This window comes from Actinacidiphila alni, assembly GCF_900112845.1.
Taxonomy (GTDB): domain Bacteria; phylum Actinomycetota; class Actinomycetes; order Streptomycetales; family Streptomycetaceae; genus Actinacidiphila; species Actinacidiphila alni.
The window spans coordinates 1-57,491 of record NZ_FONG01000031.1 but is presented as its reverse complement, the minus strand read 5'-3'; the positions used below and the strand labels follow the sequence as shown (position 1 = coordinate 57,491).

At 72.0% G+C, this 57,491-nt stretch carries 43 protein-coding genes, 1 tRNA gene and 2 pseudogenes (1 of these 46 running past the window's edge); 21 read left to right on the top strand and 25 right to left on the bottom strand.

The genetic code is table 11. The features are described 5' to 3' along the window. A protein-coding gene (locus BM076_RS33420; protein ID WP_093717521.1) for an SAM-dependent methyltransferase crosses the window boundary here: on the bottom strand, positions 1 to 1,240 show its 5' portion. 68 nt of this gene lie to the left of the window's left edge; only the first 1,240 of its 1,308 coding nucleotides appear in the window; it begins with the start codon at positions 1,238 to 1,240; its stop codon lies beyond the left edge, outside the window. 229 nt (positions 1,241 to 1,469) lie between these two features. Here BM076_RS33420 and BM076_RS33415 point away from each other — a divergent pair, with 229 nt between their 5' ends. Beyond that, positions 1,470 to 2,165: an alpha/beta hydrolase gene (locus BM076_RS33415; protein WP_093717520.1), complete on the top strand. Its 696-nt coding sequence runs from the start codon at positions 1,470 to 1,472 to the stop codon at positions 2,163 to 2,165. Between the two features lie 188 nt (positions 2,166 to 2,353). Next, positions 2,354 to 3,721: a glycoside hydrolase family 16 protein gene (locus BM076_RS33410; protein ID WP_245796622.1), complete on the top strand. Its 1,368-nt coding sequence runs from the start codon at positions 2,354 to 2,356 to the stop codon at positions 3,719 to 3,721. A 59-nt stretch (positions 3,722 to 3,780) separates the two neighbouring features. Here BM076_RS33410 and BM076_RS33405 read toward each other — a convergent pair whose 3' ends face one another. Both BM076_RS33405 and BM076_RS33400 read right to left on the bottom strand, forming a co-directional pair. Continuing rightward, entirely contained in the window at positions 3,781 to 4,485 is a 705-nt protein-coding gene (locus tag BM076_RS33405) for a hypothetical protein (RefSeq protein ID WP_245796621.1), read from the bottom strand. Positions 4,486 to 4,845: 360 nt separating this feature from the next. Next, positions 4,846 to 5,811, bottom strand: coding sequence for a helix-turn-helix domain-containing protein (locus tag BM076_RS33400; RefSeq protein ID WP_245796620.1), 966 nt, complete (start codon positions 5,809 to 5,811; stop codon positions 4,846 to 4,848). Positions 5,812 to 5,949: 138 nt separating this feature from the next. Here BM076_RS33400 and BM076_RS33395 point away from each other — a divergent pair. The 4 genes and pseudogenes from BM076_RS33395 to BM076_RS33380 all read left to right on the top strand — a co-directional run bounded on the left by BM076_RS33395 (position 5,950) and on the right by BM076_RS33380 (position 9,335). Then, positions 5,950 to 7,001: pseudogene (locus BM076_RS33395) on the top strand (ATP-binding cassette domain-containing protein). Beyond that, complete coding sequence (locus BM076_RS33390; protein ID WP_093717518.1) at positions 6,998 to 7,861, top strand: ABC transporter permease; 864 nt, start codon at positions 6,998 to 7,000, stop codon at positions 7,859 to 7,861. The pseudogene BM076_RS33395 and the gene BM076_RS33390 overlap by 4 nt, the downstream one beginning before the upstream one ends. 44 nt (positions 7,862 to 7,905) lie before the next feature. Beyond that, entirely contained in the window at positions 7,906 to 8,646 is a 741-nt protein-coding gene (locus BM076_RS33385) for a siderophore-interacting protein (RefSeq protein WP_218160142.1), read from the top strand. A gap of 266 nt (positions 8,647 to 8,912) precedes the next feature. Further along, complete coding sequence (locus BM076_RS33380; RefSeq protein WP_093717517.1) at positions 8,913 to 9,335, top strand: hypothetical protein; 423 nt, start codon at positions 8,913 to 8,915, stop codon at positions 9,333 to 9,335. Positions 9,336 to 9,412: 77 nt separating this feature from the next. Here the strand turns inward: BM076_RS33380 and BM076_RS33375 are convergent, their stop codons facing one another. Next, positions 9,413 to 10,579 carry an alpha-lytic protease prodomain-containing protein gene (locus BM076_RS33375; protein ID WP_093717516.1) on the bottom strand — a complete coding sequence of 389 codons (1,167 nt, stop codon included), beginning with the start codon at positions 10,577 to 10,579 and terminating at the stop codon, positions 9,413 to 9,415. A gap of 244 nt (positions 10,580 to 10,823) precedes the next feature. On the opposite strand from BM076_RS33375, the gene BM076_RS33370 reads away from it, so the two are divergent. Further along, entirely contained in the window at positions 10,824 to 11,696 is an 873-nt protein-coding gene (locus BM076_RS33370; RefSeq protein ID WP_093717515.1) for an LLM class flavin-dependent oxidoreductase, read from the top strand. Between the two features lie 94 nt (positions 11,697 to 11,790). On the opposite strand, the gene BM076_RS38245 is transcribed toward BM076_RS33370, so the two are convergent. Further along, positions 11,791 to 13,590, bottom strand: a complete 1,800-nt coding sequence (locus BM076_RS38245) for a discoidin domain-containing protein (RefSeq protein WP_093717514.1) — start codon at positions 13,588 to 13,590, stop codon at positions 11,791 to 11,793. A gap of 334 nt (positions 13,591 to 13,924) precedes the next feature. Further along, positions 13,925 to 15,484 (bottom strand): cellulose binding domain-containing protein, encoded by a 1,560-nt coding sequence (locus BM076_RS33360; protein ID WP_093717513.1) that lies wholly within the window; start codon positions 15,482 to 15,484, stop codon positions 13,925 to 13,927. Positions 15,485 to 15,704: 220 nt separating this feature from the next. Between BM076_RS33360 and BM076_RS33355 the strand changes: the two genes are divergently transcribed. Further along, positions 15,705 to 18,659 (top strand): glycoside hydrolase family 48 protein, encoded by a 2,955-nt coding sequence (locus tag BM076_RS33355; protein ID WP_093717512.1) that lies wholly within the window; start codon positions 15,705 to 15,707, stop codon positions 18,657 to 18,659. Positions 18,660 to 18,747: 88 nt separating this feature from the next. Here the strand turns inward: BM076_RS33355 and BM076_RS33350 are convergent. From BM076_RS33350 to BM076_RS33340, 3 genes are all read right to left on the bottom strand, one after another. Next, positions 18,748 to 18,823: transfer RNA gene (locus BM076_RS33350), tRNA-His, on the bottom strand. A 100-nt stretch (positions 18,824 to 18,923) separates the two neighbouring features. Next, on the bottom strand, positions 18,924 to 19,526 hold the full coding sequence (gene orn, locus BM076_RS33345; protein ID WP_093717511.1) for an oligoribonuclease: 603 nt from the start codon (positions 19,524 to 19,526) through the stop codon (positions 18,924 to 18,926). 5 nt (positions 19,527 to 19,531) lie between these two features. Then, complete coding sequence (locus BM076_RS33340; RefSeq protein WP_245796619.1) at positions 19,532 to 20,827, bottom strand: helix-turn-helix domain-containing protein; 1,296 nt, start codon at positions 20,825 to 20,827, stop codon at positions 19,532 to 19,534. A gap of 752 nt (positions 20,828 to 21,579) precedes the next feature. On the opposite strand from BM076_RS33340, the gene BM076_RS33335 reads away from it, so the two are divergent. Continuing rightward, positions 21,580 to 22,101, top strand: coding sequence for a universal stress protein (locus BM076_RS33335; protein WP_093717510.1), 522 nt, complete (start codon positions 21,580 to 21,582; stop codon positions 22,099 to 22,101). A gap of 90 nt (positions 22,102 to 22,191) precedes the next feature. On the opposite strand, the gene glmS is transcribed toward BM076_RS33335, so the two are convergent. The 6 genes from glmS to BM076_RS33305 all read right to left on the bottom strand — a co-directional run bounded on the left by glmS (position 22,192) and on the right by BM076_RS33305 (position 30,437). Next, positions 22,192 to 24,006, bottom strand: coding sequence for a glutamine--fructose-6-phosphate transaminase (isomerizing) (glmS, locus tag BM076_RS33330; RefSeq protein ID WP_093717509.1), 1,815 nt, complete (start codon positions 24,004 to 24,006; stop codon positions 22,192 to 22,194). A gap of 118 nt (positions 24,007 to 24,124) precedes the next feature. Next, positions 24,125 to 24,400: a hypothetical protein gene (locus BM076_RS33325; protein WP_093717508.1), complete on the bottom strand. Its 276-nt coding sequence runs from the start codon at positions 24,398 to 24,400 to the stop codon at positions 24,125 to 24,127. 187 nt (positions 24,401 to 24,587) lie between these two features. Beyond that, complete coding sequence (locus BM076_RS33320) at positions 24,588 to 25,754, bottom strand: acyl-CoA dehydrogenase family protein (protein WP_177246744.1); 1,167 nt, start codon at positions 25,752 to 25,754, stop codon at positions 24,588 to 24,590. 2 nt (positions 25,755 to 25,756) lie between these two features. Next, positions 25,757 to 26,764: a hydroxymethylglutaryl-CoA lyase gene (locus BM076_RS33315; protein WP_093717507.1), complete on the bottom strand. Its 1,008-nt coding sequence runs from the start codon at positions 26,762 to 26,764 to the stop codon at positions 25,757 to 25,759. Continuing rightward, complete coding sequence (locus BM076_RS33310; RefSeq protein ID WP_093717536.1) at positions 26,761 to 28,761, bottom strand: acetyl/propionyl/methylcrotonyl-CoA carboxylase subunit alpha; 2,001 nt, start codon at positions 28,759 to 28,761, stop codon at positions 26,761 to 26,763. Before BM076_RS33310 ends, BM076_RS33315 begins: the two co-directional genes overlap by 4 nt. A gap of 47 nt (positions 28,762 to 28,808) precedes the next feature. Beyond that, on the bottom strand, positions 28,809 to 30,437 hold the full coding sequence (locus tag BM076_RS33305) for a carboxyl transferase domain-containing protein (RefSeq protein WP_093717506.1): 1,629 nt from the start codon (positions 30,435 to 30,437) through the stop codon (positions 28,809 to 28,811). Between the two features lie 85 nt (positions 30,438 to 30,522). Between BM076_RS33305 and BM076_RS33300 the strand changes: the two genes are divergently transcribed. The 3 genes from BM076_RS33300 to tesB all read left to right on the top strand — a co-directional run bounded on the left by BM076_RS33300 (position 30,523) and on the right by tesB (position 33,321). Next, positions 30,523 to 31,143, top strand: coding sequence for an SACE_7040 family transcriptional regulator (locus BM076_RS33300; protein ID WP_093717505.1), 621 nt, complete (start codon positions 30,523 to 30,525; stop codon positions 31,141 to 31,143). Positions 31,144 to 31,246: 103 nt separating this feature from the next. Then, positions 31,247 to 32,404 carry an acyl-CoA dehydrogenase family protein gene (locus BM076_RS33295; protein WP_093717504.1) on the top strand — a complete coding sequence of 386 codons (1,158 nt, stop codon included), beginning with the start codon at positions 31,247 to 31,249 and terminating at the stop codon, positions 32,402 to 32,404. Beyond that, positions 32,401 to 33,321: an acyl-CoA thioesterase II gene (tesB, locus tag BM076_RS33290; protein WP_407640743.1), complete on the top strand. Its 921-nt coding sequence runs from the start codon at positions 32,401 to 32,403 to the stop codon at positions 33,319 to 33,321. Before BM076_RS33295 ends, tesB begins: the two co-directional genes overlap by 4 nt. 110 nt (positions 33,322 to 33,431) lie before the next feature. Here the strand turns inward: tesB and BM076_RS33285 are convergent, their stop codons facing one another. The 3 genes and pseudogenes from BM076_RS33285 to BM076_RS33275 form a co-directional block, all read right to left on the bottom strand. After that, positions 33,432 to 34,610 carry a sensor histidine kinase gene (locus BM076_RS33285; RefSeq protein WP_093717503.1) on the bottom strand — a complete coding sequence of 393 codons (1,179 nt, stop codon included), beginning with the start codon at positions 34,608 to 34,610 and terminating at the stop codon, positions 33,432 to 33,434. After that, the gene (locus tag BM076_RS33280; protein ID WP_322936982.1) at positions 34,607 to 35,353 is read right to left on the bottom strand and encodes a response regulator transcription factor; all 747 of its coding nucleotides are present in this window, start codon (positions 35,351 to 35,353) and stop codon (positions 34,607 to 34,609) included. The genes BM076_RS33285 and BM076_RS33280 overlap by 4 nt, the downstream gene beginning before the upstream one ends. Before the next feature lie 286 nt (positions 35,354 to 35,639). Continuing rightward, a pseudogene (locus BM076_RS33275) lies at positions 35,640 to 36,431 on the bottom strand (phosphatase); the annotation flags it as partial. Positions 36,432 to 36,655: 224 nt separating this feature from the next. On the opposite strand from BM076_RS33275, the gene speB reads away from it, so the two are divergent. Beyond that, the gene (gene speB, locus BM076_RS33270; protein WP_093717500.1) at positions 36,656 to 37,615 is read left to right on the top strand and encodes an agmatinase; all 960 of its coding nucleotides are present in this window, start codon (positions 36,656 to 36,658) and stop codon (positions 37,613 to 37,615) included. 303 nt (positions 37,616 to 37,918) lie between these two features. After that, the gene (locus tag BM076_RS33265) at positions 37,919 to 41,791 is read left to right on the top strand and encodes an ABC transporter ATP-binding protein (protein ID WP_245796626.1); all 3,873 of its coding nucleotides are present in this window, start codon (positions 37,919 to 37,921) and stop codon (positions 41,789 to 41,791) included. Positions 41,792 to 41,813: 22 nt separating this feature from the next. Here the strand turns inward: BM076_RS33265 and BM076_RS33260 are convergent, their stop codons facing one another. The 6 genes from BM076_RS33260 to BM076_RS33235 all read right to left on the bottom strand — a co-directional run bounded on the left by BM076_RS33260 (position 41,814) and on the right by BM076_RS33235 (position 47,209). After that, positions 41,814 to 42,407, bottom strand: coding sequence for a hypothetical protein (locus BM076_RS33260; protein WP_093717499.1), 594 nt, complete (start codon positions 42,405 to 42,407; stop codon positions 41,814 to 41,816). A 107-nt stretch (positions 42,408 to 42,514) separates the two neighbouring features. Beyond that, positions 42,515 to 43,438, bottom strand: coding sequence for a LysR family transcriptional regulator (locus BM076_RS33255; RefSeq protein ID WP_093717498.1), 924 nt, complete (start codon positions 43,436 to 43,438; stop codon positions 42,515 to 42,517). A gap of 5 nt (positions 43,439 to 43,443) precedes the next feature. Continuing rightward, entirely contained in the window at positions 43,444 to 44,241 is a 798-nt protein-coding gene (locus BM076_RS33250; RefSeq protein WP_093717497.1) for a sugar phosphate isomerase/epimerase family protein, read from the bottom strand. 86 nt (positions 44,242 to 44,327) lie between these two features. Further along, complete coding sequence (locus BM076_RS33245; RefSeq protein ID WP_093717496.1) at positions 44,328 to 45,038, bottom strand: vWA domain-containing protein; 711 nt, start codon at positions 45,036 to 45,038, stop codon at positions 44,328 to 44,330. Positions 45,039 to 45,070: 32 nt separating this feature from the next. Next, positions 45,071 to 46,000, bottom strand: a complete 930-nt coding sequence (locus tag BM076_RS33240; protein WP_093717533.1) for a bifunctional helix-turn-helix transcriptional regulator/GNAT family N-acetyltransferase — start codon at positions 45,998 to 46,000, stop codon at positions 45,071 to 45,073. Between the two features lie 123 nt (positions 46,001 to 46,123). Continuing rightward, positions 46,124 to 47,209, bottom strand: a complete 1,086-nt coding sequence (locus tag BM076_RS33235) for a LacI family DNA-binding transcriptional regulator (protein ID WP_093717495.1) — start codon at positions 47,207 to 47,209, stop codon at positions 46,124 to 46,126. Positions 47,210 to 47,550: 341 nt separating this feature from the next. Here BM076_RS33235 and BM076_RS33230 point away from each other — a divergent pair, with 341 nt between their 5' ends. Genes BM076_RS33230 through BM076_RS33220 form a run of 3 tightly spaced genes read left to right on the top strand, consistent with a single transcriptional unit; the run spans position 47,551 to position 50,695 of the window. Next, on the top strand, positions 47,551 to 48,702 hold the full coding sequence (locus BM076_RS33230) for a Gfo/Idh/MocA family protein (RefSeq protein WP_093717494.1): 1,152 nt from the start codon (positions 47,551 to 47,553) through the stop codon (positions 48,700 to 48,702). After that, positions 48,699 to 49,853 carry a dihydrodipicolinate synthase family protein gene (locus tag BM076_RS33225; RefSeq protein ID WP_093717493.1) on the top strand — a complete coding sequence of 385 codons (1,155 nt, stop codon included), beginning with the start codon at positions 48,699 to 48,701 and terminating at the stop codon, positions 49,851 to 49,853. The genes BM076_RS33230 and BM076_RS33225 overlap by 4 nt, the downstream gene beginning before the upstream one ends. Beyond that, complete coding sequence (locus BM076_RS33220) at positions 49,850 to 50,695, top strand: sugar phosphate isomerase/epimerase family protein (RefSeq protein ID WP_093717492.1); 846 nt, start codon at positions 49,850 to 49,852, stop codon at positions 50,693 to 50,695. Before BM076_RS33225 ends, BM076_RS33220 begins: the two co-directional genes overlap by 4 nt. Before the next feature lie 262 nt (positions 50,696 to 50,957). Here the strand turns inward: BM076_RS33220 and BM076_RS33215 are convergent, their stop codons facing one another. Further along, entirely contained in the window at positions 50,958 to 51,386 is a 429-nt protein-coding gene (locus BM076_RS33215; RefSeq protein ID WP_093717491.1) for a DUF937 domain-containing protein, read from the bottom strand. A gap of 200 nt (positions 51,387 to 51,586) precedes the next feature. Here BM076_RS33215 and recD2 point away from each other — a divergent pair, with 200 nt between their 5' ends. The 4 genes from recD2 to BM076_RS33195 all read left to right on the top strand — a co-directional run bounded on the left by recD2 (position 51,587) and on the right by BM076_RS33195 (position 57,351). After that, a complete protein-coding gene (recD2, locus tag BM076_RS33210; protein WP_093717490.1) occupies positions 51,587 to 53,806 on the top strand; it encodes an SF1B family DNA helicase RecD2 in 2,220 nt (739 codons plus the stop codon). Between the two features lie 124 nt (positions 53,807 to 53,930). Further along, positions 53,931 to 55,220 (top strand): citrate synthase, encoded by a 1,290-nt coding sequence (locus BM076_RS33205; protein ID WP_093717489.1) that lies wholly within the window; start codon positions 53,931 to 53,933, stop codon positions 55,218 to 55,220. A 424-nt stretch (positions 55,221 to 55,644) separates the two neighbouring features. Continuing rightward, positions 55,645 to 56,391 (top strand): SDR family NAD(P)-dependent oxidoreductase, encoded by a 747-nt coding sequence (locus BM076_RS33200; protein ID WP_093717488.1) that lies wholly within the window; start codon positions 55,645 to 55,647, stop codon positions 56,389 to 56,391. A 153-nt stretch (positions 56,392 to 56,544) separates the two neighbouring features. Next, positions 56,545 to 57,351 (top strand): DedA family protein, encoded by an 807-nt coding sequence (locus tag BM076_RS33195; RefSeq protein ID WP_093717487.1) that lies wholly within the window; start codon positions 56,545 to 56,547, stop codon positions 57,349 to 57,351. Positions 57,352 to 57,491: the final 140 nt, after the last annotated feature.

The following is a 57,491-nucleotide window of genomic DNA, read 5'->3' as shown; positions in this document are numbered from 1 at the left end:
CGGCGAAGGCGAGGGCGCTGCCGGTGAGGTAGAGCCGCCAGACGCGGGCGGTCTCCTCGCCGACGAGGGCCACGGCGTCCGACCAGCGCGCGTCGAGGGTGCGGTGCCAGGCGTCGATGGTGCGGACGTAGTGCTCGCGCAGGGCGGTCACGGAGCGGATTTCGAGGCCGGCGCCCTCGAGGAGGGTGACGGTCTCGCCGAGCGGGCGCATGTGCATGTCGGCGGCGATGTAGGTCTCGATGAAGGCGCCGCCGCCGGGGGCGTTGCGGCCGCGGGACATCTGCTGGACGAGCAGGCGGCCGCCGGGCCTGAGCCGGTCGTGGAGGGTGGCCGCGAAGGCCGGGTACGCGGCGTCGCCGACGTGTTCGCCCATCTCGACGGTCGCGACGGCGTCGTAGCCGTCGCCCGCGATGTCGCGGTAGTCGCGGCATTCCACGGTCACGAGGTCGTCGAGCCCGAGTTCGGTGACCCGGGCGCGGACGTACGCGGCCTGCCGGACGGCGAGGGTGACGGCGGTGACGCGCGCGCCGTACCGTGCGGCGGCGTGCAGGGTCAGCGAGCCCCAGCCGCAGCCGATGTCGAGCAGCCGGGAGCCCGACGTGAGGCGCAGGCCGCGGCAGATGAGGTCGAGTTTGTCGCGCTGGGCGTCGGCGGACCCGTAGTCGGGCGCGTCGCTGGTCCAGTAGCCGCAGGAGTACGCCATGGTCTCGTCGAGCAGCAGCGCGTAGAAGTCGTTGGACAGGTCGTAATGGTGGTGGATGGCGGCCCGGTCGCGGTCCTTGCTGTGCGGCACGCCGCGCAGCCGTGCCGGTGTGCCGGGCGGCGCCGGGCGCGGCCCGATCGCGCCGACCCGTACCGCCGCGCCCAGCGCCCGTGCCCGGTCGGCCGCCGACAGCCGTACGGGCCGCAGCGCGCTGCCGCGTACGGCGTCCCAGACCGTGCGCAGCGCCAGCCCGAGGTCGCCCTCGACGTCGATCTCCCCGGCGATGTACGCCTCCGCGAGGCCGAGTTCGCCGGGCTGCCAGAGGAGCCGGCGCAGCGCCCGCCGCCGGTTGACGACGATCAACGGGCCGTCGCCGGAGCCCAATTCGCTGCCGTCCCACAGGCGCACCCGCAGCGGCAGCCGCCCGCCGAGCGCCCGGTCCAGGTGCGGTCGCAGCAGGTCGGCCGCGCCGGGACGGCCGCCGGTACGGTCGGTGCGCCGGGTGGCGGGGTCCGCCGTCGTGGTCACGGAGGGCATCGGTGTGCTCGCTCTCTGCGGTGTCCGGCCATTGTCCGATCGGGGGGGCGGCCGGGGCCGGGCAGGTGTCGTCGGGTCCGGCGGTGTGCCGGCCCCTCACCGGGTATTCGGTGCCGGGCGCCCGGTGGATTGGAGCCCGGTGGATCGGCGCCCGGCGGATCGGCCCGGAGCCGGCCGGCGGCGGCCGTCGCTCGGCCGGATTGTCGGACCCCTCGGATACGGTGCCCGCATGGCTGAATTCGTACTGGTTCCAGGGGCGTGGCTCGGTGCGTGGGCGTGGGACGAGGTGGCGGCCGAACTGCGGGCGGCCGGGCACGGCGTCCATCCGCTGACGCTGTCGGGCCTCGCCGAGAAGCGGGACGTGCCCGCCGGGCAGCGCACGCACGTCCAGGATGTCGTCGGCGAGGTGGAGCGGCTCGATCTGCGGGACGTGGTGCTCGTCGGGCACAGCTACTCCGGCATTCCGGTCGGCCAGGCCGCCGCGCTGATCGGTGACCGGCTGGCCCGGCTGGTGCTGGTCGACGCCGAAGTGCCCGTCGAGGGCGGGTCGTTCGCCTCCGGCTGGTGGGAGGGGCAGGCGAAGTTCGAGGCGATCCTGGCCGGGGGCGACGGTTTCTGGCAGCCGCCCGCTGTCGACGAGTTCGAGGGGCAGGGGCTGACCGACGAGCAGACGGCGCGGCTGGTGGCCGGCGCGACCCCGCACCCGGCGGCGACGCTGACCGAGCCCGCCACGCCGGCGCGACCCCTTTCCGATCTGCCGGCCACGTACATCAAGTGCCTGCTCGACGGCCCCGAGCCGAACAGCGATGTGGCGGCGCTGCTGGCGGGGGAGAAGTGGCGGCTGGTCGAGATGAACACCGGGCACTGGCCGATGTTCTCCGAGCCGCGCCCGCTCGCCGCGCTGCTCGCGTCCGAGGCCGCCTGACGACTGCCGGCCCGGACCGTCCGAGGGCGGTCCGGGCCGGCGCGCCCCGGGGATTTCCGCGCGATGCCTTGACGTGTCTGCCGATCCGGCTGACACTCCACACGCACACCCGACTGAGAGCGCTCTCAGATTCTCGGGTGTCATGCTCATGCCCGCTGTCCCCCACCGGCGAAAGGCAGCACCTCTCCATGACCACCTCCACACCGGCCGCCCACCACGCCGGGCGCCGCCGCCGTCGCGGCCCGCTGGCCGCGCTGAGCGCCCTGCTCCTGCTGGTCACCGGCATCATCGGCCTCGTCCTGTCCGGCGGTTCGGCCTCCGCGGCCGTTCCCGGGCCCCCGGCCGGCTGGACGACGCTGTTCAGCGACGACTTCAACGGGGCCGCGGGCAGCGGACTGAACCGGGCCGACTGGCTCTACGACATCGGCACCGGCTACCCGGGCGGCGCCGGCAACTGGGGCACCGGCGAGATCGAGACGTCCACCGACTCGACGCAGAACGTCTACCAGGACGGCTCGGGTCACCTCGTCATCAAGCCGATCAAGGACTCCTCGGGGCACTGGACCTCGGGCCGCGTCGAGACCCAGCGCACCGACTTCGCGGCGCCCGCGGGCGGCCAGCTGGAGATCAGCGCCTCCCTCCAGCAGCCCAACCCCGCGCACGGCCTCGGCTACTGGCCCGCCTTCTGGGCGATGGGCGCCGACGCCCGCCCGGTCAGCGCGACCAACTGGCCCGGCATCGGCGAGATCGACATCATGGAGGACGTCAACGCCCTGTCCAAGCACTCCACCACCTTCCACTGCGGTGTGTGGGCGGGCGAGTGCCACGACCCCGACGGCATCACCAGCGACCTCCAGCCGTGCGCGGGCTGCCAGACCGGCTACCACACGTACTCCGCGGTGATCGACCGCACCAACACCGCCGCCGAGCAGCTCCGCTTCTACCTCGACGGCACCCTCACCTACACCGTGAACGAGAACCAGGTCTCCGTCGGCACCTGGCAGGCCGCCATCGACCACGGCTTCTTCGCCATCTTCGACGTCGCGATCGGCGGCTCGTACCCCAACAAGGTCTGCGGCTGCACCTCCCCGTCCGCCGACATCAGCTCGGGCGCGGGCATGAGCGTCGACTGGTTCGCCGTCTACCAGAAGCCGGCCGGCAGCAGCTCCACCAACGGCGGCACGACCAACGGCGGTACGTCCTCGGGCACGACCAACGGCGGTACGACCAACGGCGGTACGTCGTCGGGTACGACCAGTGGCGGCAGCACCGGCGGCTCCACGACCACGCCCGACTACACCACGAGCGTGACCTCCACCAGCGCCACCCAGGCCCGTATCTCCTTCACCCCGACCACCCCCGCCGCCTACGTCGACGTCCACTACCTCGTCAACGGCGCCAACCAGCAGAATTTCCGGATGACCAACTCCGCCGGCACCTGGACCCAAACGGTGAACGGCCTGTCCACCGGCTCCGTCCTCACCTACTGGTTCACCTACGAAAAGAACGGCCCGCAATACGACTCCCCGCACTACACCTTCACCCAGACCGGCTGACCCCGGCCGTCGGAAGAGGGGCGCGGCCCGGCAGTCGAGACTGCCGGGCCGCACCCGTCCTAGCCGAGCTCGCGCAGGATGCCGTCGACCGTGGACCGGTATTTCTGGAGGGCTTTGAGGGCGGCGGCGTAGCGGTCGCGGTGGCGGGCGATGTCGGCGGTTTGTTGCTCGGCGCGCACGGTGTGCCAGAGCTCGGTGGTGTGATGGCGGCGTTTGCAGGTGGCGTCGGCCAGGGCGGTGGCGCGTTCGCGGGGTGTGTGGCGGGTGTTGCCGTCGCTGCCGCGCTGCCAGGTCTTGTCGGTGTAGGCCGCGACGGGGTCGGGGTAGCGGGTGAAGCCCTGGTCCGCGACGCAGCGGGACCATACGTCCCAGGCGGCGAGCAGGCGGGGGTCGCGCTTGACCGCCTTGTCGATGTCGGTGGCCCGCCGGGCCGCGTAGAGCCAGTCCCGCGTGACGTCGATGCCGCGCATGAGCGTCTTGCTCGCCTCGGCGTTGCAGGCGGGCCAGTCCGCGTATTCGGCGCCGGTCATACGGCGGCCGGTCGGCCGGGCGTCCCGGGGCCGCGCCGGGTCCCAGCCGTAGCCCCAGCGGCGGGCGGTGCCGGGGTCGAGGACGCCGTAGTCCGTGCCCACCATAGTGAACACGACGGGATCCCTGGGTTGGCGCGGGTCGAGCGGGAAGTCCGGGTGACCGCGGTCGGCCATGCACTGCCGGACCAGCAGCGCCGACGCGCGCTCGGACCGCTGGTAGTCCTGACCCGTCAAGGCGTAACGGTCGGCCGGCAGCGGACCGGGGCCCGGCGCCGTACGGAGCCCGTCCGGGTGCTGCGGACCGGATGCACACAGCGCCGCCAGGACCGCCACCCCTGCCACGGCACTGAGCCGCGTCCCCCGTCTCGCCACGCTCAGGGATGCTAGCGGGCGGTCGGAAGGCGTTGTCAGTGGGGGGATCTACGCTGGCGCCGATACTGAAACAGGGGGAGGGGGCAGCGCATGGGTGGCGACGGCTGGAGCAGTGCGGGGCCGTACCGGGCGGATCCGGCGGCGGCGTTCCGGTACCCCGACCGGGCGGCGGGCAACTGCACGGCGCGGACGGCGCCCCGGCCGGGATCGCGTACGGGGGTGTCACCGCGGACTGAGCGGCGGCGGGGGTGACGGCGGGGGCGGGTCCCCGGGGCCGAGGTAGGTGCCCGGGGTCTGGCCGGTGGCGCGGCGGAAGGCCGCGATGAAGGCGCTGGGCTTGCGGTAGCCGACGGCGCGCGCGGTGCTCTCGACCGTGGCGCCGTCCGACAGCAGGTGGATCGCGGCGCGGATCCGTACCTGGGTGCGCCAGCGCGCGAAGCTGAGTCCGGTCTCGGCGACGAAGAGCCGGGACAGGGTGCGGACGCCGGCGTGCACGTGGTCGGCCCAGGCGGCGAGTTCGCGGGGGTCGGACGGGTCGGCGACGAGGCGTTCGGCGATGGCGCGCACCCGTGGGTCGGTGGGCATGGCCACCTGGATGTCGTGGTCGGGCAGCGGGGTGAGCAGCGCGAAGGCGAGGGCCTCGGCGGGCGCGCGGGTGGTGTCCTGCGGGCCGGTACGGCACAGGTGCGCGATGAGTTCGCGCAGCAGCGGGGTGATGGAGACGCCGGTGGGCCGGGCCCAGGTGATCGGGCAGCGCTCGGGGGCGAAGGCGAGCACCGATCCTTCGCCGAAGCGCAGGGTGGACACCGAGTGCTCGGTCCAGCCGGGCACCCACAGGCCGTAACCGGGCGGTACGAGCCAGTCGCGCCCCGGGGTGCCGATGGTGAGCGTCGCCGACGCGGACCACAGCAGCATGTGTTCGGGGTGGGAGTGCGCCGTCATCCACAGCGGCGGGTCGTCCCCGTCGCGGCCGACGCTGAGTACGGGCGACCTGACCGGCGTCGCGGCCGATCGTGCGGCCGACGGCGCGGCTGATGCGGCGGTCGATGCCGGGGCCGGTGGTGGCGTCGGTGGCGCGGCCGGTGGTGCGGTCGGCGGCGTGACGAAGGTCGCGGCCTGCGGCGGGCTGTGCACCGTAGCACCGTCCACCTTGGCCGTTTCGGGGTATTCCTCGGCCGCCATATGCATGCGAGCCAGCCTAGCGTGGAGGGGGCCGGCCACGTAAAGCACGCAGACGCCGTCATATGCGCATGAACCCGCGCGGAAGCCGCGGCGGGCGCCCATGACCGCGCACAGCCCCAGAGGAGACAACTCGTGAGTGAGTTGATGATCGAGGCCGAGGGTCTCGTCAAACGCTACGGCGACGCCGAGGCGGTGGCCGGGGTGAGCCTGGCGGTCCCGGCCGGGACGGTGCTGGGGGTGCTGGGCCCGAACGGTGCCGGGAAGACCACGACCGTACGGATGCTGACCACCCTGACCGCGCCGGACGCCGGATGGGCCCGGGTCGCCGGGCACGACGTCGTGCGCGAGACCGGCGCGGTGCGCGCGAAGATCGGCGTCACCGCCCAGGACGCCACCGTCGACGTCCTGCTGACGGGGCGTCAGAATCTGACGATGATCGGCCGCTTGAGCGGCCTGCGCCGTACCGACGCGCGCCGCCTGGCGGCCGCCCTGCTGGACCGTTTCGGTCTCGCCGACGCCGCCGACCGCGTCGTGAAGGCGTATTCGGGCGGCATGCGCCGTCGCCTCGACCTGGCGGCGGGCCTGGTGATCCGGCCCCCGGTGCTCTTCCTCGACGAGCCGACCACCGGGCTCGACCCGGCCAGCCGGGTACGGATGTGGTCGGTGATCCGGGAACTGGTCGCGGACGGCGCGACCGTCCTGCTGACCACCCAGTACCTGGACGAGGCCGACGAGTTGGCGGACCGTATCGTCGTGGTCGACCACGGGCGGGTGATCGCGGCGGGCACCGCCGCCGAGCTGAGGCCAGGACCGGCGGTGCCCGGCTCCAGGTGACGCTCGCCGACGCCCGCCCCGAAGCCGCCGCCGTACTCGGCCGGTTCGCGACCGGCGAGGTCGCGGTGAGCCGGGACGGCCTGCACCTGCGGGCCCCGGTGACCACCGGCAGCGGCCTGGCGGGCACGGTCGTCCGGGCCCTGGACGAGGCCGGGATCGGCGTGGACGACGTCGAGATCCGTCCGCCCTCGCTCGACGACGTGTTCTTCGCCCTGACCGGCCACCCGGCCGAGGCACCCGCCGACGCACCCGCCGACGCACCGTCCGGTGAATCCGGCGCGTCCGACGTGTCCGCCGCATCCGATACCCCCGGCGCCCCCGACGCGCCGACCGACGGAAAGGGCCTGGTGACCCGGGCATGAGCACCGCCACCCTCACGACAGCCTCCGCGCCGCCGCTGCCGCCCGCCGTCCCGCGCCCGCACAGCCTCCTCCGCAAGGTTTCCGACGTCGCCGTCCTGTCGCTGCGCAATCTGGTGCACATCTCCCGCGAGCCCTTCCAGCTCTCCGACGTGACGATCCAGCCCGTCCTGTTCACGCTGCTGTTCGTGTACGTCTTCGGCGCCGGTGTCGTGCTGCCGGGCGGCGCCGACTACAAGGACTTCGCGATCCCCGGGCTGCTGGTCTTCAACCAGGTCACGGTCACCGTCGGCACCGGCGTGGGCCTGAGCACGGACGTCAACACCGGGGTCATCGACCGCTTCCGCACCCTGCCGATGTGGCGCCCCGGCGTGCTGGTCGCGCGCTCGGTCACCGATCTGCTGACCGCGGTGCTCGGCGCGGCGATCGTCGCCGCCACCGGCTTCGCGATCGGCTGGTCGCCGCACGAGGGCGTCGGCCGGGCGCTCGCCGCCTTCGCCCTGGTCCTGCTGTTCGGCTACGCCGTGTCCTGGGGCTGCGCCTGCATCGGGCTGCTGAGCAAGGGGGTCGAGACCGCGCAGGCCCTCGGTCTGCTCTTCCTCTTCCCGGTCGTCTTCATGTCCAACGCCCTCGTCCCGACCCAGCGGATGACCCCGTGGCTGCGCGATCTCACCGACTGGAACCCGATCAGCGCGGTGACCGCCGCCGCCCGTGAACTCCTCGGCAATCCCAACCCGTCGGCGTCGATCGACGCCTGGCCGATGCAGCACCCGGTGTACGCCACCCTCGCCTGGTCGGCCGCGCTGCTGCTCATCCTGGCGCCCGCCGCCACCGTCCTCTACCGTCGCCGCGCGGCGAACTGACCGCACTCCCGCACCTGTTGAGCACCCCCGATACGGAGCCCACCGTGAAACGCCGCCTCCTGGACCGCATGCTGCTGGCCGCCCGAGTCCACACCGTGGAACAGCGGGCGCCCCGGCTGCGCCACATCGCCCTCACCGGACCCGAACTGACCGGTCTCTCCTGGCAGCCGGGCCAGCACGTACGTCTCCAGGTCGGCGCGGCGCCGGGCGCCGTCGACTGGCTGGTGGGCACCCTGCGCACGTACACGGTGTGGGACTACGACGGCGAGACCCTCGAACTGATCGTGTACCAGCACGGTGAGGACGAGGGTCCGGGCGCCGGGTGGGCCCGTACGGCGCGGCCGGGGGACGAACTGCGGCTGATGAAGCCCGAGGGGAGCCTCGTCCTCGATCCGGCGGCCGGCTACCACCTGTTCGTGGGGGAGGAGACCGCGCAGGTCGCGTACGGGCCGATGCTGCGCGCGCTGCCGGCCGGCCAACGGGCCTTCGGCTGCCTGGAGGTGGACACCCCGGACGAGCGCCTGGACCTCGGCGGTCCGGGCACGGCCGCCAACTGGGATCTCAACTGGAGCTTTCGGCAGGGCCGTTCGGCCGCGTCGGCCACCAGCCTGGTGGACGACGTCCGCGCCCTCGACCTGCCGGCCGAACCCGGCACCGCCTATCTCGCGGGCGAGGCGCGGACGATCCAGCTCGTCCGCCGCCACCTCACCGAGGACCGCCACTGGCCGCGCCGCAGCATCCGGACCAAGCCCTTCTGGACCCCGGGCCGCAAGGGCATGGACTGATCAGGGGTACGGCAGAACAAGCGCCGGTACGACCGGCCATTCAATGGGATTAACGCACCGCAGTACCCCGTACGGGGTGCCCAGTTGGGACCGGTTCGCCCCGTACGACCGTTGTGCGTACGGCTTTGATCGTTTTCGTGCGCCGGACGACTGATGGGGTTGCGCCGCCCGGGCGAAAATATGCGCCACGTCAGCTGTGGTTGACGCCCCCGCGGGTCACCGTATGGCCGACCGCACAACTCCGTCCCCCCGATTCGGAGCATTCGATGATCCGCAAGTTCCTGACCGGCGCCGCCCTGCTCACCGCGGCCACCGCCGCGACCGTCGGCGCCGGCGGTGTCGCCAGCGCCGCCACGGACGGCCCGCAGGCCGGCACCACGACCAGCACCGAGGACGCCACCATGGCGGCCCAGGCCGGTTACGGCAGCGACACCGACTACGGCACCGGCACGTCCGGCTTCTCCTCGACCACCGGCCCGACCAACAACGCCACCCAGAACGGTGACGTCTCCATCGCGGGCGACCCGCACGGTGTCCTCAACACCTACGGTGCCCCGCTCGTCAACGTCGACCTGCGCTGCGCCGTCCCGGCCACCCAGGGCGTCGGCGGCAATGTCCTCGGCGGCCCCGTCGCGGCCTGCGACGACGCCCCGGTGCACCAGTTCGACGGCCCCGAGAGCATCCTCTAGTTCTCCCGTGTCGCCATTGCCACAGCCCGGGCCCGTGCGCGCTTCCGCGCACGGGCCCGGACGTGCCGGGCGTCGGGTCAGGACGACGTGACGAGCGTCAGGTGGTAGGTGTTGAGGATCTCGTTGACCGGCTGGAACCACGTCTGGCCGCCGCTGGAGCAGTTGCCCCAGCCGCCGGAGGTGACGCCCTGGGCCTGGTCGCCGGTGATGAACGAGCCGCCGGAGTCGCCGGGTTCGGCGCAGACACTGGTGCCGGTCATCTCGTAGACGGCGCCCTGCGAGTAGTTGACGGTGTCGCCCTGGGACAGCACGGTGCCGCAGTGCCAGTGCGAGGTGGAGCCCGAACGGCAGATGGACGAGCCGACCGGGGCGACGTTCGAGCCGCGGACCAGGACGTCGCTGACGGTGCCCCAGCCGAGGACGACCGGGACGGTCCACCAGCCGTTGCCGATGGCGATGTAGGAGTAGTCGTTGCCGGGGAAGGACGAGGCGACGAAGCTGCCCATCGCCGAGCCGTCCCAGCCCGCCACGCTGCTGCCGGCCGTACCGCAGTGGCCCGCGCTGACGAAGCCGCCGACGACCGAGAAGCCTATGGAGCAGCGGACGTTGCCGTTGATGTAGTACGGGTCGCCGCCGACGGTGCCGGCCGAGTACGTGCGCGGCGCCGGCGTGTTGTCGGCGTGCACGGTGAGCAGGCCCGCGGCGCGGGCGGGCGCGAGGAACGCCTTGACGTCGGCGCGGTTCTCGGCGCCGGCCTGGACGTCGGCGACGACCTGGTTGGTCTTCACGTCGACGTGCCAGCTGTGGATGGCGGCGGGCGCGCCGGCCGACGACCTGGCGGCGCTGTCGAGGGCGGACTTCGCGGAGTCGAGGACGGCCGCGCTGTGCGCGACGCGGACGGCGGAGGCGCCGGTCCTCGTGACGGCCTTGGTCGCGGCGGCGTCGGTGACCGCCACCACGAGCTTGCCGGAGTCGGCGTCGAACCACTCGCCGCCGTACGCCTTTCCGGCCGCGCGGCGCGCGTCGGGCGCCAGCGCGGACGCCGTCGCCTCCGCCTTGAGCCGCGCGGTCGCCTGGGCCTGGGTCAGGCCGAGGTCGCGCTGCATGGCGCTCACCATTCCGGGGGACACCGGTTTCGCCGGCGCGGCGGCGGACGCCGAGGTCACCGGGGCCAGCCCCAACGCCCCGATCCCCAGGGCCACCACGGCCGACAGACACCAGCCCGTACGAGTCTTACGTCGCATGGACGCGCTCCTTTGCACCTTCTCGCGAGCGAGAAATCGTGGGGGGACAACGAACTCGAACAGTGCCCGGCGGTCCGGCTCGCTCCGCAGGAGAGAGCGCTCTCACCGTCGGACGTCCCACCACCATCAAACACTGACACGCGCATGTCAACACTCATGGCAACGCTGTCATCCCACCCGCCACAGGAGTTGGGCGCTCGGGAAAGGAGAAGACGACCCCTCTCGCGGGCGGAAGAATGCGGGGATGCGCTTCTCGATCAACATTCCGAACTTCGGTGACTTCGCCGACCCCAGGACGGTGGCCGCGGTCGCCGCCGCGGCGGAACAGGCGGGCTGGGACGGGCTGTTCGTCTGGGACCACGTCGTGCACGACAAGACCGCACAGCGCGGCAAGCCCTTCGGCGACCCGTGGATGCTGCTCACCGCCGCCGCGCTGGCCACCTCCAGGATCACGCTCGGCACCCTGCTCACCCCGGTCGCCCGCCGCCGCCCGCAGCAACTGGCGCGCCAGGTCGCCACGCTGGACGCGCTCAGCGGCGGGCGGGTGGTCTTCGCGGCCGGGCTCGGCGGACCGGTCGAGGACGAGTACGGCAGCTTCGGCGAGCCGACCGACCCGGTCGTGCTGGCCGAACTGCTCGACGAGGGACTGGACCTGCTGGCCCGCTACTGGTCGGGCGAGCCCGTCGAGCACGACGGGCGGCACTTCCGGGTCCGCGATGTCCAGTTGCTGCCCGCCACCGAGCAGCGGCCCCGGCCGCCGGTCTGGATCGGCGGCTTCTGGCCGAACCGGCCGCCGATGCGCCGCGCCGCCCGCTGGGACGGCGCCGTCCCGCTCTTCGCCGACGCCAAGCACGGCGTCCCGCCGACCGCCGAGCGGGTCCGCGAGGTGGCGGCGTACGTGGCCGGGCAGCGCGGCCCGGACCGGGAGGGTGAGCACTTCGAGATCGTCGTCGGCGGGGTCAGCCCCGGGGAGCCCGCCGCGGCGCGGGAGTTGATCGCGCCGCTGGCGGAGGCGGGCGCCACCTGGTGGGACGAGCGGCAGCTCCAGACCGGGCCCGATCTGGACCGGCTGGCGCCGGTGCTGCGCCGGATCGAGCAGGGGCCGCCTGTGCTGTGAGCCGGTCCCGGCATGCCGCCGGGGGCGGGTGACGGTCCGTCAGGACCGCCGCCCGCCCCCGGCGGTTGTGGGGGGTCATGGCGTCGGGGAGGGCCTACCAGCCCACCGCGATCTCCATCCACTGCGGGTTCTGGAGCGAGGCGTACGCCGCCTGCCCGGCCACGTCGTCGTACGGGAAGCCGTAGGCGAGGTGGTTGATCGAGTGGTCGTGCCAGAACTTGGCGTACCAGTTGGCCGGGTCGCCGCCGGTGTAGAACTTGCTCGGGTCCTCCCACTGCGAGGACGGGAGGTTGGCGGTGTGCCGGTTGAGCGCCGCGCACATCCCCGGGTCGCCGGCCAGCGAGCCGGCGCAGCCGAAGATGTTCGAGGTGGGCTCGTTGACGCCGACCGAATTGGCGTACGCCGTGAAGTAGTTGGCGTTGGCGCCGCCCTCGCGGAAGCTCGGGTCGCTGCCCGGTGCGATGATCCGGTACGGAGCCTGGGTCTGCGCCAGCACCTTGAACTGCTGCGGGACCGCCGCCTGGAACTGCGCGAAGGTCGCCTCGCGGCTCTGGTTGAACAGGTCCTGGCTGTCACCGAGCTGGACGTCCTGGCCGTCGTGCGTGTGCAGCCTGATCGCCAGCGGCAGGCCCCAGGCGTCCACGCGGGTGGTGTTCCCGTTGAAGACGTTCGGGCCGATGGTGAATTCGATGAAGTCGTAGTACTGACTGTTCGGCGAGCCGAGGTAGAAGTACATCCGGCCCGAGGAGTTGGCGGGCATGTCGAAGTAGGGCTGCTCGGCGATGGAGTGCACCGTCCCGTTGAAGCTCCAGTACACCTGGCTGTCCGGGTACTGGCCGTTGGTCCGGTTGAGGATCTTCAGTTCCATCACGTTGTGCGCGGCCGGGATGTCGCCCGTCGAGCCCCAGAAGTCGTCGTCGGGCGGGGTGGTGGGGGGAGTGGTGGTGCCGCCGCCGGTGGTGTGGACGGCCAGCTCCCACAGCGAGTAGCCGTACGCGGTGGCGCGTGCCGTGCCGTTGACGCGGAGGTAGCGGCCGGTGCCGGTGATGTTGAGCGTCTGGGTGCCGCCGGTCGCGGTGGTGGTGGAGTAGATGGTGGTCCAGCCGCCGGTGCCGCTGTCGGAGACCTGGATCTGGTAGGCGGTGGCGTACGCCGCCTCCCAGTTGAGGCCGACCTGGCAGACGGTCTGCGACGAGCCGAGGTCCACCTGGATCCACTGCGGGTCGCTGAAGGCGGAGGACCAGCGGGTGCCGGTGTTGCCGTCCACGGCGGCTGACGCGGGGGTGCCCGCGTTCTCCGTCGAGGACGCGGTGGCGGGGTGGCCCTGCGCGGCGTTGGCGGTGCCGCACGCGGCCGGCGGGACCGCGCCGCCGCTGCCGTACACCTGGAACTCCCACAGGGAGTAGCCGTACTGCGTGGCACGGACGGTGCCGTACATGCGGACATAACGCCCGGAACCGTTTACGGCGAGCGTCTGATTGCCGCCGGTCCCGGTGGTGGTCGAGTAGACGTCGGTCCAGGTGGTGCCGTTGGCGGAGGTCTGGATCTTGAAGGATTTGGCGTACGCCGTCTCCCAGTTGAGGGCGACCGAGGTGATCGTCTGCGACGAGCCGAGGTCGACCTGGAGCCACTGCGGATCGGCGGCGGCGCTTGACCAGCGGGTGCCGGTGTTGCCGTCCACGGCGGCCGACGCGGGGGTGCCCGCGTTCTCCGTCGAGGACGCGGTGGCGGGCTTGCCCTGCGACAGCAGCGTGTCCGCCGCGCGGGCCGGGGACTGCGTCCAGACGAGCGCCAGGCTCGCCAGGACCGCCGCGAGGACGGTGAAGATCAGTACCGGCCGGCGCCCGCCGCGCCATGGCCGCCCGCGCACCGACAGGGTAGTGCTGCCTGACATATGTGTTTCTCCTCAACCGGGTGGGGGTCCGTGATGGAGGCTGGGACGAATTGAGAGCGCTCTCCCAGCGAGGTGATGTTTACAAGGGCCGAACAGCGCCGTCAATAAGCCGGTCAATAATGGCCGGTTGGCCCGGTGCCCCGTTTCGAGAACCGAACGCGCGGCGCCGTGGAACGCCGCAGCTCACGCCGGTTGGCGACGCCCCTTGAAGCCGGGGCCGCATCCGCGGACCCGCGCCCGTATGTGAAGGGGGCGGCCCCGTGCGCGAAGGGGCGGCCCCGTACACGCCATCCATGTACGGGACCGCCCCGGCCTGTCGGTGCGCGCCGCGCGGTCAGCCCAGCGCCGCCAGGTGGTCGCGCAGCCCGATGCCGTACGCGGTCGGTGTGCCGTCGTAGGCGGTGATCAGCGACGGTCCCGACGAGCAGTCCCAGTTGTTCCAGGTCCAGCCCAGATACGACAGCTTGTGCGCGTCGAGCCAGCTCATGAACTGGTCGATGAAGCCGTGCGAGCAGGTGTTCTCGCCCATCTCACCGGCCACCAGCGGTACTTGCGCGGCGACCGGCGCGAGCTGGGAGTCCCAGCAGGACGCCGAGGCGCAGGAGTTGAAGTTGTAGACGTGGACGGCGGCGGCCAGATTTCCGGCCGGGTCGGTCGGTTTGTGCGCCAGCCAGCCCGTGAGGTCGTTGGAGTAGGCGAGCCCGCCGAGCAGGATCACGTTCCGCGCGCCCGTGCCGCGTACCGCGTCGACCAGGGTCTGCATCCCGGCGACCTGGTAGCCGATCCCCGGGCAGGTGCCGCCGTCCCGCCAGCAGGTCCACGCCTGCTCGGTGGTGGAGGTGGCCCGGTCCGGATAGGGCTCGTTGAACAGGTCGAAGACGACCGAGGTGTCGTCCTTGAACGCGTTGGCGACCCCGGTCCAGAACGGCGCCGCGTACTGCGCGTCCGGCATCGGCTTCTGGCAGGTCGCGTTGACGTCCGAGCAGCCCGCCGAATTGCCGGTGTAGGTGCCGTGCGTCCAGTGCAGTTCGACGATCGGGGTGATGCCGTGCGCGGCCAGCCGGTGCACCCAGTCGGTGATCGCCGCGATGTAGTTGGCGCCGCCGTCCGCCGCCGGCACATACGAAAGGCCCTCCCAGCAGTCCTCGTTGAGCGGCACGCGGACGGCCGTGACGTGCCAGCTCTTGATCGCGTCGATCGCCGCGTCGTCCACCGGGCCGTCGAAGATGCCGCGGCCCTGGGCGCACATGAATTCGGTGCCGGAGCGGTTGACGCCGTGCAGGACGACGTTCTTGCCGGTGGCGTCCTGGAGCTGGTTGCCGGAGACGTGCAGTTCGGGCGGTGCGGTGTCACCACCGGGCGGTGTGGTGGGCGGAGTTGTCGGCGGCGTCGTCGGTGGGGTTGTCGGGGGAGTGGTGGGCGGTGTCGTCGGGGGAGTGGTCGGTGGCGTGGTGCCGTCGACATCGCACGTCGTGCCGTTGAGCGTGAAGGCGGTCGGCGCCGGATTGGTCCCCGACCAGTTCGCCAGGAAGCCGGCGCTGACCGAACCGCCGGTCGCGATCGTCCCGTTGTACGACATCGAGTCGACGGTGACGGCCGTGCCGGACTGCGACCAGGTGCCGTTCCAGCCCTGGGTGACCTTCTGGCCGCCGGTGAAGTCGAAGCCGAGCTTCCAACCGCTCGTCGGGGCCGCGTTGTTGGTGATCACGACGCTGCCCTGGAAACCGGAGTCCCATTGGCTGGTCACCGAATACGCCACGGAACAGGCCGGGACGGCGGACGGGGTGGCTCCGGACGCGGTCGCGCCAAGGGCCGCGGGCAGCAGTGCGGCAGCGGTGGCGGCGGTCGTGACGGCCGCCATCCCGACGGCCGCGGTGCGCGTGGGTCGTCGCATGTGCGACTCCTCGTATGTGGGGAGATCAAGGAGTGGACGCGCTCCCACTGGTCCGCCGCAGACCCTAGCGGCAGTTGGGCCATGGCGGTAGAGGAGCGGCGCCGTACACCGTTGTGCACGGACTCTTGACAGTGCGCTCACAGCGCCTTGATTGTGGGAGCGCTCCCACTGGTTCAGTAGAAACATTCCCCCCACCAGAACCGCGAGGAGGGCTTCTCGCATGCCCCGAGGAAGACCGTTCAGCGAACATCCCGCGCGTGACCGCGCGCGCAGGCGGCTGCGCCGACTGGTGACGGCCGTGGCCGCCGCCCTCGCGCTGCCGCTCGCGATGACCGCGGCCGGCGGCGGCACCGTCGCCCACGCCGACACCCTCCAGTGCAGCGTCGACTACTCGGCCAACGACTGGGGTTCGGGTTTCACCGCCAACGCCACCGTCACCAACCGCGGCACCGCCCCCATCGACGGCTGGACCCTGACGTACGCCTACACCGGCAACCAGACGCTGCAGAGCGGCTGGAACGGCACCTGGTCGCAGACCGGCAAGAACGTCACCGTCAAGTCGCTCGACTGGAACAGGACGATCGCGCCGAACGCGGGCGTGACCACCAGCGCCAACTTCAACTACAGCGGCACCAACGCCGCGCCGACCGCTTTCTCCGTCAACGGCACCGTATGCGGGGGCGCGCACCAGCCACCGCTCGCCGTGCTGACCAGCCCGTCGGCCGGTGCCACGTACACCGCGGGCGCAGACATCCCGCTGGCGGCCACCGCGGTCGCGGCGGACTCGGCGACCGTCAGCAAGGTGGAGTTCTGGAGCGACACCACGCTGCTCGGCACCGACACCACCTCTCCGTACACCTTCACCTGGCCGGCGGTCGCGGCCGGTGACTACTCGCTCTACGCGAAGGCGTACGACAGTACGGGCGCGGCCGGCGAGTCGACCCCGGTCGGCGTGCACGTGGCCGCCGGGCCCTCGGTCGTCGCCTCGCCGAGCCAGGTCTCGGTCGCGCAGGGCGGCACCGGCACCTTCGGCGTCAAGCTCTCCAGCGCGCCGTCGGCCGCTGTGACGGTCGCGGTGGCGCGGACGGCGGGCAACAGCTCGCTGACCGTGAAGTCCGGCGCCAGCCTGACCTTCACCCCCGCCGACTGGAGCACCGCGCAGACGGTCACCGTCGCCGCGGCGGCCACCGGCAGCGGGGCGGCGACCTTCTCCGCGACCGCCACGGGCTACGCCAAGGCCGATGTCACGGTGACGGAGGTCGCCGGCACCGGCGGCACGTACGACACCCGCTTCCTCGACCTCTACGGGAAGATCACCGACCCGGCGAACGGCTACTTCTCACCGGAAGGCATCCCGTACCACTCGGTGGAGACACTGATCGTGGAGGCACCGGACTACGGGCACGAGACGACGTCCGAGGCGTACTCGTACCTGATCTGGCTGCAGGCGATGTACGGCCGGATCACCCAGGACTGGAGCAAGTTCAACGGGGCCTGGGCGCTGATGGAGAAGTACATGATCCCCACCACCGCCGACCAGCCCACCAACAGTTTCTACGACCCGTCCAAACCGGCCACGTACGCGCCGGAGCACCCGCTGCCGTCGGACTACCCGTCCAAGCTCGACACGAGCGTCTCCGTCGGTCAGGACCCGATCGCGAACGAGCTGAAATCGGCGTACGGCACCTCCGACATCTACGGCATGCACTGGCTGCAGGACGTGGACAACGTCTACGGCTACGGCGACACGCCCGGCGGCGGCTGCGAGCTGGGGCCGACGGCGGACGGGCCCTCGTACATCAACACCTTCCAGCGCGGCGCGCAGGAGTCGGTGTGGGAGACGGTGCCGCAGCCGACCTGTGACGCCTTCAAGTACGGCGGCACCAACGGCTACCTGGACCTGTTCACCGGGGACTCCTCGTACGCCAAGCAGTGGAAGTACACCGACGCGCCGGACGCCGACGCGCGCGCGATCCAGGCCGCCTACTGGGCGGACACCTGGGCCAAGGCGCAGGGCAAGGGCGCGGACGTGGCGACCACCGTGGCCAAGGCCGGGAAGATGGGCGACTACCTGCGGTACGCGTTCTTCGACAAGTACTTCAAGAAGATCGGCAACTGCACCAGCCCGAGCTGCCCGGCCGGCACCGGCAAGGACAGCGAGCACTATCTGCTGTCCTGGTACTACGCCTGGGGCGGCTCCAGCGGTACGGGCGGCGGCTGGTCCTGGCGGATCGGCGACGGCGCCTCGCACTTCGGCTACCAGAACCCGCTGGCGGCGTACGCGCTGACCACCGACCCGGCGATGGCCCCGAAGTCCGCCACCGGCAAGCAGGACTGGACGACCAGCCTGTCCCGGCAGCTGGAGTTCTACACCTGGCTGCAGTCCGACGAGGGCGCCATCGCGGGCGGCGCCACCAACAGCTGGGACGGCGCGTACGCCCAGCCGCCGGCCGGTACGCCGACCTTCTACGGGATGGCGTACGACCCGGCGCCGGTCTACCACGACCCGCCGTCGAACCAGTGGTTCGGTATGCAGGCGTGGTCGATGGAGCGGGTCGCGGAGTACTACCAGCAGACCGGTGACGCCAAGGCCAAGAAGGTCCTGGACAAGTGGGTGAGCTGGGCGATCTCGCAGACGACGGTCAACCCGGACGGCAGCTTCAAGATCCCGTCCGACCTGGCGTGGTCCGGCGCCCCGGACACCTGGAACGCCGCCTCGCCGGGTGCCAACGCCAATCTGCACGTCACGGTCACCGCCTACGGCAACGACCTCGGTGTCGCGGCGGCCTTCGCCAAGACGCTGGCCTACTACGGTGCCAAGTCCGGCAACACGGCCGCGCGGACCACGGCCAAGGCGCTGCTCGACGGCATGTGGAGCAACGACCGGGACGCCCTGGGCATCGCCGTCCCGGAGACCAGGACCGACTTCAACCGCTTCGACGACCCGGTCTACGTCCCGTCCACCTTCTCCGGCACCATGCCCAACGGCGACAAGATCAACTCCAGCTCGACCTTCATCGAGCTGCGCTCCTTCTACAAGAATGACCCGAACTGGTCCAAGATCGCCGACTACCTCGCGGGAGGCGCCGCACCGTCCTTCACCTACCACCGCTTCTGGGCCCAGGCGGACATCGCCCTGGCCATGGGGTCGTACGCGCTGCTCTTCGACGAATGAGACGAGGTACTGGCGTGACGTAGGTCATGCCGAGTGACCCAGGTCACGAAGAAGGCCCGGTCCGTTTGCACGGACCGGGCCTTTTGCTTGGGGTGAGTGACGGGACTCGAACCCGCGGCCACCTGGACCACAACCAGGTGCTCTACCAACTGAGCTACACCCACCATGTCCGGCGCCCTCGGGTGCCGACCTGGAAAAGTGTACAGGGTGCGGGAGCGTGCTCACGCACCCTTTTCCGCGGGCCCCGGGAGGGGCCCGTCACGGCTACTGAGCGGGCAGGACGTGCTTGGCGGCGATGGCGCGGACGGTGTCGGTGTCCGGGCCCGGCTGGGGCACGAAGACCGCCTCGCGGTAGTAGCGCAGCTCGGCGATCGACTCGCGGATGTCGGCCAGCGCCCGGTGGTTGCCGTTCTTCTCCGGGCTGTTGAAGTAGGCCCGCGGGTACCAGCGCCGGGCCAGCTCCTTGACCGAGGAGACGTCCACGATGCGGTAGTGCAGGTGCTGCTCCAGGGTGGCCATGTCCCGGGCCAGGAAGCCGCGGTCGGTGGACACCGAATTCCCGCACAGCGGCGCCTTGCGCGGCTCCGTGACATGCTCGCGGACATAGCCGAGCACGATCTTCTCGGCCTCTTCGAGGGTGACCCCGCCGGGCAGCTCCTCCAGCAGCCCGGAGGCGGTGTGCATCTCCCGCACGATGTCGGGCATGGTCACGAGCGCCTCGTCGGGCGGCCGGATGACCACGTCCACCCCGTCCCCGAGCACATTCAGCTCGGAGTCGGTGACGAGCGCGGCCACCTCGATCAGCGCGTCGTGGGCCAGCGACAGCCCGGTCATCTCACAGTCGATCCACACCATCCGGTCGTTCATACGCCTCACCCTACGGGGCGATCCCGCGGCCCGGGCAGAGCGGCGCCCAGGCTGCGTGAGGCGCGCAGCCGGCCGCGGCCCGGTGCGTCGGCCGCCTCGGCCCTGCCGGGCTGCTCCGGCACACGCGCGGCGACATAGGCGTCGCCGTCCGTCTTGCCGGGCGCGGCCAGGATCTGTGAGACCGGTCCGCGCCGGGGCGGCGGCAGGTCGGGGACCGGCGGCGTACGGTCCGGCTCGTCCTGCGGCCTGCGGGCGCGGTAGGCGGCCCGGTAGGACGCGGGGGAGGAGCCGAGCTGGCGCCGGAAGTGCCCGCGCAGCGCGACGGGGGAGCGGAAGCCGCAGCGGCCCGCCACCTCGTCGACCGAGTAGTCCGACGTCTCCAGCAGCCGCTGCGCCTGGAGCACCCGCTGGGTGATCAGCCACTGCAGCGGGGCACTGCCGGTGAGCGAGCGGAACCGCCGGTCGAAGGTGCGGCGGCTCATGTACGCGCGCGCGGCCAGCGCCTCGACGTCGAACTGCTCGTGCAGATGCTCCAGCGCCCAGGCGACGACCTCGGCCAGCGGGTCGGCGCCGATCTCCTCCGGTAAAGACCTGTCGAGGTGGCGCTGCCCGGTCTGCCAGTCGGCGCGGCGCGGCGGCACCACGAGGCGGCGGGCCAGGGCGGCGGCGGCCTCGCCGCCGTGGTCGGTGCGGACCACGTGCAGGCACAGGTCGATCCCGGCGGCGGTGCCCGCCGAGGTGAGGACGTCGCCGTCGTCGACGAACAGTTCCCTGGGGTCCACGTGCACCGACGGGTAGCGCTTGGCGAGCGTCGGCGCGTACATCCAGTGCGTGGTGGCCGGGCGGCCGTCCAGCAGCCCGGCGGCGGCCAGTACGAAGGCGCCGGTGCACAGGCCGATGATCCTGGCGCCCTCCTCGTGGGCGCGGCGGATCGCGTCCAGCGCTTCGGGCGGCGGTGCCTGGGAGATGGAGCGCCAGGTGGGCACGACGACCGTGCCGGCCCTGGAGAGTGCCTCCAGGCCGTAGGGCGCGGTCAGTTCGAGTCCGCCGGTGGTGCGCAGCGGGCCGTCCTCCCCGGCGCACACCAGCAGCCGGTAGCGGGGCACGCCCGCGTCCTGCCGGTCTATGCCGAAGACCGAGAGCGGTATGGAACTCTCGAAGATCGGTCCGCCGCTGAACAACAGCACCGCGACGACTTCCGGTCGGCGTCGCGCGGAAAGTTTACGAATGGCGCGAGGCGATGCCGATGGTGCTTGCGACGGACTGTCCGCCGCCGTAACGGAACTGGACTCCTGGCTCATGGAGCTCAAGCCCCCCTCGAATCGACGCGTCGTCCCCTCGGTCCTGCATGTTTCCCCCCGTGAGGCCACCCATGATCAAATCTACTGTGTCAGGTGGGGCGTTAGTGACTAGTTCACCATCTGACGCTAAGTCGACAAGACAACGTGGCGTAAAGCATTCGATCACGAAGCGTTTCACTCGCTGAGCCCGCTGGGAAGTACGCCTCCCGCAACGCGGGCCCCGGCACGCCCCCTCCGCGTCTTGGGGCATCGTAGAACCGCAGGTGGCGGGGGTGTTAATGCGGCGGAGGCCCAACCGGCGTCCGTGGACGAGAAGTTGGCCGAAAACCGCCGTTCGGCGGTCCGTTGTGCGTAAAGGGTGCCGGGGCGTGCGCCCGTGGTGTGCGCGGGGTGGCCCGCGGCGCGCGGCCCACCTGCACCGCTGTGCTCCGGAACTGCCCCGGACGGGTGATCCGGGTGCGCCCCCATGGTGCGCCGGTGCGCTGAGTCGTGCCGCCGGTTGGCGCGATGGCGTTGCTATCTCGGCCCGGCTCCGGCATTCTCCTGGAAACTCCGGGTACCTGCCGGGTACGGGACAGCTGTGAAGACCCCGGCAAGCCTGTGCAGGGGGCTGTCACGGCCGTACTCTGGAGTCAGTGGGACGGGACGTGACGAACTGGCCGAAACCGGCTGGTTCCGGCGGCCCGCCCCGCGAGCACCGTCCTTGTCCGCCGCTCGGCGCGTCAGCGCCGCCCTCGCCGAGAATCCGCATCATGGCCGGTCATGAGTTTCCCGAGCCCGCCGAGAGCAGGCCGCTCGCCGAGTCGGCGGCGCTGCCCGAGCTGGCTCCAGCCCTGCGGCACGCCTGCGATCCTGCCTTCCGGCACGGCGTCGTGGTGGGCTTCGACGGTTCCCTCTCCAGCGAGCGCGCCCTGTCCTACGCCATCGGCATGGCCCGCAGGACGCACTCCGCGCTGATCATCGTGCATGTCGCCAACCGGCTGCCGGCCACGGTGTGGGCGGGCTGCGAGCCACCGGTCTTCGTGGACGTGCCGGACCACCGCACCGAGGTGCTGGGCCTGGAGCTGGCCTGCGCCGACCACCTGGCCGAGATCTCCTGGGTGCTGGTGGAGCGCGGCGGCGACATCTGCCACGAGCTGGAGGAGGTCGGCCGGGAGTACGAGGCCGACGCGATCGTGGTGGGCGGCACGCACGGCCTGGTCGGCCGGATCTTCGGATCGGTCGCCGGGCGCCTGGCGCGGCGGGCGCAGCGGCCCGTGGTGGTCATTCCGTAACGAGTGGTCATCCCGTAGTGGATCGTCCCGTACGGGACGGAGGCCCCCGCCGGGCTGGCGGGGGCCTCCGCTGTATGCGCGACCGGACGATTACTCGACGGTCACGGACTTCGCCAGGTTACGCGGCTTGTCGATGTCCCGGCCCAGCGCCAGGGCCGTGTGGTAGGCGAAGAGCTGGAGCGGGATGCCCATCAGGATCGGGTCCAGCTCGTTCTCGTTCTTCGGCACGATGATCGTGTCGTCGGCCTTCTCCTGCGGCTGGTGCGCGACGGCGAGGATCCGGCCGCTGCGCGCCTTGATCTCCTCCATCGCGGCCCGGTTCTTCTCCAGCAGGTCGTCGTCCGGCACGATCGCCACCGTCGGCATCGACGGGTCGATCAGCGCCAGCGGGCCGTGCTTCAGCTCCGAGGCCGGGTACGCCTCGGCGTGGATGTACGAGACCTCCTTGAGCTTCAGCGACGCCTCGCGGGCCACCGGGTAGCCGCGCACCCGGCCGATGAAGAGCATCGACTTGGCGTCCGCGTACCGCCGGGCGAGCTGCTTGATCTCCGGCTCGGTCTTGAGGATCTCGTCGATCTGGCCGGGCAGCCGGCGCAGGCCCTCGATGATCCGCTTGCCGTCGGCCACCGACAGGTCGCGGATCCGGCCCAGGTGCAGGGCGAGCAGCGCGAAGGCCACCACGGTGTTGGTGAAGCACTTGGTGGACACCACGCACACCTCGGGCCCGGCGTGCACATAGGTGCCGCCGTCCGCTTCGCGGGCGATGGCCGAGCCGACCACATTGACCACGCCCAGCACCCGGGCGCCCTTGCGCTTCAGCTCCTGGACGGCGGCCAGCACGTCGTACGTCTCACCGGACTGGGAGACCGCGACATAGAGGGTGTCGGGGTCGACCACGGGGTTGCGGTAGCGGAATTCGGACGCGGGCTCCGCGTCCGCGGGGATACGGGCCAGCTCCTCGATCAGCCCGGCGCCGATCTGGCCCGCGTGGTAGCTGGTGCCGCAGCCGAGGATCTTGATCCGGCGCACCCGGCGGGCCTCGCCCGGCTCCAGGTTCAGGCCGCCCAGGTGGACGGTGGAGAAACGGTCGTCGATCCGGCCGCGCAGCACCCGGTCGACGGCCTCCGCCTGCTCGGAGATCTCCTTGTGCATGTAGGTGTCGTGGCCGCCCATGTCGTACGACTCGGCCTCCCACTCCACCGTGGTCGGCGTCGCCGTGGTGAGCGAGCCCTCGGTGGTGTAGGTGCGGAAGTCGTCGGCCTTGAGGGTCGCCATCTCGCCGTCCTGGAGGGTGACGACCTGGCGGGTGTGGGCGACCAGCGCGGCGACGTCGGAGGCGACGAACATCTCCTTCTCGCCGATGCCGAGGACGACGGGGGAGCCGTTGCGGGCCACCACGATGCGGTCGGCGAAGTCGCGGTGCAGGACGGCCAGGCCGTAGGTGCCCTCGACGGCGCGCAGCGCCTCGCGGACCTTCTCCTCCAGGGTCTCGGCCTGGGCGCGGGCGATCAGGTGGGCGAGCACCTCGGTGTCGGTCTCGGAGGCGAATTCGACGCCGTCGGCGGTGAGCTTGGCGCGCAGCTCCGAGGCGTTGTCGATGATCCCGTTGTGGACGATCGCGACCTTGCTGTCGCCGTCGAGGTGCGGGTGCGCGTTGTGGTCGCTGGGGGCGCCGTGGGTGGCCCAGCGGGTGTGCGCGATGCCGGTGGTGCCCGCGAAGCGTTTGGGGACGCGGGCCTCCAGTTCGCGCACCCGGCCCTTGGCCTTGACGGTCCTCAGCTCGCCGGACTTGCCGGTGATGACGATGCCCGCGGAGTCGTAACCCCGGTACTCGAGCCGCTGCAGTCCTTCGAGGAGCAGCGGCGCCACGTCACGCCTGCCGATGTATCCGACGATTCCGCACATATGGTCGTCCCTCGTCCCTGTCTGTCCGTGTGCTGTGTTCTGTTGCGTTCTTCCGCGGTCTTCCGCGGTACGGCCGTCCCGGGTGCCCTGTCCCGCGGGCCGGCCGGTGGATCGGTGCTCAGCCGTAGACGATGCGGCGCAGCTGGCGCTGCGAGAGGGCCGAGGGGGCGACCGCGCGGTGCGGCAGCTCCTCGGCGATCCGCTCGAAGATGTCCGTGTTGACCAGGCCCTTCGCCTGGAGCTCACGGTGTCTGCGGCGGACGAACTCCTCGGTCGTCTCGTCGAAGTACGCCAGGACGTCCAGCACCACCCGGCCCGCCTCGCCGCGGTGCAGCGGCGTGGAGCGCACCAGGTGGTCGATCAGGTCCTCGTAGGACGTCCGGCGTTCGAGCACCCGTCGATACTGATGTGATCATCTGCGCTTTGCAAGAATCCTGCCCGATTTCGGGCAGGGGAAGCGGCCAAGGGAGTGAAAGAAAGGTCGTTACGGGCGCATCGGGCGCCCGTAACGACCTCGGGGACGTGCTGTGGGTGTGCTTTTGTGGGGGGCGTGGGGGGGGGCCGGGCGCGGTCCGGGTGGGTCAGCCCGCCAGGCCCAGCTCGCGGGCGATCAGCATCCGCTGCACCTCGCTGGTGCCCTCGCCGATCTCCAGGATCTTGGAGTCCCGCCACATCCGGGCCACCGGATACTCGTTCATGAAGCCGTAGCCGCCGTGGATCTGGGTGGCCTCGCGGGCATTGGTCACCGCGACCTCCGAGGAGTAGAGCTTGGCCAGCGCCGCCTCCTTCTTGAAGTCGTCGCCGTGCAGCAGCCGGGAGGCCGCGTCCCGCCACGCCAGCCGCGCGGTGTGGGCCCGCATCTCCATGTCGGCGATCTTGAACTGGATCGCCTGGTTGTCGCCGATCGGGCGCCCGAAGGCGTGCCGGGTCCTGGCGTACGACAGCGACTCGTCCACGCAGCCCTGCGCGAGCCCGGTGGACAGCGCCGAGATCGCGATCCGGCCCTCGTCGAGGATGCGCAGGAACTGCGCGTAGCCGCGGCCCTCCTCGCCCAGCAGATTCGCGGCCGGCACCCGGCAGTCGGCGAAGGACAGCTCACGGGTGTCCGACGCGTTCCACCCGACCTTGCTGTACTTCTTCGACACCGTGAAGCCCGGCGTCCCGGACGGCACGATGATCGAGGAGATCCGCGGCCTGCCGTCCTCCTTGCGGCCGGTCACCGCCGTCACCGTGACCAGGCCGGTGATGTCGGTGCCGGAGTTGGTGATGAAGCACTTGGTGCCGTTGATCACCCACTCGTCGGTGGCCTCGTCCAGCCGGGCGGTGGTCCGGGTGCCGCCCGCGTCGGAGCCGCATTCGGGCTCGGTCAGGCCGAAGGCGCCGAGCATCTCGCCCGAGCACAGCTTCGGCAGCCAGGTGCGCTTCTGCTCCTCGGTGCCGAAGCGGAACACCGGCATCGCGCCCAGCGACACCCCGGCCTCCAGGGTGATCGCCACCGAGGAGTCCACCCGGGCCAGCTCCTCCAGCGCGATGCACAGCGCGAAGTAGTCGCCGCCCATGCCGCCGTACTCCTCCGGGAACGGCAGCCCGAACAGGCCCATCCGCCCCATCTCCCGCACGATCTCGTACGGGAATTCCTCGTGCTCGTAGAATTCGCCGATCTTCGGCGCGATCACGTCCCTGGCGAACTCCGCGACCGTGCCGCGCAGTTCCTCGTACTCATCGGACAGACGGTGGTCGATCGACATGGCTACTGCTCCTGGTGGGTCAGGGCGCGGACAGTACGGGAGGGGCTCGGCCGTCCCAGGTGCTCCGCCATCCACACGCTTGTGGCGCTGAGGCGGTCCAGATCGACCCCGGTGCGGATGCCCAGGCCGTGCAGCATCCAGACGAGGTCTTCGGTGGCGAGGTTTCCGGTGGCGCTCTTGGCGTACGGGCAGCCGCCGAGGCCGCCCGCGGAGGCGTCCACGACGGTGACGCCCTTCTGGAGCGCGGCCAGGGTGTTGGACAGCGCCTGGCCGTAGGTGTCGTGGAAGTGCACGGCGAGCCTGTCGACCGGGACGGTGTTCGTGGGGGAGCCGGTCGTGCCGGTGCCGGTGCCGCCCGCGGGGGAGCCGGTCAGCTCGTCGAGCAGCGCGGTGACATGGCCCGGGGTGGCCACGCCTATGGTGTCGCCCAGGCTCAGCTCGTCGCAGCCCAGCTCGTACAGCCTGCGGGCCGCGGCGGCGACCTGCGCGACCGGTACCGGACCCTCCCAGGGGTCGCCGAAGCACATCGACAGATAGCCGCGCACGCGCGCCCCGGCCGCCTTGGCCCTGGCCACCACGGGGGCGAACATCGCCAGCGACTCGTCCACCGTGCGGTTGAGATTGGCGCGGGCGAAGGACTCGGTGGCGCTGCCGAAGACCGCGACCTCCGTGACGCCCAGTTCCAGGGCGCGGTCCAGACCCCTTTCGTTGGGCACCAGCACCGGCAGCCGCAGCGCCGGATCCCGCGCGGTGAGGTCGGCCAGCAGCGGCATCAGCTCGGCGGCGTCGGCCAGTTGGGGCACCCACTTGGGGTGGACGAAGCTGGTCGCCTCGATGGTGCCGAGGCCCGCGGCGGCGAGCCGGTGCACGAATTCGGCCTTCACCTCGGTCGGCACCGTCGTCTTCTCGTTCTGCAGGCCGTCGCGGGCGCCCACCTCGTGGATCCGCACGGCCTCGGGCAGTCCGGCCGCGGGCACGGCCATCGGCAGCCCGGCGGGCAGGTCGCTCATGACGCCTCCCCGGTGGCCGCCGTCGCGCCGTCCTTCGGGGTGACCACGGCCAGCACCTGGTCCATCGCCACGGTGCTGCCCGCGGTGACGTCGATCTCGGACACCGTCCCGTCGTGCGGGGCGGTGATGACGTGCTCCATCTTCATGGCCTCCACCACCAGCAGGCTCTGGCCCGCCGTGACCTCGTCGCCCTTGGCGACCTTCACCACGGTGACCGTGCCGGGCATCGGCGCGGTCAGCGCGCCGCCCCCGCCGCCGGCCGCCGCGCCGCGCAGGGCCGCGGCCACCGGGTCGTACGCCCGCACCCACCAGCCGTCGCCGTCCCGGCCCAGCCACTCGCCCGCGTGCCGGAAGGCGGTCACCGTGCCCTCGCGGTGCAGCAGCGCCCGCTCGCCGTCCACGGTCAGCGAGGCGGCCACGGCCTGCCCGTCGCCGATCCGCACCAGGCCGTCGCCGACCCGTACGGTCACCGGGTCGCGTCCCGGCACCCGCAAGTGGTGCACCGTCCAGGCGGGTTCGCCGCCCATGCGCCAGCCGCTGGGCTGCGAGAAGGGATCGGTCCAGCCGCCCGCGTCCGGCGCGGGGGCGAGCGCCGCCTGCCGCAGCAGGGCCGCCGTCGCGTAGACCTCGTCGGGGACGCCGGGCGGCAGCAGGCCGGCGGCGTCCCGGTCGATCAGCCCGGTGTCGAGGTCACCCGCGACCACCGCCGGGTGGGCCAGCAGCCTGCGCAGGAAACCGGTGTTGGTGTCCAGGCCGAGGACGACGGTGTCGGCGAGCGCGGCCCGCAGCCGGCGCAGCGCGGTGGCCCGGTCGGGGCCGTGCGCGATCACCTTGGCGAGCATCGGGTCGTAGGCGGTGCCGACCTCGGTGCCGACGGCCAGGCCGGAGTCCACGCGTACGCCGGGGCCCGACGGTTCGCCGAGCGCCACCACCGCGCCGGCGGACGGCAGGAAGTCCACCCGGCCGTCGCCGGGGCGGGCCGTCTCGGCGCAGATCCGGGCCTCGACCGCGTGCCCGGTCAGTGTGATGTCCTGCTGGGCGAAGCCGAGTTGCTCGCCGCTCGCCACCCGCAGCTGCCACTCGACCAGGTCGAGCCCGGTGACGAGTTCGGTGACCGGGTGCTCCACCTGGAGGCGGGTGTTCATCTCCATGAAGAAGTACACGCCGGGGTCGGCGCCGGGGACGATGAATTCGACGGTGCCCGCGCCGGTGTATCCGCAGGAGCGGGCGGCCTGCACGGCGGCCTCGCCCATCGCCTGCCGGGTCGCCTCGTCCAGCAGCACCGAGGGGGCTTCCTCGATGACCTTCTGGTGGCGGCGTTGCAGCGAGCACTCGCGCTCGCCGAGGTGCACCACCGAGCCGTGGCCGTCGGCGAGCACCTGGATCTCGATGTGCCGGGGCCGGTCGATCCACCGCTCGACCAGCAGGGTGTCGTCGCCGAAGGAGCCGCGGGCCTCGCGCCGGGCCGCCGCGATCTCCTCGGCGAGCAGGCTCTCGTCCCGTACCAGCCGCATGCCCTTGCCGCCGCCGCCCGCCGACGGCTTCAGCAGCACCGGCAGCCCGATCTCCCGTGCCGCGTCGGCCAGTTGGGCGTCGGTGAGACCGCTGCCCGTGCTGCCGGGTACCACGGGCACGCCCGCCGCCCGGACTGTCTCCTTGGCGCGGATCTTGTCGCCCATCAGCTCGATCGCCTGCGCGGGCGGGCCGATGAAGACCAGTCCGGCGGCGGCGCAGGCCCGCGCGAACGCGGCGTTCTCCGCGAGGAAGCCGTAGCCGGGGTGGACGGCCTGGGCGCCGGCCGCGACGGCGGCCCGTACCTGCTCCTCGGCCGACAGATAGCTGTCGATCCGCACCGCGGTGTCGGCCTCGCGGACGTGCCGGGCGTCCGCGTCGGCGTCGGTGAAGACGGCGGCCGAGCGTACGCCCAGCTCGCGCAGGGTGCGCAGCACGCGGACGGCGATCTCGCCGCGGTTGGCGACCAGGACGGTGTCGAACATCGGGCTCGCGCTCCCGGCGTTGGCGGTGGTCATCATCGGCACGCCCCTCACATCCGGAAGACGCCGTAGCCGGGGGCGCCCGGATCGGCGGTGGGCAGGGGCGCGTTGGCGCAGGCGGTGAGGGCCAGGCCCAGTACGGTGCGGGTCTCCAGCGGGTCGATGACGCCGTCGTCCCACAGCCGGGCGGTGGCGTAGTAGGCGTTGCCCTGCGTCTCGTACTGCTCGCGGACCGGGCCCTTGAACGCCTCCTCCGCCTCCTCGCTCCACTTCTCGCCGGCCGCGGCGAGCTGGTCGCGCTTGACGCTGGCCAGCACGGACGCGGCCTGTTCGCCGCCCATCACCGAGATCTTGGCGTTGGGCCACATCCACAGGAAGCGCGGGCTGTACGCCCGGCCGCACATCGAGTAGTTGCCCGCGCCGTAGGAGCCGCCGATCACCACGGTCAGCTTGGGCACCCGGGCGCAGGCGACGGCCGTCACCATCTTCGCGCCGTGCTTGGCGATGCCGCCCGCCTCGTACTGCCGGCCGACCATGAAGCCCGAGATGTTCTGCAGGAACAGCAGCGGGATGCCGCGCTGGTCGCACAGCTCGATGAAATGCGCGCCCTTGAGGGCGGATTCGGCGAACAGGATGCCGTTGTTCGCCACGATGCCGACCGGGTGGCCCTGGACGTGCGCGAAGCCGGTGACCAGCGTCGTGCCGTACTCCGCCTTGAACTCGGCGAAGCGGCTGCCGTCCACCAGGCGGGCGATCACCTCGCGGACGTCGTACGGCGTGCGGGAGTCGACCGGCACCGCGCCGTACAGCCCCGCCGGGTCGACCGCGGGCGGCTCGGCGGGCCGTACCGTCCACGGCAGGTCGCCGCGCGCGGGCAGGGTCGCCACGATGTTCCGGACGATGTCCAGGGCGTGCGCGTCGTCCTCGGCGAGGTGGTCGGTGACGCCGGAGATCCGGGAGTGGACCTCGCCGCCGCCCAGTTCCTCCGCCGTGACGACCTCGCCGGTGGCGGCCTTCACCAGCGGCGGCCCGCCGAGGAAGATCGTGCCCTGACCGCGGACGATCACCGCTTCGTCGCTCATCGCCGGGACGTAGGCGCCGCCCGCGGTGCACGAGCCCATGACGGCGGCGATCTGCGGGATGCCGCGGGCGGAGAGATTGGCCTGGTTGTAGAAGATCCGGCCGAAGTGGTCGCGGTCGGGGAAGACCTCGTCCTGCCGGGGCAGGAAGGCGCCGCCGGAGTCGACCAGATAGACGCACGGCAGTCTGTTGTCGAGGGCGATCTCCTGGGCGCGCAGGTGCTTCTTGACCGTCATCGGGTAGTAGGTGCCGCCCTTGACCGTGGCGTCGTTGGCGACCACGACCACCTCGCGACCGGCGACCCGGCCGATCCCGGCGATCACCCCGGCGGCCGGCGCCTGCCCGTCGTACATCCCGTCGGCGGCCAGCGGCGCCAGTTCCAGGAAGGGGGAGCCGGGGTCGAGCAGCCCGTCCACCCGGTCCCGGGGCAGGAGTTTGCCCCGCGCGGTGTGCCGCGCGCGGGCTCTCTCGCCGCCGCCGAGCCGTGCGGCGGCCAGCTTGTCGCGCAGGTCCGCGACCAGCGCGGCATGTGCCGCCGCGTTGGCCTGATACGCCTCCGACGCCGGATCCGCGGCGCTGGACAGGGCGGGTGCTGCCATCTTTCGGCCCCCCCGGATGTTAGCGAGCGTTAACGTGATGACTCCACGTTAACGCTCGCTAACTCGATTGTCTAGACTCGATCTCATGAACCCGACGAAAACGGCGGACAGCCGCCGCGAGCAGATCCTCCGGGAGGCCGCCCGGCTCTTCGCCGAGCGCGGTTTCCACGGAGTCGGCGTGGACGAGATAGGCGCCGCGGTCGGCATCAGCGGCCCGGGTCTCTACCGGCACTTCGCCGGCAAGGACGCCATGCTGGCCGAACTGCTGGTGGGCATCAGCGGGCGGCTGCTGACCGCGGGCAAGATGCGGGTCGCCGAGGCGGCCGGGCCCGCCGAGGCGCTGGACGCGCTGATCCGCGGCCACATCGACTTCGCGATCGACGACCGGCCGCTGATCACCCTGCACGACCGCGAGCTGGACCGGCTGCGCGACTCCGACCGCAAACTGGTCCGCCAGCTCCAGCGGCAGTACGTCGAGGAGTGGGTCGCGGTGGTGCGGCAGGTGCACCCGGCCGCCGGGGAGAGCGAGGTGCGGGCCGCCGTGCACGCCGTCTTCGGCCTGCTCAATTCCACCCCGCACATCGGCGAGCGCGGAGGTCTGCCCGGCCGGACGGTGATGGCGGCGCTGCTGCACCGGCTGGCGCTCGGGGCGCTGGACGCGCTGGACGGTCTGGACAGCACCGGCAACTGGCGGGTAACTTACTGAGCGCTTGCTTAATTGTCGGCATGCTCATACGACCGGTCGCTCGTGCGCGGCTCCCGCGCGTGGTCGTCCGCCGGTCGACCCGGTGGCGGATGGGAGGCGCGCTGTGCGTCGTACGGTGTTCAACGAGGACCACGAGGCGTTCCGCGAGACGATTCGCGCCTTCATCGAGGCCGAGGTCGTCCCCGTCCACGACGAGTGGCTGGCCGCGGGCATCGTCCCGCGCGACTTCTACTACAAGCTCGGCGAGCTGGGCGTCTTCGGCATCGAGGTGCCCGAGGAATTCGGCGGCGCGGGCGAGCACAGCTTCAAGTTCCAGGCGGTCATCAGCGAGGAGTGCGCCCGCGCGGGCGTCAGCTTCGGCGGCAGCGGCGTGCACGTCGGCCTCTGCCTGCCCTACCTGATGGCGTACGCCACCGACGAGCAGAAGAAGCGCTGGCTGCCCGGCTTCGTCAGCGGTGGGACGATGTTCGCCATCGCGATGACCGAACCCGGCACCGGCTCCGACCTCGCGGGCATGAAGACCACCGCCAGGCTCACCGAGGACGGCAGGCACTACCTCCTCAACGGCGCCAAGACCTTCATCACCGGCGGCGTCCACGCCGACCGCGTCATCGTCTGCGCCCGCACCGCCCCCGCCACCGCCGAGGACCGGCGCGCCGGCATCTCGCTGTTCGTGGTGGACACCACGTCAGACGGCTACGCGGTCGGCCGCAAGCTCGACAAGCTCGGCCTGCGCACCTCCGACACCGCCGAACTCTCCTTCTCCGACGTCCTGGTCCCCGTCGACGACCTGCTCGGCGAGGAGGGCAAGGGCTTCTCCTACCTCGGCCAGAACCTCCCGCAGGAGCGGCTGGCCATCGCGGTCGGCGCCCACTCCCAGGCCGCCGCCGCGATCCGCTTCGCCCAGGCGTACGTCCAGGAGCGGACCGTCTTCGGCAAGCCCGTCGCCGCCTTCCAGAACACCAAGTTCGAACTGGCCGCCTGCAAGGCCGAGGTGGACGCCGCCGAGGCCGTCGTGGACCGCGCGCTCGAGGCGCACGACAAGGGCGAGCTGTCCGCCGCCGACGCCGCCTCCGCCAAGCTGTTCTGCACCGAGGTCGCCGCCCGCGTCATCGACCGCTGCCTCCAGTTGCACGGCGGCTACGGCTACATGAACGAGTACCCGATCGCCCGCCTGTACGCCGACAACCGCGTCAACCGGATCTACGGCGGCACCAGCGAGGTCATGAAGTCGATCATCGCCAAGTCGATGGGGCTGTGACCGGATCCGTGACCGGACCCGCGACCGGATCCGCGGCCGACCCCCACGATCCGCTCGGGCCGCTGCTCGATCTGCTCGACCTGGAGCGGATCGAGCAGGACATCTTCCGCGGCCTGAGCCGGTCGGCGGTGGTGCCCCGGGTGTTCGGCGGCCAGGTCGCCGCGCAGGCGCTGGTCGCCGCGGGCCGCACGGTGCCCGAGGACCGCGGCGCGCACTCCCTGCACGCCTACTTCCTGCGGCCCGGCGACCCCGGCGCACCGATCGTCTACGAGGTCGACCGGATCCGCGACGGCCGCTCCTTCACCACCCGCCGGGTCGTCGCGATCCAGCACGGCCAGCCGGTCTTCCACCTGTCGGCGTCCTTCCAGACCCACGAGGACGGGCTGGAGCACCAGGAGCCGATGCCGGCCGCGCCCGACCCGGAGACGCTGCCGACCGCCGAGGAACTGCTGCCCGCGCACGCCGACAAATTCCCCGACCCCACCGTCGTGGACCGGCTGCTCGAAGCACGCGCCGCCGTCGACCTGCGCTATGTCGAGGACCCGCCCTTCCTCACCGCGGGCGTCACCCGCGAACCGCGCTCCCAGGTGTGGTTCCGCACCCGGGGAAAGATCAACGACGATCCGCTGCTCCATGTCTGCCTCGCCACCTATGTGTCGGACATGACGCTGCTCGACTCGGTGCTGCTCGCCCACGGGCGCGGCGGCTGGGCGGTCGGCGACGTGGTCGGCGCGAGCCTGGACCACGCCATGTGGTTCCACCGGCCCTTCCGCGCCGACGAATGGCTGCTCTACGACCAGCAGAGCCCGTCCGCGTCCGGCGGTCGCGGCCTGGGCACCGCCCGGATCTACACCCAGGACGGGCGGCTGGCGGTCTCGGTGATCCAGGAGGGCCTGGTCCGGGTGCCGCGTCGCTGACGCTCACCCGTAGGGGTGAGCGCGGATTTCGGGCCGCGCCTATTTGCGGCTGATGCGGCGCTTATTAGTGCTGCCTACGGCCTTGGGGGACCGGCCTTACGCGGTCGCCTTCACGCGGCTTCCGCGGCCGGACCCACCGGCAGTGTGGCGCGGACGAGGAAGCCGCCGGGCGCCGCGGGCGACGCGGTGAATTCACCGCCGAGCTGCGCCGCCCGCTCGCGCAGCCCCGCCAGGCCGTGACCGCCGGACGGCAGGGCCTGCCCGGGCGCCGCCACGGCGGGGCCGTTGCGCACCTCCACCACCAGGACGTCATCGCTGCGCCGCACCAGGACGCGGGTTTCGGCGCCGGGCGCGTGCTTGCGGATGTTCGTGAGCGCCTCCTGCACGATGCGGTACGCGGCGTGCTGCACGTCCGGCGGCAGGGCGGCGGCCCCGGCGGGCACGATGGCGGCGGGCAGTTCGCCGCGGGTACCGGGTCCCGCCGCCGCGACCAGGGCGGGAATGCCCGCGAGGCCGGGTCCCGCGTCCAGTGGCAGACCCGGGGTCAGCGGCAGCCTCAGCAGCCCCACCATCCGGCGCAGCTCGTCCAGCGCGTCCCGGCTCAACTCGCGCACCGCGCCGGCCGCCGCCCGCGCCTGCGGACCCTTGGCGGTGGCCTCCAGGGCGCCGGACTGCACCGCGATCAGGCTGATGTGGTGCGCCACCGTGTCGTGCATCTCGCGGGCCATCCGGGCCCGCTCCCGTACCACCGCCTGCTCGGCGGCGAGTACGCTCTCCCGCTCCCGGCTGGCCGCCAGTTCCGCCAGCTTCCCGGCCAGTTCGCGGCGCGAGGCGGCGAAGAGGCCGAGCGCCGTCGGCGCCACCGCCAGCAGCGCGGACAGCATCACCGCGAGGATCGTGTCGGAGAGCCCCCAGCCCACCGGGGCCCGGAAGGGCCAGGGCACGAAGGACACCGTGGCCGCGAGCAGGGCGCAGCCGCCGATCAGCAGGGCGCGGCCCGGAATCGCCCGCCCCTGCCACGCCGACCCGGACCGGCGGTCGGTGCCGCCCGCGGCAATCCCGTACAGCGTGCCCATCGGCGAGAACCAGATGTAGCCGAGCGAGAGCGCGGGCAGGGTCGCGGCGAAGGCGGCCAGCGGGAAGCGGTGCCGGAAGAGCAGGGCGACCGTGCCCAGGCACGCGAAGCCGAGGGCGACGGGGCCGCCGTAGGAGCGCGTCGCCCACACCTCGGTCACGGAAAGGGCGAGCAGCGCGGCGTCCGGCAGGGCGACGCGGGGCCTGAAGGTCATTCCGGTACCCGCACGAGTCCGGCCCGATGTGCGACGACGGCGGCGGCCACGCGGTTCGGGGCGGCGAGCTTGCGGAGCACGGCGCGCACATGGTCCTTGACCGTACCGACCGATATCCCCAGCTCCGCCGCGATCACGGCGTTCGGCAGCCCGGCGGCCAGCAGCGCCAGCACATCGCGCTCGCGGCCGGTCAGCGGCGCCAGGGCAGCGGCGTACGGCGGACCTGCCGCCGTACCGTCGGGGCCGGTCCCCGGCCCGGATCCGTGGCCGGACGGCTGATCGGACCGGCCGTACCGTCCGGCGCTGGTGACGCCTGCCGGGTCGGCCGCCGGATCGCCGAGGAAGCCGTCGACGACCGCGCGGCTCACCGTGGGCGTGAAGACGGTACCGCCCGCCGCCATGACGCGGACGGCGTCGATCAGGGTGCCGACCGCGGTGTCCTTGAGCAGGAAACCCGTGGCGCCCGCGGCCATCGCCCGGTGGATGTGCTCGCTGGTGTCGAAGGCGGTCAGCATCGCGACCGGCGGCGGCGAGGGCAGCGCCCGCAGGGCGCGCAGCACGGTCAGCCCGTCGTCGGGCGGCGGCATCACGGCGTCGAGCAGGACGAGCCCGGGCCAGGCCGCGGTCACCGCGGCGACCGCGTCGTGCCCGTCGCAGTCCGCCACCACATCGATGTCGCCGGAGGATTCGAGGATGCTTCGCAGGGCGGCCCTGACCAGCGCTTCGTCGTCGACGATCGCCACCTGGACCACTGCGCCTGCCTCTCTTGTCCCGCTTTGCCCCTTCACTGATCGTAACGACTGGCGGGCGGTGACGTCAGGTCCCCTTTTTCCCGGCCCCCCGGCCGGACCGGCCGAGGCCGGTGCGCCGCGACACCCGGCCGGTGCCGTCCGTGCCCTTCTTCTCCCGGCTCCGGCTCTCGCGGCCCCTGCCCTCCCGGGCCTTGGACCGCGGCGCCGGCTCCGTACCGTCGGGGTCGTCCGGTCCCGCAGTGCCGGCCGGGCCCGCCGAGCCGTCCCGACCAGCGCCGGTCAGTCCCGCGGCGGCCAGCAGATAAGCGGTCAGCGGCGCGTAATGGTGCGGCGGCACATTGTCGTCCAGCGGCACCGTCACCAGGAGGCTGCCCTCCGCTTCGCCGACGAACAGCGCGGGGTCGTTGCAGTCCGCGAAGCCGACCGTGTCGATGCCGCGCTCACCCGCGCAGCCCGCCCAGCCGTGGTCGGCGATCACCAGATCGGGCAGCGGCTCGCCGTCGCGCTCCAGGGCGTCCAGGATCTCCCGCATCGGGTCGGGGGAGTGGGTGTGCACCAGGCCGCCCGCCCGGTGGACCATGGAAACCGCCGCAAGGTGCCGGATTTCCCCGCCGTCCGCATAGAGGCGCTCGGCCGGGGTGATCAAGGTGCAGCCCGCGGCGCGCAGTGCGGCGGCCAGCTGCCAGTGGACGGCGAGGAGCCCCGCCGGGTGACCGGTCGCCACCAGCACCCTGGAGCCGTTTTCCGCCGCCTTGTGCAGCACTTCGGCCATCCGGTCGAGCGCGTCGATCGTCAGCTCCGGGTCGATGGTGTCCTGCCCGAACCGGTGGTCCGGGTCGGCGACGACACCGCAGCGCTCGGCCATCAGCTCCAGTACGGCGTCCCGGTCCGTCCAGCGGTCGCCCAGATCGAGGCCGAACCAGTAGTAGCGGTTCCCCTCGGCGAGCGCGCTGAAGTGGTCGAGGTTGTTCTCGCGGCTGGTCGCCACGTCGCCGGCTATGCGGGTGCTCACCAGATGGGCGGTGAGGGCCTGACGGCTGGGTGCTGCGGGAGCTGGGTCCAAGGGCATGCGCACATTGTCGCGCTCCGGCACACCGACGTGCGGCGGAGCGGAGATCGACGCCGAGGCGTAATCGGCCCCGCCGATTGGAGGAAACGTACATTCCGGTGACTTCCGGCCGCCCCGTAGGGTCGGCCTCGCGCCCGTGACACCACGCCCCCGACGACCTCCTTGACCCCGGCGCCCCCCCATGACTCCAGCCCCCCACGACCCCGATGAAAGAGGCACCCATCATGAGCAGCGACCGGCCGCGCGGCCCCGTCGACTCCTCGCGCATCCCGCGCTACGCGGGACCGGCGACCTTCGCCCGGCTGCCGCGGCTGGACGAGGTCGGCAGCGCGGACGTCGCCGTCGTCGGCGTGCCCTTCGACTCCGGCGTCTCCTACCGGCCGGGCGCGCGCTTCGGCGGGAACGCCGTCCGTGAGGCGTCGCGGCTGCTGCGCCCGTACAACCCGGCCCAGGACGCCTCGCCCTTCGCGCTCGCCCAGGTCGCGGACGCCGGTGACATCGCGGCCAACCCGTTCGACATCAACGAGGCCGTGGAGACCGTCGAGGCCGCCGCGGGCGAACTGCTGGACACCGGCGCCCGGCTGATGACGCTCGGCGGCGACCACACCATCGCGCTGCCGCTGCTGCGCGCCGTCGCGCGCAGGCACGGCCCGGTGGCGCTGCTGCACTTCGACGCGCACCTGGACACCTGGGACACCTACTTCGGTGCCGAGTACACCCACGGCACGCCCTTCCGGCGCGCCGTCGAGGAGGGCATCCTCGACACCTCGGCGCTGTCGCACGTCGGGACCCGCGGCCCGCTGTACGGCAGGAAGGATCTGGACGACGACGAGAAGATGGGCTTCGGGATCGTGACCTCCGCCGACGTCATGCGGCGCGGCGTGGACGAGGTCGCGCAGCAGCTCAGGGAGCGGATCGGCGACCGCCCGCTGTACATCTCCATCGACATCGACGTGCTCGACCCGGCGCACGCCCCGGGCACCGGCACCCCGGAGGCCGGCGGGCTCACCTCCCGCGAGCTGCTGGAGATCCTGCGCGGCCTGGCCGGCTGCCGGCTCGTGTCGGCGGACGTGGTCGAGGTCGCCCCCGCCTACGACCACGCCGAGATCACCTCGGTCGCGGCCTCGCACACCGCGTACGAGCTGACCACGATCATGGCCCGGCAGATCGCCGCGGCCCGCTGACGGTCCGTCCCGCCCGGCCCCCGCGGGACGTACGACCAAGGTCGCAGCACCCCGCGACCTTGGTCGCCGTTTTGTTGCGGGAGGATGAAACGCGCACGCCGGAGCGTTGCAGCGTCCGGTGGAACCGGTGAGAGCCGGTCAGCGCCGGTGGAAGCCGGTGACAACGGGCGGAGTCCGGTGACAGCGGGCGGACGGACGGGCTGGAGGACGCGGGTGGCGAGGTCGTTGGCCAGGGCGAGGACGAGGAACGGTCCGGTCCCCGGTGAGGGGGCGGCGGCGGACGCGCCGAAGGAGCGCGGCTGGCTGTCGCGGCTGACGGGCTACTGCTGGCGCTACCGCGGCAGTGTGCTGCTGGCACTCGGCGCGTCGCTCGGCGGCATGGCGGTGACCGCGCTCGTCCCGCTGGTGCCCAAGCTGATCATCGACGACGTGATCGTCAAGCACGACAAGCCGCTCGCCCCGTGGGCGATCGTGCTGGTCGCGGCGGCCGTCGTCGTCTACGCCCTCACCTATCTGCGCCGCTACTACGGCGGCCGGCTCGCGCTCGACGTGCAGTACGACCTGCGCAACGAGATGTTCGGCTCGATCATGCGGCTCGACGGCCGCCGCCAGGACGAGCTGAGCACCGGCCAGGTCGTCGGCCGTGCCACCAGCGACCTCCAGCTCATCCAGGGCCTGCTCTTCATGCTGCCGATGATGATCGGCAATCTGCTGCTGTTCGTGCTCTCGCTCGTCGTCATGCTGGTGCTGTCGCCGCTGCTCACGCTGGTCGCGCTCGCGGTCGCCCCGGCTTTGTGGTTTATCGCCGACCGGTCGCGTAAGCGGCTGTTTCCCGCGACCTGGTACGCGCAGGGGCAGGCGGCGGCCGTCGCGGGCATCGTGGACGGCTCGGTCACCGGTGTGCGCGTGGTGAAGGGCTTCGGCCAGGAGCAGCAGGAGATGGACAAGCTGGAGACGGTCAGCCGCAGGCTGTTCGCCGGCCGGCTGCGGACGATCCGGCTCTCCGCCCGCTACAGCCCGGCGTTGCAGGCCGTGCCGTCCCTCGGCCAGATCGGCATGCTGGCGCTCGGCGGCTGGATGGCCACCCGCGGCCAGATCACCCTCGGCACCTTCGTGGCCTTCTCCACTTATCTCGCGCAGCTCACAGGCCCGGTCCGGATGCTGACGATGATGCTCACCGTCGGCCAGCAGGCACGGGCGGGCGTGGAGCGGGTCTTCGAACTGATCGACACCGAGCCGACGCTGACCGAGGGCACCAGGACGCTGCCCGCGGACGCGCCCGCCACCGTCGACTTCGAGGACGTCACCTTCGGCTACTCCGCCGACCGGCCGGTGCTCGACGGCTTCACCCTGAGCATCGCGCCCGGCGAGACCGTCGCCGTCGTCGGCTCCTCCGGCTCGGGCAAGTCCACCGTCTCCCTGCTGCTGCCGCGGCTGTACGACGTGACCGGCGGCGCGGTGCGGGTCGGCGGCACGGACGTACGGGAGCTGACCTTCGACTCGCTGCGGTCGGTGATCGGCATGGTCCCGGAGGACAGCTTCCTGTTCTCCGACTCCGTGCGCGCCAACATCCTCTACGGGCACCCGGACGCCACCGAGGAGCAGATGCTCGCGGCCACCCGCGCGGCGCAGGCGCACGGCTTCATCTCGGAGCTGCCGGACGGCTACGACACGGTCGTCGGTGAGCAGGGCCTGACCCTGTCCGGCGGGCAGCGCCAGCGTGTCGCGCTGGCCCGCGCGATACTCACCGACCCGCGTCTGCTGCTGCTCGACGACGCCACTTCGGCGGTGGACGCCCGGGTGGAGGCCGAGATCTTCGACGCGCTGCGCGAGGTGATGCGCGGCCGTACGACGCTGCTGATCGCGCACCGCCGCTCCACGCTGGCGCTCGCCGACCGGATCGCCGTCCTGGACGCGGGGCGGCTGGCGGACGTCGGCACCCATGAGGAGCTGCAGGAACGCAGCGCGCTGTACCGGGCGCTGCTCACCGACCCCGACGCGCTCGGCGCCGATGTGGTCGACCTGGATCCGGCGGGACTGGCCGCGGCGCGCGCCCGGGAGTGCGGGACTGCGGCGGACGGGCTCGACGGGTTCGACGGAATCGACTGCCCACTGGGGGAGGAGCACGGCGCGGAGTCCGCCGAGCATGCCGGGTCCGCTGTTTCCGGTGTTTCCGGCACGAACGGCGCCGGGATCACGCCGGAGCTGTGGCCCGCGGACCGGCGGGCGGCGGCCGAGGAGGACGCGCCGAGCGGTGCCGGCGCCGCGGCGGCGCCGCGGACTGGACCCGGCCCCGGGCCCGGCGGGATGGCGGGCGCGCTCGCGGGCATGCCGGCCACGCCCGATCTGCTCGCCAAGGTCGCGGCGCTGCCGCCCGCCGTGGACGTCCCGGAGGTGGACGAGGAGCAGGCGCGGACCGCCGACGAGAAGTTCGGGCTCGGCAGTCTGCTGCGCGGCTTCCGGACGCCGTTGCTGCTCAGCCTGGCGCTGGTGGCCGTGGACGCTGTCGCGGGGCTGCTGCTGCCGGTGCTGATCCGGCACGGCATCGACGCCGGTGTCCGGCAGGCCGCGCTGGGCGCGGTGTGGGTGGCCTCCCTGCTCGGCCTCGCCCTGGTGATCGCGCAGTGGGCGGCGGAATGGGGCTCGACGCGGCTGACCGGCCGGACCGGCGAACGCGTCCTCTACACGCTGCGCGTGAAGATCTTCGCGCATCTGCACCGGCTCGGACTCGACTACTACGAGCGCGAACTGACCGGCCGGATCATGACCCGGATGACCACCGACGTGGACGCGCTGTCCACCTTCCTCCAGACCGGCCTGGTCACGGCCCTGGTCAGCGTCCTCACCTTCGTCGGCATCCTGGTGGCGCTGCTCGCCATCGACGTGCAGCTCGCGCTGATGGTCTTCGCGACGCTGCCGATCCTGGTGGCCGCCACCTGGGTCTTCCGCCGCAAGTCGGTCAAGGCGTACGAGCTGGCCCGCGAGCGGGTCGCCGTCGTCAACGCCGACCTCCAGGAGCACGTCGCGGGCCTGCGGATCGTGCAGGCGTTCCGCGGCGAGAAGCGCGGCGCGGAACGCTTCGCGCGACGCGGTGACGACTACCGTTCGGCGCGGGTGCGCGGCCAGTTCCTGATCTCGGTCTACTTCCCGTTCGTGCAGCTGCTGTCCAGCGTCGCCGCGGCGCTGGTGCTGATCGTGGGCGCGCACCGGGTAGGCGACGGGACGCTGACGGCGGGCGCGCTGGTGGCGTACCTGCTCTACATCGACCTGTTCTTCTCGCCCGTGCAGCAGCTCTCGCAGGTCTTCGACGGCTACCAGCAGGCGTCGGTGTCGCTCGGCCGGATCCGCGAGCTGCTGCGCGAACCCACCGCCACCCCGGCCGCCGCCCGCCCGCGGGAGGTCGGGCCGCTGCGCGGCGAGATCGCCTTCCGTGACCTGCACTTCCGCTACGGCGGCGACGGGGCCGAGGGCGCGGCGGCCACAGAGGCGCTCGCCGGGGTGAATCTGCGGATTCCCGCCGGGCAGACCGTCGCCTTCGTCGGCGAGACCGGCGCGGGCAAGTCCACGCTGGTCAAGATGGTCGCGCGCTTCTACGACCCGACCGCGGGCGCGGTGCTGGTCGACGGCACCGACATCCGCGAACTCGACCTCACCGGCTACCGGCAGCGCCTCGGCGTCGTCCCGCAGGAGCCGTATCTGTTCGCGGGCACGGTGCGCGACGCCATCGCCTACGGGCGGATGGACGCGACCGACGCCGAGGTCGAGGCGGCGGCGCGGGCGGTCGGCGCGCACGCGATGATCGCGACCCTGGAGGACGGCTATCTGCACCAGGTCGCCGAACGCGGGCGCAATCTGTCCGCCGGGCAGCGGCAGCTGATCGCGCTGGCCCGCGCCGAACTCGTCGATCCCGCCGTGCTGCTGCTCGACGAGGCCACGGCCGCACTCGACCTGGCGACCGAGGCCCTGGTCAACCAGGCCGCCGACCGGCTCGCCACCCGCCGTACGACGCTGGTCGTCGCGCACCGGCTGAGCACGGCGGCGCGCGCCGACCGGGTCGTGGTGCTCGACCACGGCCGGATCATCGAGGACGGTACGCACGATGCGCTGCTCGCCCGCGACGGCCGCTACGCCGAACTGTGGCGGACCTTCACCGGCGAGGTGCGGGCGGCGGCCTGACCGGGCCGCCGCCGTCCGGGCTTCAGTCGAAGGCGGGGTGCGCCGGGAGCCGTTCCTTCGGCACCTCGAACACCACCGTCAGCCGGAAGTCGGTGAAGCACTCCGGCGGCGGCTCCGGCTGCACGACATGGAGCCTGAGCGTGTCACCGGCCGCGAGCAGCGTCGCCGACGTGGCCGCGCTGCATCCGGTCGACACGGCCCAGCCGACCAGGACGGACCGCGTGAAGTCCGTCGCCGCCCCGCTCGCCGCGATCTTCGCCGCCGCCTGGGTGTCGGACGTCGCCACGGCCTCGGCGAAGTCCTGCACCTCGCCCCGGTCGTGCAGCACCTCGTGCGTCTCCCGCGGCGCCCTGACCGACGTCGAGAAGTACACGACCCGCTCCGCGACCGACCCCGTGACCGGCGTGGCCGCGTCGCTCGTCTGCGGCGCCTCCGTCGTGGAGGTGGGAGCGGGGGCGGAGGTCGCGGTCCCGCTCACGGACGGCGGCGCGCCGTCCGTACGGTCCCGGCGCGGTCCGTCGTCCGCGGTCCCGCTGCCGCAGGCGACACCGCCCAGGACCAGCGCCACCGCCAGCACCACGACCGGGCTCGCCTTGCGCGGATTCACCGTCAGCATGCCCCTCCGACGCGCCCGGACCCCGACCGGTTCCGTACGACTGCGGCTGCGGCTGCGGCTGCGGCTGCGGCTGGGGTCGCGGTCGCGCCTGCCGGCGCGGGCGCCGGTCACCGGCCGGCGCCGGACGCGCCGGGCCCGGCCGCCCAGTGCGAGCGCAGCGCGGTGACGGCGGCCACGATGGACGGCCTGCGCGCGGCCCCGGTCCGCCACAGCGCGAACAGCCGCCGCACCGGAGCGGGCTCCAGCCGTACCACCGCCACCCCCTCGGGCACCGGGCCCCGCCCCAGCCTCGGCACCAGCGCGATTCCGAGCCCTGCCTCCACCAGCGCCAACTGGGTGCCGTACTCGCCGACCTGGAAGGCCATGTCCGGCTCCGTCCCGGCCTCCCGCAGCGTCCGCACCAGCCAGTCGTGGCACACCGACCCCGGCCGCTGGCAGATCCACCGCTCGTGCGTCACGTCCGCCCGCGTCAGTGACGTCCGACCGGCCAGCCGGTGCCCGGCCGGCACCAGCACATCGCACCGGTCGTCGCCGATCACCGCCCGCTCCAGCCCTTGCGGCACCGGCAGGGGCGCGATGTCCCAGTCGTGCGCCACCGCCACGTCCACCGCGCCCTGACTCACCAGGTCCACCGACAGATGCGCGTCCACCTCCTGCAAGCGGAGTTCCAACGTCGGGTGCGCTGACGTCAGTTCGGCCAGCACCCCGGGCAGCAGCCCGCACGCCGCCGTCGGGAAGGCCGCCAGCGTCAGCCGCCCGGTGGGCCGCCCGCGCTGCTCCTCCAGCGTGACCTCGGCCGCCTCCACGATCGACATCAACCGCTGCGCCGTCTCCACCAGCAGGTGCGCCGCGTCCGTGAGCGCCACCCCGCGCCCGTGCCGCTCCAGCAGCACCGAACCGGTCTCCCGCTCCAGCTTGGAGATCTGCTGCGACACCGCCGACGGTGTGTAGCCCATGGCCTGGGCCGCCGCGACCACCGACCCGTGGGTGTGCACCGCGTGCAGCGCCCGCAACCGTCCCAGGTCCAGCACGGCGCTCAGGCCGAGTCGGCCAGCAGCCGGGACAGGTGCTCACGCCCCGGGCCGAGCAGCCCCGGCAGCTCCGCCGCCTGCGGATACCAGCGCTTCTCGTACTCCCAGCACAGCCAGCCGTCCCAGTCCTCCCGGCTGAGCACCTCGACCGTCTCGGCCAGCGGCAGCACCCCGGAACCCAGCGGCAGCGGCGTCGTATCGGCGGCCGAGGCGATGTCCTTGACCTGGACATAGCCGAGGTACGGCGCCAGCGCCGGATACGTCGTGGACGGCTGCTCGCCCGCCAGCCAGGTGTGCATCAGGTCCCAGATCGTCCCGACCCCCACGTGCCCGACCAGGCCCAGCACCCGGGCGACGTCGGCGCCGCCGCGGTGCGAGTCGTGCGTCTCCAGCAGCACCCGCACCCCGAGGTCGGCGGCCACCGGCGCCACCGCCGCGAGCCGGCGGGCGGCGATGACGTCCGCCTCCGGCGTGGGCAGTTCCCCGCCGCCGGGGAACACCCGCACGTAGGACGCGCCCAGGTCCGCCGCGAGCGTCATCGCCGCACCGATCTCGTCGAGCACCGGCTGATCGTCACCGGGCGCGGCCACCTTGGCGTAGGCGGCCACGGTGAGGATCTCCACCCCGGCCTTCCCGAACCGCTCGGCCACGTCCGCGCGTTCGGCGGCCGAGAGACCGGGGTGGACCGGCTCCTCGTCGCTCGCACGCAGTTCGACACCGTGGAAACCGTGGTCCGTCGCGAGCCGCACCACCTGGTCGATGGGCAACGCGGGGACGCCGAGGGTGGAAAAGGCGAGTTTCATTCGCCGGACACTAGGCACCGGTTCCGGCTCGGTCAACCGCCTTTGATGTCCCGCCGGCGGTCCCGCCCGCGCCCCGCGGACAGCGTTCAGGACCTCACGATGCCCTGCGCCCTGGCCGCCTTCAGCCAGTCGGGGAACTCGGCCATGAGCTGGTCGTACAGCCGCTCGTCGGATATCGTCCGCGGGTTCTTGCCCGCCGCGAAGAATCCGGCGTTGTCCACCACCCGTTTGGCGGGCACCGGCAGTCCGTCCAGCCGCCGCAGGAAACGGAATTCGTCATTGCCGAATCCGACGAACTGCCAGAAGATCGGCAGCCGCGCGGCCCGGCACAGCACCTCGATCGCCGCGCCCTTGTTGATCGGGCCGCCGTCGGTCTGGAAGACCACGAAGGCCGGCGCCGTCGCCCCCGACTGCTCGTAGTGGGTGATGACCGCCTCCATGGCGGCCGCATAATTCGTCCTGCCCATATGGCCGTACGCGTCGTTGAGCTTGTTGATCCGCCCGCCGTACTGCGTCAGCGAGACCTCGTCCACCCCGTCGACCTCGGTGGAGAAGAACACGACGGGCACCGTGCCGTCGTCGTCGAAGTGGGCGGCGAGCCCCAACGTCTGTTCGGCGAGATACTGGACCGTGCCGTCGTTGTAGAACTCCCGCATGCTGCCCGATCGGTCGAGCACCAGATAGACCGCGGCGCGTTCGCCGGACAGCCGGTGCTTGTCCAGGCTCACCGCCGCCTGCTTGTACAGGCTGATCAGACCGGGCGCGGTCTGCTCCACCTTCTGCATGGAAATGGCCATGGAATCCCCCTCGGAAATCGCGGCGCCGTCCCCTACAGCGCCATGTGCCAGTCCTGTCCCACGAGTTCCCGTCCGAAGCTGTGATGCCGCTTCTCCGCGACGAGTTCGAATCCCGCGCGCTGATAGATCGCTCGGGCGCCGGCCAGTATGTCATTCGTCCACAGGACGAGTTCGGTGTACGCGGCGGTGCGGGCGAACGCGATGCATTCGTCCACCAGCCGCCTGCCTATGCCGTGTCCCCGTGCGGCGGGATCGACCAGCAGCAGCCGCAGTCGGGCGGTGTCCGGTTCCTTGTTGCGCACGCAGAAGACACAGCCGGCCCGCTGCCCGTCGAGCTCCGCTATCCACACCGCCTCCCGCTCCGGATCGCGGGTGGCCGCGAAATCGGCGACGATCTGCGCGACCAGCGCTTCGTACTCCTCGTTCCACCCGAACTCGTCCGCGTACACCGTCGCGTTGCGCTCGATGACCCACCCCAGATCGCCGGGGCGCGGTCCGCGCAGCACCACCCGTGGTGGCATGGGCGTACCGCCACCGTCCTCGCCGTCGCGCAGTATGTCCCGCACCGTCCGCATCGCTTCGGACAGGCGTGACCTGTCCTGCGGCCGTATCCGGGCGAGCAGCGAACCGACGGCTTCCTCCGACCGTTCCTCCAGCAGCGCGGCGGCTTCCCGGCCGTGTGCCGTCAGCTCTATCCGCTGCCGGCGCGCGTCGCGCTCGGACGGGCCGCGCGTGACCAACTGCCGTTCCTCGAACTTGGCCAGCATCCGGCTGAGATGACCCGCGTCGAGCGACAGCTCCACCCGCAGGTCGGCCGCGTCGGTGCACGGCGCGTGCGCCAGCTCGTACAGCACCCGCGCCTCGGTGAGGGTGAACGGTGTGTGCAGGTGACGGCTGTAGTCCAGCGCGCCGATCAGGTTGGTGTAGAAGCGGTTGAATTCGCGGATCTCCCGGACGGCCATGATCATTCCCCCATTACCTTTGCCTGAGTCAAAGGTATGCCGCCGTGAAGTCCCGGCGGAAGCCCCCGCCGAAACCTGTGGATAACTTCGGCCGACCCCGGATCCGGCGGGGTTCAGGCGGGATCAGGCGGTCCGCACCGCGGGCGGTGCGGTCGAGCCGCGGACCATCAGCTCCGTCCCGACCGTGGCGACCCCGCCCGGCGGTGGCGCCAGCCGCCCCATCACCAGCTTTCCGGCCCGCGCTCCGGCCTCCTGCAGGGGAATCCGGACGGTCGTGAGCGCGGGGGAGACATCGGCGCTGAACGGCAGATCGTCGAATCCGGCGACCGACACATCGCCGGGGATGCTCAGTCCCCGGTCCCGCAGCGCCGCGCACACCCCGAGCGCCACCGTGTCGTTGGCCGCCACGATCGCGGTCAGCTCCGGTTCGCGGCGCAGCAGTTCGAGCGCGGCGTCGTAGCCGGACGCCCGGTCGTACGTGCCGTGTACCGTCAGCCGCTCCGCGTACGCCTCCGCGTCCGGTCCGAGTGGCCGGTCGGAGACGGCGAGCGCCGCGCGATGGCCCTCCAGCCGGTGCCTGGTCGTGCTGCGCTCGACGGGCCCGCTCACGTAACCGATCCTGCGGTGGCCGAGCGAGAGCAGGTGCTCGGTGAGCCGGCGGGCGCCGCCGCGGTTGTCGAACGCGACGGTCGCCGGGGCGATCCCGCCGTCGGGCAGGGTGAGCGGCGGCCTGCCGCACAGCACGATCCGGGTGCCGGACGCGGCGAGCCGGGTGAGCCGCGCGGTGACCGCGGCCGTGTGCTCGGCGCTCTCCACCGCGCTCCCGGTCAGGACGACGCCGGCCGCGCGCTGACGTTCGAGCAGGGTGAGATAGGTGAGTTCGGCCTCGGGCGACCCGCCGGTGTTGCAGACCACGGCGAGTTTGCCGCCGCCCGGCTCGGCGCCCGCGCTGATCTCGGCCTGGACGGCGCTGGCGATGAGCCCGAAGAAGGGGTCGGCGACGTCGTTGACGAGGACGCCGACCAGATCGGAGGTGGCGGCGGCGAGCGCCCGTGCCTGGCCATTGACGACGTAGTCCAGCTCGGCGACCGCGCGCCTGACCCGTTCCCTGGTACCTCCGGCGACCGGGTAGTTGCCGTTCAGGACACGCGAGACGGTCGCCGAGGACACTCCGGCGCGGGCCGCCACATCGGCCAGAGTCACTGCCATCTCGGTCCGGTCCTCCTGTAGGGGTGGGTGGCCCGCGAGCGGCACCGGCGCCGTAACCGCGCCCCGCCCGCCGGGCCACATGCTCTCACCTCGCGGGCGCGAGAGGGACCGGACCGAACGGTGCGTGCGGGACGCGAGCCGAGGACGCCGCGGGAGAAAGCGCTTACTCCCGCATCCTGGTGCCTCTTGTCGAAGCCCGGTTGCGGCAGCTAGCGTGCCTTGAGGGAAAGCGCTTGCTGTCATCAATAACGTCGGCATCGACATCGACATCAGCGACGTGCGGCACATGCGACGGCAGCGCGCCTTCCCCACTCCCGGCAGCGACGAGAGGACTTGTCACCGTGACACGCAGGACAGTGCGGATCGCCATGAACGGCGTCACCGGGCGGATGGGATACCGGCAGCACCTTGTGCGTTCCGTCCTGAGCCTGCGCGAACAGGGCGGACTCGACCTCGGGGACGGCAGCACCCTGTGGCCGGAGCCGATCCTGCTGGGCAGGCGGGAACACGCGCTACGGGCCATGGCGGAGCGGCACGGCATCGAGCACTGGTCGACCGACCTCGACACCGTCCTCGCCGACCCGTCCGTCGACATCTACTTCGACTCCCAGGTGACCGCCGCCCGCGAGGACGCGCTCAAGGCGGCGATCGCGGCCGGCAAGCACATCTACTGCGAGAAGCCCACCGCCACCTCGCTGGACGGCGCACTGGACCTGGCCAGGCGCGCCACCGCGGCCGGGATCAAGCACGGCGTGGTGCAGGACAAGCTCTTCCTGCCGGGCCTGCTCAAACTCAAGCGGCTCATCGACGGCGGCTTCTTCGGCCGGATCCTGTCCGTGCGCGGCGAATTCGGCTACTGGGTCTTCGAGGGCGACTGGCAGAGCGCCCAGCGCCCCTCCTGGAACTACCGGGCAGAGGACGGCGGCGGCATCGTGGCCGACATGTTCCCGCACTGGGAGTATCTGCTGCACGAACTGTTCGGCCGGGTCCGTACCGTCCAGGCCCTGGCCACCACGCACATCCCGCAGCGCTGGGACGAGAAGGGCAAGCCCTACGACGCGACCGCAGACGACGCCGCCTACGGTGTCTTCGAACTCGACGGCGGCGCTGTCGCGCAGATCAACTCCTCCTGGGCGGTGCGCGTCAACCGCGACGAATTGGTGGAGTTCCAGGTGGACGGCACCCACGGCTCCGCGGTCGCCGGCCTGCGCGAATGCCGGGTGCAGCACCGTTCCGCCACACCCAAGCCGGTGTGGAATCCGGATCTGCCGGCCGGCGAGTCCTTCCGCGAGCAGTGGCAACCGGTGCCGGACAACGCCGACTTCGGCAACGGTTTCAAGGTCCAGTGGGAGCTTTTCCTGCGCCATGTCGCACTCGACGAGCCGTGGCGGTGGGACCTACTGGCCGGTGCCCGTGGTGTCCAGCTCGCCGAACTGGGCCTGCGCTCCTCCGCCGAGGGACGCCGCTTCGAGGTGCCGGAGCTGACCCTGTGAGCATCCTGCTGCCCACCGCGTCCGGTGAAACGCGCATCTATGTGCCGCGTTCGGAATCCGTCACCTATGCGGCGGATCTGCCGCTGCGCAGCCGTGTCGTCTTCTCCGCCGCCCATGTCGTGGCGGACCCGCTGCGCACGGCGGCGGACGCGCCCGCCGCCGTCGACTGGGACGCCACGCTCGCCTTCCGCCGCCATCTGTGGGCGCACGGTCTGGGGGTCGCGGAAGCGATGGACACCGCACAGCGCGGCATGGGCCTGGACTGGACGGGCGCGGCCGAGCTGATCCGCAGGTCGGCGGCCGAGGCGCGTTCGGTGGCCGGCCGTATCGCCTGCGGTGTCGGCACCGACCAGCTCACCGGTCCCGCCGCCACGCTCGACGAGGTCGTGGCCGCCTACGAGGAGCAGTTGGCCGTCGTCGAGGAGACCGGCGCGCAGTCCGTTCTCATGGCCTCCCGCGCGCTGGCCGCCGTCGCCAAGGGCCCCGAGGACTACCTGGAGGTGTACGGGCGGCTGCTTCGCCAGGCGGCTGAACCGGTGATCCTGCACTGGCTCGGCCCGATGTTCGACCCGGCGCTCGCGGGCTACTGGGGCAGCGACGACCTGGACTCCGCGACCGCGACCTTCCTCGACGTGATCGCCGCCCACCCGGACAAGGTCGACGGCGTGAAGATCTCGCTCCTGGACGCCGGACGCGAGGTCGAACTGCGCCGCAGGCTGCCCAAGGGGGTGCGCTGCTACACCGGCGACGACTTCAACTACCCGGAGCTGATCGAAGGCGACGAACAGGGCTTCAGCCACGCCCTGCTCGGCGCCTTCGACCCGCTCGCGCCGCTGGCGTCGGCCGCCGTCAGCGCCCTGGACACCGGGGACACCGCCGGATTCCGCCGGATCCTCGACCCCACCGTCGAACTGTCCCGGCACCTGTTCCAGGCGCCCACGCGCTTCTACAAGACCGGTGTCGTGCTGCTCGCCTGGCTGGCGGGCCACCAGTCGCACTTCACCATGGTCGGCGGTCTCCAGTCGGCCCGTTCCCTGCCGCATCTCGCCCGCGCCTACGAACTGGCCGACCGGATCGGGCTGTTCCCCGACCCGGGTCTTGCCGAGGCCCGGATGCGCGGCCTGCTCGCGGTGCACGGAGTGGACGCGTGACCGCGCCGACCGGCCGCGACCTGGCGCGGCTGAGCATCAACCAGGAGACGGTCAAGCAGTGGTCGCTGCCGGAACTGGCCGAGGGCTGCGCCGCCGCCGGCATCGGCGCGGTCGGTCTGTGGCGGGCACCGGTGCAGGAGTACGGCCTCCGGCGCGCCGCGCGCCTGATGCGGGACCACGGGCTCACGGTGACGTCGCTGTGCCGTGGCGGATTCTTCACCGCCACCGATCCGGGCGGGCGTGCCGCGGCCCTGGACGACAACCGCGCGGCGATCGACGAGGCGGCGGAATTGGAAACCGGCACCCTGGTGCTGGTCTCCGGTGGCCTGCCGCCCGGCGACCGGGACATCGCCGCCGCCAGGGAGCGGGTCGCCGACGCGATCGGCGAACTGGCGCCGTACGCGGCCGAGCGGGGTGTGCGCCTCGCGATCGAGCCCCTGCACCCGATGTTCGCCTCCGACCGGTGCGTGATCTCCACCCTCGGCCAGGCACTGGACATCGCCGAGCGCTTCCCCGCCGACCGGGTAGGCGTCGTCGTCGACACCTACCACCTGTGGTGGGACGACCTCGCGCCCGCACAGATCGTCCGGGCCGGGGCGGGCGGCAGGCTCGCCTGCTTCCAGGTCGCCGACTGGGTGACGCCGCTGCCCGAGGGCGTCCTGCTGGGGCGAGGACAGCTCGGCGACGGCTGCGTGGACCTGCGCGGACTGCGCGAGCAGGTGGACGCCACGGGCTTCCGCGGACCCGTGGAGGTGGAGATCTTCAACGCCGCTCTGTGGGCCAGGGACGGCGCCGAACTGGTCGCCGAGATCGCCGATCGGTACGTGCGGCACGTGCTCTGAAAAAAACTTCGGAGATTGCGCATCACGCGTACAACCCTTTCGGGGGGTGGGCGGTCTTACTGGGCATCACGGCTCCTGGGAGGGGTTTCAGGGAGCCAAGAGGGAAATGCGCCCGAGGGGGGCTTCGGGGGTAGTAGGGGGGAACACGAATGAGGTCCGGCCTGGTGCCGGACCTCTTTCGTATGCCTGTGCGGGCACTGTGGGCGCCGTGTGGGAGGCGCCGCACACGATCCGGAGGCCCCCGCTCACCCCGCCCGGCGGATCACTTCGTCCGGCGGGCCCGCCGCGCCAGGACGGTCGCCACCACGGGAATCAGCATTTCCAGTGCCCCGGTGACGGCCGCCACCGGCAGGCCCGTCCGCTTGGACACCGCGCGGGCGGTCGGCGCGCTCGCCTTGCGCAGCACCGTGGCGAGCAGACCGCCGCCCATGCCCGCGCCGAGCCCGGCGAAGCCGGCGACTCCGGTCATCGGCTCCGGTTCGTCGGCGGCCTGCTCCAGCGCCTGACTCAGCTCGGCCGTCCCGCCGGGCGTCACTGCCTCGTCCGTGATCACACCGGTCAGCGAACCGACCGAGGCGCCCACGAGCTGCCGCGCCCCGTCCGCGTCCGTGCCGAGCCGCTCGGCCATTTCCTGGAGCCGCTCGTCACCCAGCTCGGTCAGCACTTCGTCCTGCAGCGGTCGGTCGCTCATGTGGCGCACGCTATGCCGAGGGGCGCACGGCGGCTCCCGGAGCGCGGCCGAACGCGTGACGGCCCCCGGCCGTGCGGCGTTGTCCACAGGGGGAGTTGCCTGCCGGAGGAGTTGTCCACAGGGCGGAAACGGGGTGTCCGTGCCGGGCGGTACCTTCGGAACAGATCACCGCGGGGAACACCGGGAAGGGAGGCCGGGCCATGGGGGAGTCGGGGCTTGCCGTGCTGGACGGCGTCCTGGAACGGATCACGTACGCCAATGAGGACACCGGGTACACGGTCGCGCGAGTGGACACCGGGCGCGGCTCGGGGGACCTGCTGACGGTCGTCGGCGCGCTGCTGGGGGCGCAGCCGGGGGAGTCGCTGCGGATGCACGGCCGCTGGGGCTCGCACCCGCAGTACGGCAGACAGTTCACCATCGAGCATTACACGACGGTGCTGCCGGCCACGATCCAGGGGATACGCCGCTATCTGGGCTCGGGGCTGATCAAGGGCATCGGACCGAGGATCGCCGAGCGGATCGTCGACCACTTCGGCACCGACACGCTGGAGATCATCGAGGGGGAGCCGAAACGGCTCGTCGAGGTGCCGGGCCTCGGGCCCAAGCGCACCAAACTGATCGCCGCCGCATGGGAGGAGCAGAAGGCGATCAAGGAGGTGATGGTCTTCCTCCAGGGCGTGGGGGTCTCCACCTCGATCGCGGTGCGGATCTACAAGGGGTACGGGGACGCCTCGATCTCCGTGGTGAAGAACGAGCCCTACCGGCTGGCCGCCGAGGTCTGGGGCATCGGCTTCCTGACCGCGGACCGGATCGCACAGGCGGTCGGGATACCGCACGACAGCCCGGAGCGGGTGAAGGCCGGACTGCAGTACGCCCTGTCGCAGGCCACCGACGGCGGCAACTGCTATCTGCCGCAGGAGCGGCTGATCGCGGACTCGGTGAAGCTGCTCCAGGTGGACACCGGGCTGGTGATCGACTGCCTGGGCGAGCTGACGGACGAGGAGGGAGTGGTCCGGGAGGACGTGCCGTCGCCCGACGGCGGGGACGATCGGGTCAAGGCCGTCTATCTGGTGCCCTTCCACCGCGCGGAGATATCGCTCGCGGCCCAGCTGGTGCGGCTGCTGCGCGGCCCCGAGGACCGGCTGCCCGCCTTCCGGGACGTGGAGTGGGACAAGGCGCTGGCCTGGCTGGCGACCAGGACCGGCGCCGACCTCGCCCCCGAGCAGCAGCAGGCGGTGCGGCTGGCGCTGACCGAGAAGGTCGCCGTCCTCACCGGCGGCCCCGGCTGCGGGAAGTCCTTCACGGTGCGCTCGGTGGTGGAGCTGGCGCGGGCGAAGAAGGCCAAGGTGGTGCTGGCCGCCCCGACCGGCCGGGCCGCCAAGCGGCTGGCGGAGCTGACCGGCGCCGACGCCTCGACCGTGCACCGGCTGCTGGAGCTGAAGCCGGGCGGCGACGCGGCGTACGACAAGGACCGGCCGCTGGACGCGGATCTGGTGGTGGTGGACGAGGCGTCGATGCTGGACCTGCTGCTGGCCAACAAGCTGGTGAAGGCCGTGCCGCCCGGCGCGCACCTGCTGCTGGTCGGCGACGTGGACCAGCTGCCGAGCGTCGGTGCGGGAGAGGTGCTGCGCGACCTGCTCGCACCGGACAGTCCCGTCCCCGCGGTGCGGCTCACCCGGATCTTCCGGCAGGCCCAGCAGTCCGGGGTGGTGACCAACGCGCACCGGATCAACTCCGGTGTCCCGCCGGTCACCCAGGGGCTGCCGGACTTCTTCCTGTTCGCCGAGGACGACGCGGAGGAGGCGGCCCGGCTGACCGTGGACGTGGTGGCCCGCAGGATCCCGGCCCGCTTCGGCCTCGACCCGCGCCGCGACGTCCAGGTGCTCGCGCCGATGCACCGCGGCCCGGCCGGCGCCGGTGTGCTCAACGGGCTGCTCCAGCAGGCCGTCACCCCGGCCCGGCCCGACCTGCCGGAGCGCCGCTTCGGCGGCCGTACGTTCCGGGTCGGCGACAAGGTCACCCAGATCAGGAACAACTACGAAAAGGGGGCGAACGGCGTCTTCAACGGCACGGTCGGCGTCGTCACCGCTCTGGACACCGTCGAGCAGCGCCTGACCGTCCGCACCGACGAGGACGAGGAGATCCCGTACGACTTCGACGAGCTGGACGAGCTGGCCCACGCGTACGCGGTGACGATCCACCGTTCGCAGGGCAGCGAGTATCCGGCGGTGGTGATCCCTGTCACCAACAGTGCCTGGATGATGCTGCAGCGCAACCTGCTCTACACGGCCGTGACCAGGGCGAAACGCCTGGTCGTACTGGTCGGCTCGCGCCGTGCGATAGGGCAGGCGGTGCGGACGGTGTCGGCGGGAAGGCGCTTCACGGCTCTCGACCACCGGCTGTCCCGAGGCGCAAAATAGGCACTGAGTGCCACCTTTCGGCCCGATGGCCGACCCCGAGTGCACACGCCAGTGCCAAATGGGGGACAGTGGACCTCGTCAGGGCACCTCGAAGAAGAGGCAACACCGTCGGTGAGGGAATGACGTGAGCGACAAGTCTGTAGTACTGCGGTATGACGACGGCGAATACAGCTACCCGGTGGTCGACAGCACCGTCGGTGACAAGGGCTTCGACATCGGCAAGCTGCGCGCCGACACCGGCCTGGTCACTCTGGACAGCGGTTACGGCAACACCGCGGCCTACAAGTCCGCGATCACCTTCCTCGACGGCGAGCAGGGCATCCTGCGCTACCGGGGCTACCCGATCGAGCAGCTCGCCGAGCGCGGAACGTTCCTTGAGACCGCCTACCTGCTGATCAACGGCGAACTGCCGACGGTCGACCAGCTGGCGGAGTTCAAGGGCGAGATCACCCAGCACACCCTGCTGCACGAGGACGTCAAACGGTTCTACGACGGCTTCCCCCGTGACGCCCACCCGATGGCGATGCTGTCGTCCGTGGTGAGCGCGCTGTCGACCTTCTACCAGGACAGCCACAATCCGTTCGACCCCGAGCAGCGCCACCTCTCCACGATCCGGCTGCTCGCCAAGCTGCCCACCATCGCGGCGTACGCGTACAAGAAGTCCGTCGGCCAGCCGGTGGTGTACCCGCGCAACGACCTCGGCTACGTCGAGAACTTCCTGCGCATGACCTTCTCCGTGCCGGCCGAGGAGTACGACCTCGACCCGGTCGTGGTCAGCGCCCTCGACAAGCTCTTCATCCTGCACGCCGACCACGAGCAGAACTGTTCGACGTCGACGGTCCGGCTGGTCGGCTCCTCGCAGGCCAACCAGTTCGCCTCGATCTCGGCCGGCATCAGCGCGCTGTGGGGCCCGCTGCACGGCGGCGCCAACCAGTCCGTGCTGGAGATGCTGGAGGGCATCCAGGCGGACGGCGGCGACGTCGACTCCTTCATCCGCAAGGTGAAGAACAAGGAAGACGGTGTGAAGCTCATGGGCTTCGGACACCGTGTCTACAAGAACTTCGACCCCCGGGCGAAGATCATCAAGTCGGCCGCCCACGACGTCCTGTCGGCGCTCGGCAAGTCCGACGAGCTGCTGGACATCGCGCTCAAGCTCGAGGAGCACGCGCTCGGCGACGACTACTTCGTGTCGCGCAAGCTGTACCCGAACGTGGACTTCTACACCGGTCTGATCTACCGGGCCATGGGCTTCCCGACCAGCATGTTCACCGTGCTGTTCGCGATCGGGCGGCTGCCCGGCTGGATCGCCCAGTGGCACGAGATGATCAAGGAGCCCGGCTCCCGCATCGGCCGTCCGCGGCAGATCTACACGGGCATCGTCGAGCGCGACTACGTCCCGGTCGAGGCCCGCTGACGCGTGCGCGAGCGCCCCTGACAGAGCACAAGAAAGCGCCCCGCGCTGGATCCCCCCACGGGTCCGGCACGGGGCGCTCCCGTATCCCGGAACGGATCCCCCCACGGGTCCGACCGGGCGTCTTTCGGCGGCTGCGCCGTGCCGGGACGACTGCGGCCCGGGAGGGCCGCTCAAAGCTCCCCGGACATCGCCCCGGCGACGCATTCCGGGCCGTCCCCCAAGACAGCCCGTTCCGCAGCCCCCCACCGGCTCCGCCGGGAGCGCGGTGCTCAAGACATAAGACCCACGAACCACCGTAATGGTTACGTTCCAAGCCTTGTGATCTACGTCTCTTCGCTGAGGGGGCGTTTTCGCAGGCTACCCCGCTCGCGGCCGGAATGGGGCGATCCCGTAGCGTGCTGTCTCCTCATGAGGGGCGGAGCACATGGCACAGAACGGGTCAGCGGGCCGCAGCGTCGTCGTGACCGGCGGCGGTACGGGCATCGGCCGGGCGGTCTCGATCCGCTTCGCCGAGGAGGGCCACCGCGTCACGATCGTCGGCCGCCGCCGTGAGGTGCTGCACGCCACCGCCGAGGAACTGCGCCGCGACCGCGGCCTGGACGTCACCCCGGTGGTCTGCGACCTGGCGGACCCCGACGACGTCGAGGCGGCGCTCGACCACCTGCCCGAACGGGTGGACGTGCTGGTGAACAACGCGGGCAGCCGGGAGATGGCGGCCGGCACCGGCCCGCACGGCATGCTCGCCCGCTGGCGCGGCGATTTCGAGCGCAATGTGCTGACCGCGGTGCTCCTGACCGAATCGCTGCGGGACCGCTTCTCCGACACCGGCCGGGTCGTCACCGTGACGTCGGTGGCGGCGCTGCGCGGCGGCGGCTCGTACGGCGCCTCCAAGGCGGCCCTGCACGCCTGGAACCACTCGCTGGCGGCCCAGCTCGGCCCGCAGGGCGTCACCTGCAACATCGTGGCGCCCGGCACCGTGGCGGGCACCGAATTCTTCGGCTCCCGGCTCAATGACGCCGAGCTGACCCGGCGGGCCGGGCGCACCCTGGTGGGCCGGGTCGGCCGCCCCGCCGACGTGGCGGCGGCCGTGCTCTTCCTCGCCTCGCCCGAGGCGGGCTTCATCACCGGCGAGATCCTCCAGTGCAACGGCGGCGAGCTGCTCGGCCGCTGAGGGCTACTCCCTGGGGAGTAGCCGGACTGAGCCCTCAGGATGAATTCTCCTGGGAGCCCCTGGTGAATCCCCTGGTCCACCGGAAACCCCCTTGCCCCGCCCGGCGCACCGCTGTCAGTTTTGAATCCCGGGGGCGGGAAGAGGGGCGGTGGAATGGACGTTGCACTGAGTGTGTCGTCACTGGACTTCACCTCGGGTCTCGCTGAGTACTTGCGAGGTGGACACGTCTTCTGGGCGTACGCGGTGCTGGGGCTGACGACGGCTCCACCGCTCGTGCCCAACTCGGTGCTGCTCGTGACCGGCGGTGTGATGGCCGCGGAGGGCCATCTGAACATCGCCCTCGTTCTGCTGGTGGTGGCGGGCAGCGCGGCCCTGGGCGACCTGCTGATCCACCGCACCGGGCGCGCGCTCAGCGGCCGGGTGCTGACCCGCATGGAGCGCAATCAGCGCCGCGCGGCTCTGCTGAGCTGGGCCGCGCTGCGGATACAGCGGCACGGTGTGCCATTTGTGATCGGTGTCCGTTTCCTGCCCAGCGGCCGGATCGTGGGCGGCCTGGCGGCGGGTGTCGTACGGTATCCCGCCCGGCGGTACGCGATCGGCGCCGGTGTGGCCGAGGCGGTCTGGGCCGGGTATTCGGTCGGGGCCGGTTACTTCAGCGGCAAGGCCGCGTCCAACTCGTTCTTCGCGCTCACGCTGGGGCTCGGCATATCCGCGCTCGTCGCCGGGATCGGCACACTCGCGCAGTGGATCTCGCGAGCCAGGGACCGGCGCCGCCCGGAGCAGCGGGCCGGTGAGCGCGAGACGGCCCGGCCGCCCTCGATCGTGGTGCGGGCGTCGCTCGCGGGCGACAGTGCGGCGAGCGTGCCCCTCCAGGCCGCCGCGGCGACACCGGCTCCACCCGCAGCCCCTGCTTCCCCCACCCCGTCCGCCGGCTCACCGCCGGCCGGGCGGGGCGACTAGGGCGTGTCTTGTGGATCTTGCCGGGGTCGCGAGCCCTGGCACGCGCGCTCGCCGCGTTGTCGTCGGTCGACGACGCTCCGCGTCGCCTCCCTCCTCCGCCTTGCGATCACACGCACCAGACCCCGCTCCCTGATCCGGCC

What these genes read in the sequence shown, in the direction of transcription:
- BM076_RS33415 (WP_093717520.1), top strand. Translation starts at nt 1,470, where the DNA reads ATGGCTGAATTCGTACTGGTTCCAGGGGCGTGGCTCGGTGCGTGGGCG.
- BM076_RS33410 (WP_245796622.1), top strand. Translation starts at nt 2,354, where the DNA reads ATGACCACCTCCACACCGGCCGCCCACCACGCCGGGCGCCGCCGCCGT.
- BM076_RS33400 (WP_245796620.1), bottom strand. Translation starts at nt 5,811, where the DNA reads ATGCATATGGCGGCCGAGGAATACCCCGAAACGGCCAAGGTGGACGGT.
- BM076_RS33390 (WP_093717518.1), top strand. Translation starts at nt 6,998, where the DNA reads ATGAGCACCGCCACCCTCACGACAGCCTCCGCGCCGCCGCTGCCGCCC.
- BM076_RS33380 (WP_093717517.1), top strand. Translation starts at nt 8,913, where the DNA reads ATGATCCGCAAGTTCCTGACCGGCGCCGCCCTGCTCACCGCGGCCACC.
- BM076_RS33375 (WP_093717516.1), bottom strand. Translation starts at nt 10,579, where the DNA reads ATGCGACGTAAGACTCGTACGGGCTGGTGTCTGTCGGCCGTGGTGGCC.
- BM076_RS33370 (WP_093717515.1), top strand. Translation starts at nt 10,824, where the DNA reads ATGCGCTTCTCGATCAACATTCCGAACTTCGGTGACTTCGCCGACCCC.
- BM076_RS38245 (WP_093717514.1), bottom strand. Translation starts at nt 13,590, where the DNA reads ATGTCAGGCAGCACTACCCTGTCGGTGCGCGGGCGGCCATGGCGCGGC.
- BM076_RS33360 (WP_093717513.1), bottom strand. Translation starts at nt 15,484, where the DNA reads ATGCGACGACCCACGCGCACCGCGGCCGTCGGGATGGCGGCCGTCACG.
- BM076_RS33355 (WP_093717512.1), top strand. Translation starts at nt 15,705, where the DNA reads ATGCCCCGAGGAAGACCGTTCAGCGAACATCCCGCGCGTGACCGCGCG.
- orn (WP_093717511.1), bottom strand. Translation starts at nt 19,526, where the DNA reads ATGAACGACCGGATGGTGTGGATCGACTGTGAGATGACCGGGCTGTCG.
- BM076_RS33340 (WP_245796619.1), bottom strand. Translation starts at nt 20,827, where the DNA reads ATGAGCCAGGAGTCCAGTTCCGTTACGGCGGCGGACAGTCCGTCGCAA.
- BM076_RS33335 (WP_093717510.1), top strand. Translation starts at nt 21,580, where the DNA reads ATGGCCGGTCATGAGTTTCCCGAGCCCGCCGAGAGCAGGCCGCTCGCC.
- glmS (WP_093717509.1), bottom strand. Translation starts at nt 24,006, where the DNA reads ATGTGCGGAATCGTCGGATACATCGGCAGGCGTGACGTGGCGCCGCTG.
- BM076_RS33320 (WP_177246744.1), bottom strand. Translation starts at nt 25,754, where the DNA reads ATGTCGATCGACCACCGTCTGTCCGATGAGTACGAGGAACTGCGCGGC.
- BM076_RS33315 (WP_093717507.1), bottom strand. Translation starts at nt 26,764, where the DNA reads ATGAGCGACCTGCCCGCCGGGCTGCCGATGGCCGTGCCCGCGGCCGGA.
- BM076_RS33310 (WP_093717536.1), bottom strand. Translation starts at nt 28,761, where the DNA reads ATGTTCGACACCGTCCTGGTCGCCAACCGCGGCGAGATCGCCGTCCGC.
- BM076_RS33305 (WP_093717506.1), bottom strand. Translation starts at nt 30,437, where the DNA reads ATGGCAGCACCCGCCCTGTCCAGCGCCGCGGATCCGGCGTCGGAGGCG.
- BM076_RS33300 (WP_093717505.1), top strand. Translation starts at nt 30,523, where the DNA reads ATGAACCCGACGAAAACGGCGGACAGCCGCCGCGAGCAGATCCTCCGG.
- BM076_RS33285 (WP_093717503.1), bottom strand. Translation starts at nt 34,610, where the DNA reads ATGACCTTCAGGCCCCGCGTCGCCCTGCCGGACGCCGCGCTGCTCGCC.
- speB (WP_093717500.1), top strand. Translation starts at nt 36,656, where the DNA reads ATGAGCAGCGACCGGCCGCGCGGCCCCGTCGACTCCTCGCGCATCCCG.
- BM076_RS33260 (WP_093717499.1), bottom strand. Translation starts at nt 42,407, where the DNA reads ATGCTGACGGTGAATCCGCGCAAGGCGAGCCCGGTCGTGGTGCTGGCG.
- BM076_RS33250 (WP_093717497.1), bottom strand. Translation starts at nt 44,241, where the DNA reads ATGAAACTCGCCTTTTCCACCCTCGGCGTCCCCGCGTTGCCCATCGAC.
- BM076_RS33245 (WP_093717496.1), bottom strand. Translation starts at nt 45,038, where the DNA reads ATGGCCATTTCCATGCAGAAGGTGGAGCAGACCGCGCCCGGTCTGATC.
- BM076_RS33240 (WP_093717533.1), bottom strand. Translation starts at nt 46,000, where the DNA reads ATGGCCGTCCGGGAGATCCGCGAATTCAACCGCTTCTACACCAACCTG.
- BM076_RS33235 (WP_093717495.1), bottom strand. Translation starts at nt 47,209, where the DNA reads ATGGCAGTGACTCTGGCCGATGTGGCGGCCCGCGCCGGAGTGTCCTCG.
- BM076_RS33215 (WP_093717491.1), bottom strand. Translation starts at nt 51,386, where the DNA reads ATGAGCGACCGACCGCTGCAGGACGAAGTGCTGACCGAGCTGGGTGAC.
- recD2 (WP_093717490.1), top strand. Translation starts at nt 51,587, where the DNA reads ATGGGGGAGTCGGGGCTTGCCGTGCTGGACGGCGTCCTGGAACGGATC.
- BM076_RS33200 (WP_093717488.1), top strand. Translation starts at nt 55,645, where the DNA reads ATGGCACAGAACGGGTCAGCGGGCCGCAGCGTCGTCGTGACCGGCGGC.
- BM076_RS33195 (WP_093717487.1), top strand. Translation starts at nt 56,545, where the DNA reads ATGGACGTTGCACTGAGTGTGTCGTCACTGGACTTCACCTCGGGTCTC.